Source organism: Bradyrhizobium australafricanum (assembly GCF_020329495.1).
GTDB classification, from domain to species: Bacteria; Pseudomonadota; Alphaproteobacteria; order Rhizobiales; family Xanthobacteraceae; genus Bradyrhizobium; species Bradyrhizobium australafricanum.
Window position 1 is genome coordinate 56,630 of record NZ_JAGKJL010000014.1, and the last position, 57,367, is coordinate 113,996.

Here is a 57,367-nt window from a genome sequence, read left to right on the forward strand (position 1 = left end):
ACTCGGCGAAACCTTCGTGCTGGCCAAGGGCGGCAATGGCGGCTTCGGCAACGCGCATTTCAAATCCTCCACCAACCGCGCGCCGCGCAACGCCAATCCCGGCGCGCCCGGCGAAGAGCGCTGGATCTGGCTGCGGCTGAAGCTGATCGCCGATGCCGGCCTGGTCGGCCTGCCCAACGCCGGCAAATCGACCTTCTTGTCGGTGGTCAGCGCGGCACGGCCGAAGATCGCCGACTATCCCTTCACCACGCTGCATCCGCAGCTTGGCGTGGTGAATTTCGGCGGCCGCGAATTCGTGCTCGCCGACATCCCCGGGCTGATCGAAGGCGCGCATGAAGGCGCCGGGCTCGGCGACCGCTTCCTCGGCCATGTCGAGCGCTGCCGCGTGCTGCTGCATCTGGTCGATGCGACCTGCGAGCATGCCGGCAAGGCCTATAAGACGGTGCGCACCGAGCTCGAAGCCTATGAGGGCCATCTCGCCGACAAGATCGAGATCGTCGCGCTCAACAAGATCGACGCGGTCGCGCCCGACGAACTGAAGAAGCAGAAGGACCGCCTCAAGCGGGCGGCGAAGAAGACGCCGCTGTTGCTGTCAGGCGCGACCGGCGAAGGCGTGCAGGATGCGCTGCGCGCGCTGGTCGACGTGATCGGCGAGGCGCCGGTGTCCAACAAGGCCAAGGGCCAGGCGGAGCCGTGGGCGACGCCGGTGCCGCAGGGTTGAACGGCACAAGCCGCGCAACGCCTGGACTTCCCAAGCCACATTGTGGCGTCTATTGCTTCCACCTTCCTGCCAGACCAAATCCATGAAACGCCCCGCGCTCAAGAACTTTCGCCGCATCGTCGTCAAGGTCGGCTCATCGCTGCTGGTCGACTCGCAGGCCGGCGAGGTGCGCGCGTCCTGGCTCGCCGCGCTGGTCGAGGACATCGCAAAGCTCCACAAGCGAGGCTGCGAGGTCATGGTGGTGTCGTCGGGCTCGATCGCGCTCGGCCGCAGCCGCCTGAAGCTGCCGCGCGGCCCGCTGAAGCTCGAAGAGAGCCAGGCTGCCGCAGCGGTCGGCCAGATCGCGCTGGCGCGGATCTGGTCGGAGGTGCTCGGCCATCACGGCATCGGCGCCGGACAGATCCTGGTGACACTGCAGGACACCGAGGAGCGCCGCCGCTATCTCAACGCGCGCTCGACGATCGCAAAGCTGCTGGAATGGGGCGCGGTGCCCGTGATCAACGAGAACGACACGGTCGCGACCACCGAGATCCGCTATGGCGACAATGATCGCCTCGCCGCCCGCGTCGCCACCATGGCGAGCGCGGATCTTCTGATCCTGCTGTCCGATATCGACGGCCTCTACACCGCGCCGCCCGCGCTCGATCCCGACGCCAAGCTGATCCCGGTGGTCGAAAGCATCACCTCGGAGATCGAGGGGATGGCCGGCTCGGCCGGGTCCGAATTGTCGCGCGGCGGCATGACCACCAAGATCGAAGCCGCGAAGATAGCGACCACGGCCGGCACCCATATGCTGATCGCGTCCGGCAAGATCGAGCATCCGCTTGCTGCGATCGCCGATGGCGGCCGCTGCACCTGGTTCCTGACCCCCGCCAATCCCGTCACCGCGCGCAAGCGCTGGATCGCCGGCTCGCTCGAACCGAAGGGCACCTTGACCATCGATGCCGGCGCGGTCGCGGCGCTGCGCGCCGGCAAGAGCCTGCTGCCGGCCGGCGTGATCCGGGTCGACGGCCAGTTCGCCCGCGGCGATGCCGTGGTGGTGCGCGGCCCCGACACCCATGAGATCGGCCGCGGCCTGGTCGCCTACGACGCCGAGAACGCCGAGAAGATCATGGGCCGCTCCTCGCCCGACGTGATGACCATTCTGGGCATCAGCGGCCGATCCGAGATGATCCATCGCGACGACCTCGTGATCGGCCCGGCCGGGGCGATCCCGCCCAAATAGGCCCAAATAACCTGCTGGGCCGAGCGGACGGCCTGCCGCCCACCTGCCATGCCGGTTCCGCGCCTCGCCACCCTTCAATTGCCATGCTAGAACATGGCCTTAGTCCAAAGCTGGTAGTTTCATGAGCGCCCCCCTGAAGGCGATCGACGGCAACGCCGATCTCACCGCCCTGATGACCGACCTCGCCGCCAAGGCGCGCGCCGCCGCGCGCGTGCTGGCGCTGGCGCCGCCGGAGCGGAAGGACCGGGCGCTCGCCGCAATCGAACGCGCGATCCGCGCCAACGCGCCGGCCATCCTCGCCGCCAATGCCGAGGATGTCGCCGAGGCGCGCGCGAGCGGCATGAGCTCTGCCTTCGTCGACCGCCTGACGCTGACGCAGGCGCGCGTCGCCGGCATGGCCGATGGCGTTGCGACCGTGCGCGAGATCATCGATCCGGTCGGCGCCGTGACCGAAAGCTGGCAGCGGCCGAACGGCATGACCATCGAACGCGTCCGCGTGCCGCTCGGGGTCATCGGCGTGATCTTCGAGAGCCGCCCCAACGTCGCCGCCGACGCCGGCGTGCTGTGCCTGAAGTCCGGCAACGCCGTGATCCTGCGCGGCGGCTCCGACAGTTTCCGCTCCTGCCGCGCGATCCATGATTGCCTGGTGCAGGGCCTGCGTGAAGCCGGCCTGCCCGAGGCCGCGATTACCCTGGTGCCCACCCGTGACCGTGCGGCCGTCGGCCTGATGCTGACGGGATTGAACGGCGGCATCGATGTGATCGTGCCGCGCGGCGGCAAGAGCTTGGTCGCACGCGTCGAGGCGGAGGCACGCGTTCCGGTGTTCGCGCATCTCGAAGGCGTCAACCACATCTACGTCGATGCCAGCGCCAGGCTCGATATGGCCAAGGCGGTCGTATTGAACGCCAAGATGCGCCGTCCCGGTGTCTGCGGCGCCGTCGAGACCCTGCTGGTCGATCGCAAGGCCGCCGGGACGCAGCTGAAACCGCTGGTCGAGCTCTTGATCGATGCCGGTTGCGAGGTGCGCGGCGACGACGTCGTGCAGGGCGTCGATGCCCGGGTGAAGCCCGCATCCGACGAGGACTGGGACACCGAATATGAGGACGCGATCATCTCGGCGAGGATCGTCGACGGTCTCGATGAAGCGATTGCGCATATTCAAAATCACGGCTCGCATCACACCGATGCGATCGTGACGGAGGATGCCGCTGCCGCGCAAAGATTTCTCAACGAGGTCGATTCGGCGATCGTGCTGCACAACGCCTCGACCCAGTTCGCCGACGGCGGCGAGTTCGGCTTCGGCGCTGAGATCGGAATTGCTACCGGCAAATTCCACGCCCGCGGGCCTGTCGGTGCCGAGCAGCTGACGAGCTTCAAGTACCGCGTCCACGGCACCGGGCAGACGCGGCCGTGATCATTGTCGCACGCGCACGGTAAGCCATTGCAGCAAGCATCGAGCGTGTCGTTATCCGCAGCCCAGGCGCTTCCGTTCTATACCAACGGCATGCGCATCGGGCTGCTTGGCGGCTCGTTCAATCCACCGCACGCCGCGCATCGCGCCATCAGCCTGTTCGCGCTCAAGCGCCTGCAGCTGGACCGCGTGTGGTGGTTGCTGACGCCGGGCAATCCGCTGAAGAACCATGATGGCCTGCACGCGCTTGCCGAGCGCGCCGAGGCCGCGCGCCGCGCTGCTGATGATCCGCGCATCGACATCTCCTGTCTCGAAGCTGTCATTGGCGTCAGCTACACTGTGGACACGATCATCCACTTGCGCCGCCGTGTCTCCGGCGTGCACTTCGTCTGGATCATGGGCGCTGACAATCTCGCGCAATTTCATCGCTGGAAAGATTGGCGGCGCATCGCGTCCGATGTGCCGATTGCCGTGATCGACCGTCCGCCCCAAAGCTTCCGCGCCCTTGCCGCACCGGCGGCGCAGGCGCTCGCGCGCTATCGCATGCCCGAAAATCAGGCGACACGGCTGGCCGACCAGCAGGCGCCGGCCTGGGTGTTCCTGACAGGAATGAAATCCAATCTGTCTTCGACCGGACTTCGGAACCCGGACGGGAGCTGGAGAACGGCATGAAGCGCAAAAGGGTTACTGGAATATTGAAACCATTAACCCCACATGCGTAGTATGGCGCGTGGGGCCGAGGATTCGGCACCCGCGATACAGTGAAAGGAATGGTCCCTGGCCACATCTGTATTGTCAAAGTCTGTTTTACCCAAGGTTCCAAAGACTGCGCGTAAAACATCGACCAAAACCGCGGCCTTGCAGGCGCAACCGGACGCCGACAAACCGGATGCCAACAAGACGCTGAGCCTGATCCTCTCCCGCCTCGAGGACATGAAGGCGGAAGAGACGGTCACCATCGACCTTCGGGGCAAATCCGCATATTCCGACTACATGATCGTCACCACCGGCCGGGTTAACCGGCACGTTGGCGCGATCGCGGAAAATGTGACGAAGAGCCTCAAGGAGAACGGGATCAAGAACATCCATGTCGAGGGCTTGCCCAACTGCGACTGGGTGCTGATCGATTCCGGCGAGGTGATCGTGCACGTGTTCAGGCCTGAGGTGCGCGAGTTCTACAACCTCGAGCGGTTGTGGACTCAGAACCCGGCGGTCGCGGCGGTCTAAGGGGGTTCGAAGCCGATGCGAATCGGCTGCAGCGCAGCTAGTCTGCGTTGATGCGCCTTGTCGTGATCTGCATCGGCCGTCTGAAACAGGGCCCTGAACGGGAGCTCGCCGAGCGTTACCGCGAGCGCTTCGAGGATATCGGCCGCAAGCTTGGGTTTCGCGGCCTCGATATCCACGAGATCGCGGAAAGCCGCGCGCGCGACACCGCCGCGCGCATTGCCGAAGAAGCCGCGGCGATCTCGGCGCTGCTGCCTGAGAAGCACGCGCTGGTCGCGCTCGACGAACGCGGCAAGAGCATCGACAGTGCGAGCTTTGCCCGGCAGCTCGGCCGCTGGCGCGACGAGGGAACAGCACATACTGTCTTCGTGATCGGCGGCGCAGACGGACTTTCGCCTGAATTGCAGCGCAAGGCTTTGTTGCGAATTGCATTCGGCTCCGCGACCTGGCCGCATCAAATGGTCCGCGTCATGCTTCTGGAACAGATTTATCGCGCCGCAACCATTTTGGCCGGCCACCCCTATCATCGCGCGTAAGGCGTGGTGACGGACAGTCGAAACCACTGAACTCACGCGAATGCAGCACAAGCGGGACACAGCTTCGTATTCGGCTTCGCATCTCGGCACCGCCGCGCGCCGCCGCCGGCTGCCGGCATCGCTGCCGCTGTCGATCGCCATGTTCGCCGCCTATCCGCTGGCCGCGGCGCACGCGCAAGCGACACCACCAGCGCAGCAATCCGCGCCACCGGCGCAGCAGGCCGCAACCGCGGAGACATCGCCCGATGCGATCAAGCAGCGCGAGCAGGAACTCGAGGCCGCGCGCGAGCAGCAGCGCAAGGCGACCGAGCTGCAGGAGAAGCTGAAGGCCGACATCGCCGCGATCGGCCAGGACCGCAGCAAGCTCAATCAGCAGTTGATCGATATTGCCGGCCAGGTCCGCGGCGTCGAGACGCGGATCGCGGACGCCGAGGCACGCCTGCAGCCGCTCGACGGCCGTGAGCGCGAGATCCGCGCCTCGCTCGATTCACGCCGCTCCGAGGTGATCGAGGTGCTGGCCGCGCTGCAGCGTGCCGGACGACGCACCCCGCCGGCGCTGCTGGTGCGGCCCGAGGATGCGCTGCAATCGCTGCGCACCGCGATGCTGCTCGGCGCCGTGGTGCCGGAGTTGCGCGTCCGCGCCGAGAAGCTTGCGACCGATCTCGGCGAGCTGGTGGCGTTACGCAAGACCATCTCGACCGAGCGCGACGCGCTGGCGGCCGACCGCGACAAGCTCAGGGAAGACCAGACCCGGCTGGCGGCGCTGGTCGACGAACGGCAGCGGCAGCAGAGCGCGGCCGAAAAGGACATGGAGGCCGAAGGCGCCCGCGCCATCGCGCTGTCGAAGCAGGCCGACAATCTGCAGACCCTGATCGCCAAGATGGAGCAGGATCTCAAGAGCGCGGCCAAGGCCGCCGCCACCGCCAGCCTCCAGGGAGCGCCGGCGACGGTTAACGGCAAGCCGAATCTGGGGGCGCTCAAGGACCCGGCCCGCATGAGCCCGGCGGTCGCTTTCGCCTCGGCCAAAGGCCTGTTCTCCTATCCCGTGAATGGCACCAAGATTCGCGAATTTGGCGGTTCCGACGGCGCGGGGGGCGTACAAAAAGGCATTTCTTTGGCAGCCAAGCCGGGCGCGCAGGTCACAACCCCGTGTGACGGCTGGGTTGTTTACGCTGGTCCTTTCCGCAGCTATGGACAACTCTTGATCCTCAATGCCGGGGGCGGGTATCATGTCCTGATCGCCGGGATGGAGCGTATTTCGGTAAACATCGGCCAGTTTGTACTTACGGGGGAGCCGGTTGCGACCATGGGGTCGACGTCCCAAGTTGCATCCATTCTCGCGACAAATGCGAGCCAGCCAGTGCTCTATGTCGAGTTCCGGAAAGACGGCACTCCAATTGATCCAGGTCCATGGTGGGCCGCAAATGAAGGCGAAAAGGTTCGCGGATGATGCGCAAGACTTCGGTAATTCTCCTTAGCGCCGCCACCGGCGCGGCCCTGACGCTTTTCGTCACGCAGCCCCGCGCTGTGCTGATGGGATCGAGCGCGCGCGCCGCGACGTCGGACACCTATCGCCAGCTCAATCTGTTCGGCGACGTGTTCGAGCGGGTGCGCAGCGACTATGTCGAGAAGCCCGATGACAGCAAGCTGGTCGAGTCCGCGATCTCCGGCATGCTGTCCGGCCTCGACCCGCACTCGAGCTACATGGACGCCAAGAGCTTCCGCGACATGCAGGTGCAGACCCGCGGCGAGTTCGGCGGCCTCGGCATCGAGGTCACGATGGAAGACGGCCTGATCAAGGTGGTCTCGCCGATCGACGACACCCCGGCCTCGAAGGCCGGCATCATGGCCAACGACATCATCACGACCCTCGACGACGAGGCGGTGCAGGGCCTGACGCTGAACCAGGCCGTCGAGAAGATGCGCGGTCCGGTCAACACCAAGATCAAGCTCAAGATCATCCGCAAGGGCCAGGACAATCCGATCGACGTCACGCTGGTGCGCGACAACATCCGCGTCCGCTCGGTGCGTGCGCGCGTCGAGGCCGATGACATCGCCTATATCCGCATCACCACCTTCAACGAGCAGACCACCGAAGGCCTGAAGAAGGAGATCACCAATCTGCAGGGCCAGATCGGCGACAAGCTGAAGGGCTACGTCATCGATCTCCGCAACAACCCCGGCGGCCTGCTCGAAGAAGCGGTCACGGTGTCCGACTCCTTCCTGGAGCGTGGCGAGATCGTCTCGACCCGCGGCCGCAACGCCGAGGAAACCCAGCGCCGCGCCGCCCATCCGGGCGACCTGACCAAGGGCAAGCCGGTGATCGTGCTGATCAACGGCGGCTCGGCATCGGCCTCCGAAATCGTCGCCGGCGCGCTGCAGGACCACAAGCGGGCGACGCTGGTCGGCACCCGTTCGTTCGGCAAGGGCTCGGTGCAGACCATCATCCCGCTCGGCTCGGGCAATGGCGCGCTACGCCTGACCACCGCGCGCTACTACACGCCGTCGGGCAAGTCGATCCAGGCCAAGGGCATCGTGCCCGACATCGAGGTGCTGCAGGACGTGCCGGAAGAGCTGAAGGCGCGCACCGACACCAAGGGCGAAGCCTCGCTGCGCGGCCATCTGAAGAACGACGGCGACGAGAAGACCGGCTCGCAGTCCTACGTCCCGCCGGACGCCAAGGACGACAAGGCGCTGAAGATGGCCGACGACCTGCTGCACGGCATCAAGTCGACCTCGAGCGCACCAGCGGCGCCGGAGGCCGCGCGCGACAAGGCCGCGGTCGACAAGCCGGGCAACAAGGCCGCGAACTGATTTAATCCGATCGATTCGGCGAACAGGGCGGCCCGCGGGCCGCCCTTTCTGCTTTCGGTGTCCACCCGTAACCGTGCTTTGCCGGCAGGCCGGCGCGCGGGATTGCACCGCATCGTGCTATCGTTCGCGCTGTTGATTCGGGGAGGGTCATGGCAGAAGCGGCCGACGAACTGAGCACGCCGCTTGGGCAGACGACCGTGGGCAGGACGCGCCGGTTTCGCCTGCCATTCACGGCGATGCAGGCGTTCGCCGTACTGCTCGGGCTCGTGCTGGTCGGCTTTGTCGGCATCGCGCTGTTCAACAACAACCCGCTCGGGGGCGAGCCGATCGCCCGTGTCACGCTCCGCAATCCTCCGCCCGCCGCCGCTGACGACAAGCACGCGCCAGCCGCCCAGGCGGCGGCCGAACCGGCGGCCAAATCCGCCGCCAAGGCCCCGGCCGCAGCCAGCGACGCGAGAACCGTCACCATCATCGACGGCTCCAGCGGCAAGCGCCAGGACGTGGTGATCGGCGCCGGCGATCCGGGCGACAAGGCCGACGGCGATACGCCGCCACTTGCGATGACTGGCATCGATCCGCGCCTGCTGGAAAAGTCACGCTACGGCATGATCCCGGTGATCGCCGACGGCCTGAAGCCGTTCACGGTCTACGCGGCCGAGGCTGACCGCGCCAAGGCCGCCCGGATGCCCGTGGTCGCCATTGTGGTCGCCGGCCTCGGCGTCGGCGCCGCCAAGACCACCGACGCCATCATGAAGCTGCCGCCGGCGGTGACGCTGGCCTTCACGCCCTATGGCTCCGATCCGGGCAAGCTTGCAGAACGTGCCCGGACCCAGCGTCACGAGATCCTGCTGCAGATCCCGATGGAGCCGTTCGACTATCCCGACAACGATCCCGGGCCGCAAACCCTGCTGACCACGCTGAGCAGCGAGCAGAACCTCGACCGCTTCTATTGGCACCTCAGCCGCCTGCAAGGCTATGCGGGGATCGCCAATTTCATGGGAGGCCGGTTCGTCGCGGCCGATCCCGTGATGCAGCCCATCGTCCGCGAAGCGGCCAAGCGCGGCCTGAGCTATTTCGACGACGGTTCCACCCCACGTAGCGTCGCGCAGACCCTCTCAGCGGGCCAGTCATTGCCGTTCGCCAAGGCCGATTTCGCCATCGACGCGTTGCCGACGTCGGCGGAAATCGACCGCGCGCTGGTCAAGCTGGAAACCATCGCTAAGGAACGCGGCACGGCGGTGGGCGTCGCCTCGGCGTTGCCGGTCTCGATCGAGCGGCTCGGCGCCTGGCTCAAGACACTGGACTCCAAGGGCATTATGCTTGTGCCATTGACAACGGCGATGCTGAAATCAAAATCGGGCTAAAGATTCAATCCGTTGGAGCAGCTTGAGACCTTGCCGTGGGGCCGGGTCGGGCGGCTCCAGAAAATGTGCGAGGTAGCGGCAGCATGGCACGTTATGAAGACCTGCCCTATCGAACCTGCGTCGGCATCATGCTGCTGAATACTGCGGGGCTGGTCTTCATCGGACGCCGCGCGGGCGGCATCGAGCATGTCGACGACGCGCATGTCTGGCAGATGCCGCAAGGCGGCGTCGATCCCGGCGAGGATACGTTTCAGGCGGCGCGACGCGAGCTCTATGAGGAGACCAGCATCAAGTCCGTGGAGAAGCTCGGCGAGGTCTCGGACTGGCTGATCTATGATATCCCGCGCACCGTCGCCGGCCGCGCCTGGAAGGGCCGCTATCGCGGACAGCGGCAAAAGTGGTTCGCGCTGCGCTTCACCGGCGATGAGAACGAGATCAACGTCGCCAATCCGGGCGGCGGCCACAAGGCCGAGTTCATCACCTGGCGCTGGGAGCCGATGAAGAATCTGCCGGGGCTGATTGTGCCGTTCAAGCGTCCGGTCTATGAGCGCGTCGTGAAGGAATTTGCCGGTCTGGCGGCCAAGTAGCCGACCGGGTCAACGCGCGACGTACCCACCGAATGTCATCAGATAAGCCCTATCGCCCCAATGTGGGCATCGCGCTGTTCAACGCCGACGGACGCGTGCTGATCGGCCACCGGATCAAGGACGATGGTCCGGAGATCGTGCTGCCCGGCCTCGAATGGCAGATGCCGCAGGGCGGCATCGACGCCGGCGAGGATCCGCGCCAGGCCGTGATGCGCGAATTGTGGGAAGAGACCGGGGCGGTCAACGCCGACTATCTCGGCGAGACCGACTGGATGACCTACGAATTCCCCGCCTATGACGGACCGGCATCGCACTGGCTCGCCAAGTTCCGCGGCCAGCGGCAGAAATGGTTTGCGCTGCGCTTCACCGGACGCGACGAGGAGATCGATCCATTGACGCCGCGCAACGGCCAGCCCGCCGAATTCAATCAATGGCGCTGGGAGCGCCTCGACCGCGTCGCCGAACTCGTGGTGCCGTTCCGCCGCGATGTCTATCGCGCGGTCGCGACCCGGTTCGCGGAATTCGCCGGCTGATCCTGCGGCGGTGTGCGCCGCGCGTCGCCCGGTGTCATGCCGTAGGTCGAACGGAAGACGCGATAGAAGGTCGCGATGCTGTCGAAGCCGCACGAGAACGCGATCTCGTCGATGCTGCGTTCCCGTATGGCATAGAGCGCACGCCTCGCCGCCTTCAACCTTGCCGCCGTCAGCGTCCGCGCAAATGACAGGCCGGTCGGCTCGAACAGCGCATGCAATTGCCGCAGTGAAATGCCGAGCTCGGCGGCAACCGCGGCCGGCGTGAGCGAGGCGCGATGCAGGTCGCGGAACAGAATTTCGCGGGCGGCATGAAGGTAGCCCGCGTGCAGCGCGGCACGGATCTCGTCCTGGCGTGGCCGCACGCGTCCGCGCGCGAGCAGCGCCAGGCGCACCATATGCGCAACGTCGTCGGCGAACTGCCCGGCTCGCGCGAGATCTCGCGTCATCGAGCGGAACATGGCGCCGACAAGCCGGGTCAGGCTCGCATCACGCGCCAGCGCGACCGGCGGCGCATCCTCGATCCGCGCGCCGAGCACGAGCTCGTCGGTGACCGGGATCTTGAGGCTGAAGAAGTCAAAGCCGTCGGTCCGTTCGGGTGTCGAGGCAAACGGAAGATTGGAGTGGCCGAACACCAGGTCGCCGTTGCGCACGAACTGGACACGATCGCGACCGATATTCATGTGGCCGGGGCCGCGCACCTGCCAGGCGAGATGCAGGCTGTTGCTCGGAACGCGCGCGATGTCGGATGCGGTCCGGCTGACGCGATAGGAGGAGGCCGACATTTGCGCAAGTACGGCACCGCCCACCGGCGTCGCCGAGAAGTGTCCGCGGAAATCGGCTCTCTTGTCGCGCTCGAGCTCGATCGTGACCCCGAACAGGCTCTTGCCGCGCACCTCGCACCAGTGCTCGAAACGGTCCTGCGGGCGGAGAGCATCGGTGGTGAAGGTCAGCACGGCAGCTTGTCCGTTATGTCAGGAATGAAATCGCGATGCGGTCGGGCCAAATCGTCATCGTGCTGCAGCTTGTCATTTGTGCACGATCCCTGCTGTAAGCTGCTTCACATATTTGCAGGTCGTTCGTTCGGGCCGACCGCGAAGAAGCGGACTTGTCGAGAAGAGGCGAGCCGCCGCAGCGTTTCTTCCTCATCGTCGGCAACCAATCGGCTCTGACCTGCGATATCGGCCGCGAGGATCGCTGCGACCTTGCGCTTCATGAGTACCAGCCCCCGAACCCAGATATGCCGGGGAGAATGCCGCCAGACGATCCCGCGCGCAATAAGCATTGAACGCTCGCCAGGGCGTGGCGAGCGTTGAATTATTCAAGCCTTCTCAGGCAATGATCGAAAAAGTGTGAGCTGTTCCACTAAGGGGGTCGGCTCACTCGACATGGCGGCGCGATCGCCGGTCGGCAACCGCGCCTTAGTGCATAGCCGTCGTGTTGAGCTCTTGCTGGATGCTCTTGAAGTGGTCGAGCCGCTCGATCGCGTGGTCGAGCTCGGAGCCCTCCTTCTCGGCGAGCTTCTCCTGCATCTCGTTGATCGTCTCGGCGAACTTCGCGCGATCGATGTCCGCAAGCGCGGTCGCGACGTCGGCGAGCACGGTGAGGCCCTTGTCCGACACCTCGGCAAGCCCGCCGAGCACGATCACCTTCTCGCGCTTGCCGGCGGTCGTGATCGTCAGGATCCCCGGACGAACCGTGGCGATGACCGGAGCGTGTCCAGCGAGCACACCGAAATCACCCTCCACACCGGGGACGTCAACCTGATCGACCTCGCCGGAGAAGGCGAGCTTTTCGGGAGAGACGAGATCGAAGTGGAAGGTGGCCATGGTGTTTCCGTTCTTTGCGCTGTCACCCGCGGGCTCGACCCGCGGGTCCATCAGTCAAAATACTTCACGTGCGATGGATCGCCGGATCAGGTCCGGCGATGACGACATCCCAAAGCTTAAGCGGCTTCGGCCGCCAGCTTCTTGCCCTTCTCGACGGCTTCTTCGATGGTGCCGACCATGTAGAACGCCGCTTCCGGCAGATGGTCGTACTTGCCCTGGCACAGATCGCGGAAGCCCTTGATGGTGTCGGCGAGGTCGACGAACTTGCCCGGCGAGCCGGTGAAGACTTCGGCGACGTGGAACGGCTGCGACAGGAAGCGCTCGACCTTGCGGGCGCGGGCGACCGTCAGCTTGTCCTCTTCCGACAGTTCGTCCATGCCGAGAATGGCGATGATGTCCTGCAGCGACTTGTAGCGTTGCAGGATCTGCTGGACCATGCGCGCGGTGTTGTAGTGCTCATCACCGACGACGAGCGCCGACAGCATGCGCGAGGTCGAGTCGAGCGGATCCACCGCCGGATAGATGCCCTTTTCCGAGATCGCGCGCGACAGCACCGTGGTGGCGTCCAAGTGCGCGAACGAGGTGGCGGGCGCCGGGTCGGTCAAGTCGTCGGCCGGCACGTAGATCGCCTGCACCGAGGTGATCGAGCCCTTCTGGGTGGTGGTGATGCGCTCCTGCAGCGCGCCCATGTCGGTGGCGAGCGTCGGCTGATAACCCACCGCCGAAGGAATACGGCCGAGCAGCGCCGACACTTCCGAACCCGCCTGGGTGAAACGGAAGATGTTGTCGACGAAGAACAGCACGTCCTGGCCCTGGTCGCGGAAGTGCTCGGCAACGGTGAGACCGGTCAGACCGACGCGGGCGCGGGCGCCCGGCGGCTCGTTCATCTGGCCGAACACCAGCGCGCACTTCGACTTCACGCTCGGATCCGGGTTGTGCGGATCGGCGTTGACCTTCGATTCGATGAACTCGTGATAGAGGTCGTTGCCTTCGCGGGTGCGCTCGCCGACGCCGGCGAACACCGAGTAGCCGCCGTGCGCCTTCGCGACGTTGTTGATCAGTTCCTGAATCAGCACGGTCTTGCCGACGCCGGCGCCGCCGAACAGGCCGATCTTGCCGCCCTTCGCGTACGGAGCAAGAAGATCGACGACCTTGATGCCGGTGACGAGAATTTCGGCTTCGGTCGACTGGTCGGTATAGGTCGGCGCTTCCTGATGGATGGCGCGTAGGCCGTCGGACTTGATCGGGCCGGCTTCATCGATCGGCTCGCCGATGACGTTGATGATGCGGCCGAGCGTGCCTTCGCCGACCGGCACCCGGATCGGTTCGCCGGTGTCGGTCACTTCCTGGCCGCGCACGAGGCCCTCGGTGATGTCCATCGCGATGGTGCGGACGGTCGATTCGCCGAGATGCTGCGCGACTTCGAGCACCAGGCGGTTGCCGCCGTTCTTGGTCTCGAGCGCGTTCAGAATCGCCGGAAGGTGGCCTTCGAACTGCACGTCGACCACGGCGCCCGTGACCTGGGTAACGCGACCGATCTGGTTGGCTGCTGTAGCCATGGACTGTTCTCCTTCGAAATCTGCCTTAGACCGCCTCAGCGCCGGAGATGATCTCGATCAGCTCCTTCGTGATCTGGGCCTGACGGGTTCTGTTGTAAATCAGGGTTTGCTTGCGAATCATCTCGCCGGCATTGCGGGTCGCGCTGTCCATCGCGCTCATCTGCGCGCCATAGAACGAGGCGTTGTTCTCCAGCAGCGCGCGGAAGATCTGCACCGCGAGGTTGCGCGGCAACAGGCTGCCGAGGATCTGGTCTTCCTCAGGCTCGTATTCGTAGGACGTGGAGGGCGCCGCATTGGCCGCGGGCGCGGCCACCTCGAGCGGGATGATCTGCTGCGCGGTCGGGATCTGCGCGATCACCGACTGGAAGCGCGAGTAGAACAGCGTGCAGACATCGAACTCGCCGGCATCGAACCGAGCCAGCACCTTCTGGGCGATGTCCTCGGCATTGACGAAGCCGATCTGGCGCACCGAACGCAGGTCGAGATGCTCGACGATGCGCTTCTCGAAGGTCCGCCGCAGCTGCTCGTAGCCCTTGCGGCCGACGCAGAAGAATTTGACTTCCTTGCCCTGCGCGAGCAGCGCATTCGCCCGCTCGCGCGCCAGGCGCACGATGGCGGAGTTGAACGCACCTGACAGGCCGCGTTCGCCGGTGCAGACCAGAAGCAGGTGCACCTGATCGTTGCCAGTGCCGGCAAGCAGCGCCGGCGCGCCGGGCGTGCCGTTGGCTGCCGCGGCGATGTTGGAAATCACCGCATCCATCTTGGTAGCATAGGGCCGCGCCGCCTCGGCGGCGTTCTGCGCGCGGCGCAGCTTCGAGGCTGCGACCATCTGCATGGCCTTGGTGATCTTCTGCGTCGCCTTGGTCGAGGCGATGCGGACCCGCATGTCTTTTAGTGACGCCATTCTTCGTTCACCCCGGCGATCCGACCACAATGGTCAGATCGCAAGCCTCCGTTCGTCACGCCCGGCGGCGAGCCGGGCGACGCCCCACTCGTTATGCAAACGTCTTGGCGAAACCTTCGACCACCGTCTTCAGCTTGGCGGCGGTGTCGTCGGACAAATCGCGGCTGGTGCGGATCGCATCGAGGATCTCGGCGTTCTTGCCGCGCAGCAGCGACAGCAGGCCGTCCTCGAACGCCTTGACCTTGTTGAGCGGCAGCGGATCGAGATAGCCGTTGGTGCCGGCCCAGATCACGCAGACCTGCTCTTCCATCTTCAGCGGCGAGAACTGCGGCTGCTTCAGGAGTTCGGTCAGGCGCGAGCCGCGGTTGAGCAGGCGCTGCGTCGAGGCGTCGAGGTCCGAACCGAACTGCGCGAACGCCGCCATTTCGCGGTACTGCGCGAGCTCGCCCTTGATCTTGCCGGCAACCTTCTTGGTCGCCTTGGTCTGCGCCGACGAACCGACGCGCGACACCGACAGACCGACGTTCACCGCGGGACGGATGCCCTGGAAGAACAGGTCGGTTTCCAGGAAGATCTGGCCGTCGGTGATCGAGATGACGTTGGTCGGAATATAGGCCGACACGTCGTTGGCCTGGGTTTCGATGACCGGCAGCGCCGTCAGCGAGCCCAAGCCATGCTCCTTGTTGAGCTTGGCGGCGCGCTCGAGCAGGCGGGAATGCAGGTAGAACACGTCGCCCGGATAGGCTTCGCGGCCCGGCGGACGGCGCAGCAGCAGCGACATCTGGCGATAGGCGACGGCCTGCTTCGACAAGTCGTCATAGATGATCACGGCGTGCATGCCGTTGTCGCGGAAGTATTCGCCCATGGTGCAGGCGGTGAACGGCGCGATGTACTGCATCGGCGCCGGATCGGACGCGGTGGCCGCGACGATGATCGAGTATTCCAGCGCGCCCTGCTCTTCGAGCACCTTGACGAACTGCGCGACGGTGGAGCGCTTCTGGCCGATCGCGACGTAGACGCAATACAGCTTGAGGTTCTCGTCCGGCTGGGCGTTGAGCGGCTTCTGGTTCAGGATGGTGTCGAGCGCGATCGCGGTCTTGCCGGTCTGACGGTCGCCGATGATCAGCTCGCGCTGGCCGCGGCCGATCGGGATCAGCGCATCGATCGCCTTGAGGCCGGTGGCCATCGGTTCGTTCACCGACTTGCGCGGAATGATGCCGGGCGCCTTGACGTCGACGCGCTTGCGTTCGGTGGCCTGGATCGGGCCCTTGCCGTCGATCGGGTTGCCGAGCGCGTCGACGACGCGGCCGAGCAGGCCCTTGCCGACCGGCGCATCCACGATCGCGCGGGTGCGCTTGACGGTCTGGCCTTCCTTGATCTCGCGGTCGGCGCCGAAAATCACGATACCGACGTTGTCGGTTTCGAGGTTGAGCGCCATGCCGCGCGTGCCGTTCTCGAACTCGACCATTTCACCGGCCTGAACGTTGTCGAGACCGTAGACGCGGGCGATACCGTCACCGACCGACAGCACCTGGCCAACTTCGGTGACCTCAGCTTCCTGGCCGAAATTCTTGATCTGGTCCTTGAGGATCGCAGAAATTTCTGCGGCGCGGATGTCCATCAGCCTGCCTCTTTCATCGCGTTCTTGATCGAATTGAGTTTGGTGCGAAGCGAACTATCCACCATGCGGCTGCCGAGCTTGACCACCAGGCCACCAATAATGGAGGGATCGACCTTCACGTTGAGCGCGACGTCCTTGCCCGTCACTGATTTCAGTGCGGCCTTCAGCGCGTCGAGATTCTTGTCACTGAGCTGCTCGGCGACGGTGACTTCCGCAGTCGCCTCGCCCTTGAACTTCGCCACCAGCGCGCGATAGGCGCGGATCACATCGGCAACGGCGAACAGCCGGCGATTGGCGGTGAGCACCTTGAGGAATTTGGCCGACGTGCCGGCGATGCCGGCCTTGTCGAGCACCGCGGTCAGCGCCTTCAGCTGGGCGTCGGCGGCGAACACCGGGCTGCGGACGAGGCGCTTGAGATCGGCGCTCTCGTTGAGCAAGGCCTCGAACTTGTCGAGGTCGGCCCGGACTTGATCGACGGATTGCTCGTCGCGCGCCAACTCGAACAGGGCCGTTGCATAACGACCGGACACTCCCGAAACGGACGGATCTTCAGCAGCCACGAGCTCGCTCTTTTTTGCTGTCAAATTCGCAAGGGAAAAACCGTCGCCACCAAAGCAGCGCCTAGCGATCCAAGCCCTTGGAATTCAAGCGGGACTTCGATTTTCGACCGGCACAGGACGTGCCGGGACCGTTAAAATCGCGGCTTTGCTAACATAGCAATCGCGCAGGTGCAACATGACGGCATCGTGAGTGCCGCCTTGTCGCATGCGCTTTTTGCCGATCGCAGCCGGCGGCCAAACCGGAAAATTTGGCGCGCGGAAATCCGGCGCGCCGAACCCGATTCGCGCCGCCGCGATTTTGTTCCATCGAAATTTGCATAGGCCTATGGCCGAGCGCGCAGGGAACTCCGGGCGGGCAGCGGTTTCATTTGGCGATTACTTACCGAAAACTTAGCGTCGCCTCGATAATCAGTATTGGCAAGCATATTGGTCGTTAAAAATTGGTTAAATAGCAAGATTACGGAACCTCGATCGACTACCCCAAGGCGGTAACAAGATATTTCAGCACGAGATAATCCGGATTTACTGCCCAATTCGTGCCCCATTGAGAAACCAAACGGCCTTGGTCAACGAAGGGACGGGGGTTCCACTTGCCGCGTTAGCGGCAATACTGTCTGAGGGTCTTATCAATGCTGAATATCAAGAAGGCGGCGGGCAACATAACCCGCTCGCGTACGGCGCTTGCTTTTGTAGCCGCAACTATTCTGGTCGGGGGCAGCGTGACCGAGGCGTCCGCGAAGTCCCGGCACCACCATCATCGCCACCACCATCATCACCACGCCCGCGCCGAAGGCTCGTCCTGGCGCGACGCCAATGCATCGATCCAGCCGTCCGGCGGTCACTCGTTCTCGGGGATGGCCTCCTTCTACGGCAATGAGTCGGGCAGCCGCACCGCTTCCGGCCAGCGCTTCAACCAGAACGCCATGACCGCCGCCCACCGCTCGCTGCCGTTCGGCACCAAGCTCCGCGTCACCCATGGCGGCCGCAGCGTCGTCGTCACCATCAACGATCGTGGCCCGTTTATCCGCGGCCGCGTGCTCGACCTCTCCACCGGCGCAGCCCGCGCCATCGGCCTGACCGGTGCCGGCGTCGGCCGCGTCACCGCCGAGGTCGTCTCGTAAGCGCGTTCAGTAGGCGTTGCGTTGCGTAACGGCCGCGAGGCCTGCCTCGCGCCAAAAAAATGGCCTGCCGTCGCAAATGACGGCAGGCTTTTTCTTTTGCGGGACGTGCTGCCAGCCGCCGTCATTGCGAGCGGAGCGAAGCAATCCATTTCACCGCGTTTGCGGACACATGGATTGCTTCGTCGCTTCGCTCCTCGCAATGACGGAGGACAGTGAACGAACTAGAGGAAGCTCTGCGGATCGACGTCGACCTCGAGCTTCAGATTGCCCTTGGTCTTGGGACCTGCATCGAGCCATTCGCGAAGATATTGCGACAGGTCGACATTGCGGAGCGACTTCACCAGCAGGCGGAAGCGATAGCGGCCCTTGATGACGGCGAGCGGCGCCTCGGCGGGGCCGAGCACCTGGATCCGCTCGTCGAGCGGCGCCACCGCGGCGAGCTCGCGGGCGAACCCTTCCGCGGTCGGACGGTCGCCGGCGGAGACGATCAGGCTCGCCAGCCGGCCGAACGGCGGGTAGCCGGTGCGCTCGCGAATCTCGATCTCGCTGGCATAGAACGCCTCGCGGTCATTGGCGATCAGGGCCTTGATCACCGGATGCTCCGGCTGGTGAGTCTGCAGAAAGCCGACGCCGCGGCCCTGCTCGCGGCCGGCGCGGCCGACCACCTGGTTCAGCAGCTGGAACGTCCGCTCGGCGGCGCGCGGATCGCCATTGCTCAGGCCGAGATCGGCGTCGATGACGCCGACCAGATTGAGCCGCGGGAAGTTGTGGCCCTTCGCCACCAGCTGGGTGCCGATGATGATGTCGACGCGGCCCTCGGCGATCTCGTTGAGCTCGCTGCGCATGGTCTCGATCGAGGTGATGAGATCGCTCGACAGCACCATCGTCCGTGCCTCGGGGAAGATGTGGGCGGCCTCCTCCTGCAGGCGCTCGACGCCGGGCCCGACCGCGATCAGCGATTCCTCGGCCGCGCAATGCGGGCAGATATTCGGCCGCGGCATCGAGAAGCCGCAATGATGACAGACCAGCCGCTGCCGGAACCGGTGATCGACCAGCCATGCATCGCAGATGGTGCAGGCGAAGCGGTGGCCGCAGGCCCGGCACAGCGTCAGCGGTGCGTAACCGCGGCGGTTGAGGAACAGCAGCGCCTGCTCGCGGCGCTCGATGGCATGGCGGATCTGCTCGGCCAGTACAGGCGAAATGAAGCGGCCGCGCGGCGGCGGCGCGCGGCGCATGTCGATCGCCTCGATATGCGGCATGTGCTGGCCGCCGAACCGCGACGGCAGCGCCACGCGCTGGTAGCGCCCCTTGCGCGCATTGACCTCGCTCTCGACCGACGGCGTGGCAGAGGCCAGCACGATCGGGATCTTTGCGATATGGGCGCGGACCACCGCCATGTCGCGCGCGTGATAATGCGCGCCGTCGTCCTGCTTGTAGGCCTGGTCGTGCTCCTCATCGACGATGATGAGGCCGAGATCGGCATAGGGCAGGAACAGCGCCGAGCGGGCGCCGACCACGACCGGCGCCTTGCCCTCGGAGATCGCGGCCCAGTTGCGCGCGCGCGTGCGCGGCGTCAGCTCCGAATGCCATTCCAGCGGCCGCACGCCGAAGCGCTGCGCGAAACGGTCGAGGAACTGGCCGGTCAGCGCGATCTCCGGCATCAGGATCAGCGTCTGCTTGCCACGGCGGATATTCTCGGCGATCGCCTCGAAATAGACTTCGGTCTTGCCGGAACCCGTGACGCCGTCGAGCAGCGCGACGTGAAAGCTGCCGCTCGCGGCCAGCGTCCGCATCACGTCGACGGCACTGCGCTGCTCGCGCGAAAAATCCGGCTGCGCGTAGGAGGGATCCGGAACGGGCGGCGGTGCCGGCGGCGGCATCGCCTCGACCGTGAGGGTGCCTTCGTCGACCAGGCCGTCGATCACGCCGGAACTGACGCCGGCCTCCCGCGCCGCGTCCGACTTGCCGTGCAGCAAGCGGTCCGACAGCACCTCGATCACCCGCCGGCGCGCCGGCGTCAGGCGCCGCGGCGGCTCGCCGACCAGCCGCACGCCGAGCCGCATCCGCTCCGGCCCGAGATTTTCGCCCATCCGCAGCGTCATCCGCAGCACTGTGCCGCGTGCCGACAAAGTGTAATTGGAGACCCAGTCGACCAGCTGGCGCAGCTCCGGCTTCAGCGGCGGAACATCGAGCTTCTCGCTGACGTCCTTGAGCCGGTTGTGCAGCCGCGGATCCGGATTGGCATTTTCCGCCCACACCACCGCGACGACCTCACGCGGCCCGAGCGGAACGCCGATCACGTCGCCCGGCGCAAGCTCCATGCCGCGCGGAACGCGGTAGGAATAGGTCTGGTTCAGCGCGACAGGCACCAGCACGTCGACGACACGTGTCGTCGATGCGGAGGCTGGGTTGTGGCGCGTGGTGTGGTCCATTGAATCCGAACTTTGCGCCGGGCTAGCACCGCTACGCGGTCTTAGCGATCGGTAAACGAAGGCAGTGCGATATAATCAGGAGATTCGTAGTGCCAATAGCCCCTAACAGATGGCCCGGACCGATCAGCCCATCCAACCGCTCGAACTCGACTGCGCCGACGCATCGGTTACGCAGGAGATGACGCGCTGGCTGTCGCATCTGCGCGCGGAGCGGCGGCTGTCGCCGAAGACGCTCGAGGCCTATGCCCGGGACGTGCGCCAATTCCTCGCCTTCCTGGCCGGGCACTGGGGCGCGCGGGTGACGCTCAAGGCATTTTCCGCGCTCGAGGCGAGCGACGTGCGCGCCTTCATGGCGATGCGCCGGACCGAGGAGATCGGCGGGCGATCGCTGATGCGGGCGCTGGCGGGCCTGCGCTCGTTCGGCCGTTTCCTGGAACGCGAGGGCAAGGGCAAGGTCGGCGCGCTCTCGGCGATCCGCGCGCCCAAGGTAGCGAAGAGCCTGCCGAAGCCGATTCACATGGAAGCAGCGAAGCGCTTTGCCGATGCCGACGAGCGCGCGGACGAGACCCGCGAGACCTGGATACTGGTACGTGACGCCGCCGTCATGGCGCTGCTCTACGGGTCGGGCCTGCGCATCTCCGAGGCACTCGGGTTGAAGCGCCGCGACGTGCCGAAGCCCGGCGAAGGCGACGTGCTCGTGGTGACCGGCAAGGGCAACAAGACCCGCATGGTGCCGGTGCTGCAGAACGTGCTGCAATTGATCGCGGACTATGCGGCGATCTGCCCGCATCAACTCAGCCCCGCGGGGCCGATGTTCGTCGGCGCGCGCGGCGGCCCCTTGAGCCCGCGCATCATCCAGCTCACCATGGAGCGGCTGCGCGGCGCGCTCGGCCTGCCCGACAGCGCAACGCCGCATGCGCTGCGGCACTCCTTCGCCACGCATCTGCTGAGCCGCGGCGGCGATCTGCGCGCGATCCAGGAATTGCTCGGCCACGCTTCGCTGTCGACCACGCAGATCTACACCGGCATCGACAGCGAGCGCCTGCTCGAAGTCTATCGCTCCGCGCATCCCCGAGGTTGAACGTTCGGTTCTGAAAAAATAAAGCGCGGGCTTTTGCCCGCCGTCATGCGCCGTTCATCTTCAGACGGTTACCCAAAACCGTTCGGCCCTTGCCTTGTGCACCGCATTCGGCAATCGTGGCGCGGTCTCATCCGGAGGGGAATCATGAGCGCACATGAAAGTATGGAGCACGCGGAGCATGCCGAGCATGCCTCGGGCGAGAACAAGAAGATCGCGCTCCTGATCGCCGTGATCGCCCTGTGCCTGGCGCTGTCGGAAACGCTCGGCAAGGGCGCCCAGACCGAATCGATCAGCAAGAATGTCGAGGCCTCCAACCTGTGGGCCTTCTTCCAGGCCAAGAGCATCCGCCGGACCGCGGTGCAGACCGCGGCCGAACAGGGCAAGCTGAACCTCGCGACCACCACCGACGAGGCGGCCAGGGCCGCGCTGCAGAAGCAGATCGACGACTGGCAGAAGACCGCGGCGCGCTATCGCTCGGAGCCGGAAACCGGCGAGGGTTCAGAGCAGCTCTCCGAACGCGCCAAGCACGCCGAGCATGAGCGCGACGAGGCCACCGCGAAATATCATCATTTCGAGCTTGCCTCCGCCGCCTTCCAGATCGCCATCGTGCTGGCATCGGCGACCATCATCACGGGCATCATCGCGTTGGCCTGGGTCTCCGGCCTGGTGACGCTCGCCGGCATCGTGATGACGGCGCTCGGCCTGTTCCAGCCGCACTTGCTGCATCTGCATTGAGGCGCAGCGCACCGCTTTCGAACCGTCATCCTGAGGAGCGCGCCCTTGCGCGCGTCTCGAAGGATCGACGGCCACCGGCCGGGCCGTGCATCCTTCGAGACGCGCGTTCCGCGCTCCTCAGGATGACGTAATAGAAAGTTTTGATCAAAGAGGCTTGCTGGTCTGATGCACGCTTTTGCGGAAGCGCGCGATCACGCGCAGCGTGCGCGCCGCCCAGCCCTCGCCGTCGCCACTAATCATCTCGCGAATGCGCCGCTTGATTGGCTCGACCAGCGCGGTGGCCTTGGCCCGCAGCGCCATCACGAAATTATAGAGTGCCTCGAACCAGGGCATCTCCAGCAGTTTCGGCCGCGTCACGTCGAACAGGAAGGCCGTCACGCCGACGCCGACGAACTTGGCGAACAGGATCAGCGAGACCGCACTGAACCAGTATTGGTTCGCGAGCAGCCAGAGCCCGACCAGCTTGAGCGGAAACAGCGGGATGACCGGCACGACGAAGACGATCAGCGTCATCGCCGGCGACAGCGAATCGACCCGGTCGGCAAGCCATTGCTTGAGCGCGCGGAGCGGAATCCACGCCACCGCCCGCGCCACGATCGGCTCGAGATGGTCCCATAGCCAAGCCTCGACCAGGAAGATGATCGCAAGCAGGACCCAGAACGGCTGAAGCAGGCGGCGCAGCATCGCTATGATCTCAACCCGGCTGACGCCGGACTTTCGATCATCACATATGGATGGCGCGCTTGCCCACCGCAAGCGCGGCTTCCTTGATCGCCTCCGAACGGGTCGGGTGCGCGTGGCAGGTGCGAGCCAGATCCTCGGCCGATCCGCCGAATTCCATCAGAACGCAGGCTTCATGGATCATTTCGCCGGCTTCGCGGCCGACAATGTGGACGCCAAGCACCCGATCCGTCTTCGCATCTGCGAGAATTTTCACGAAGCCGTCGGTGGTCTGATTGACCTTGGACCGGCCGTTTGCCGTGAACGGGAATTTGCCGACGGTGTAGGCGACGCCGGCCTGCTTGAGTTCTTCCTCGGTCTTGCCGACCGACGACACTTCCGGCGTGGTATACACAACACCTGGAATGACGTCGTAGTTCACGTGGCCGGCCTGGCCCGCGATGATCTCCGCACAGGCAACGCCTTCGTCTTCCGCCTTGTGCGCGAGCATCGGCCCGGCCACGACGTCGCCGATCGCATAAATACCCTTCACGTTGGTCGAGAAGTGCGCGTCGATCTCGACGCGGCCGCGATTGTCGAGCGCGACGCCGGCTTCCTTCAGCCCGAGGCCCTCGGTGTAGGGCACCCGGCCGATGCAGACGAGCACGACGTCGGCTTCGATGGTTTCCGCAGCGCCGCCGGCGGCGGGCTCGACCTTGGCCTGCAGCGTCTTGCCGGAGCTATCGACCGCGGTGACCTTGGCGCCGAGCTTGAAGACGAAGCCCTGCTTCTCGAGCATGCGCTGAAATTGCTTTGCCACCTCGCCGTCCATGCCGGGCAGGATGCGGTCGAGGAATTCCACGACCATGACGTCCGCACCGAGACGCCGCCAGACCGAGCCAAGCTCGAGCCCGATCACCCCCGCGCCGATGATCAGCAATTTCTCCGGCACCTTCTCTAGCGACAGCGCGCCAGTCGAGGACACGATGCGCTTCTCGTCGATGTCGATACCCTTCAGGCGGGCGATATCGGAGCCGGTGGCGATCACGATGTTCCTGGTCTCGACGGTCTCGGACTTGCCGTCGCCGGAGACCTCGACCTTGCCGGCACCGAGGATCTTGCCGGTCCCCTTGAGCACGTCGATCTTGTTCTTCTTCATCAAGAACTCGACGCCCTTGACGTTGCCGTCGATGCCCTGCTGCTTGAAGTTCATCATCGCGGGCAGATCTAGCTTCGGCGCCGGGACGCTGACGCCCATCTTGGCAAAGGAGTGCCCGGCTTCCTCGAACATCTCGGAGGCGTGCAGCAGCGCTTTCGACGGCATGCAGCCGACGTTGAGGCAAGTGCCGCCCAGCGTCGCGTCCTTCTCGACGACGGCGACCTTCATGCCGAGTTGCGCCGCGCGGATCGCGCAGACATATCCGCCCGGGCCGGTGCCGATGACGACGAGATCGTAAGAAGCCATGATGGAAGGTCCTGTAGCTAAGCTCTGTGACAATTACGCGGGCGCGGTCGTGACGGCAGACCGTCGCCCGCTCTTGATCGTGTGCTAGCGACCGCCCGACACGTCGAGGATCGCGCTGGTGACATAGGAAGCCTCGTCCGAGATCAGCCAGACGATGGCGTTGGCGATTTCATCGGCGGTGCCGACACGCTTCATCGGCACCATATGGGCAAGCCGGTGCGCACGATCGGGCTCGCCGCCCGCGGCGTGGATGTCGGTGTCGATCAGGCCGGGCCGGATGCCGGCGACGCGGATGCCCTCATTCGCGACTTCGTAGCCGAGGCCGATCGTGAAGGAATCGATCGCGCCCTTGGAGGCGGCATAGTCGACATAGGTGTTGGGCGCGCCGAGCTTCGCCGCGACCGAGGACAGGTTGACGATGACGCCGCCCTTGCCGCCGTGCTTGGTCGACATGCGCTTCACCGCCTCGCGCGCGCACAGGATGCTGCCGGTGACATTCACTGCCATCATCTGCTGGATACGCTCGGCCGACATCTCGTCGACACGCACGCCGCTCTTGCCGACGATGCCGGCATTGTTGACGAGCGCGCCGAGCGTGCCGAAGCCGTCGGCCGCCTTGAACAGCGCCAGGATGTCCTGCTCGCTGCCGACATCGCATTTCACCGCGATCGCCTTGCCGTTCCTGGCTTCGATCGCGGCGACGACCTCGTCCGCCGCGGTCTTGTTGGATGCATAGCCGACCACGATGCGATAGCCGCGCGCGGCGGCAGCGAGCGCGGTGGCGCGGCCGATGCCGCGGCTGCCGCCGGTGATGACAACGACCTTATCCGTCACTTTGATCCCCAAATGTGAGCAACCAACAGATCGCGGCGCCCGAGCCGATCGGACGCCGCGCGCGATACGACCTTAGAGGTCCAGCACCAAGCGGGCCGGATCCTCCAGGCTCTCCTTGACGCGCACCAGGAAGGTAACCGCTTCCTTGCCGTCGATGACGCGGTGGTCGTAGGAGAGTGCCAGATACATCATCGGGCGCACCTCGATCTTGCCGCCGACCACCATCGGCCGCTCCTGGATCTTGTGCATGCCGAGGATGCCGGACTGCGGCGCATTCAGGATCGGCGTCGACATCAGCGAACCGTAGATGCCGCCATTGGTGATGGTGAAGGTGCCGCCCTGCATCTCGTCGATCTTGAGCTGGCCGTCGCGGGCGCGGCGGCCGTAGTCGGCGATCGACTTCTCGATCTCGGCGATCGACTTGTGGTCGCAGTCGCGCACCACAGGCACCACGAGGCCGCGGTCGGTGCCGACCGCAACGCCGATGTGATAGTAGTTCTTGTAGATCAGGTCAGAGCCGTCGATTTCGGCGTTGACCGCCGGAATGTCCCTTAGCCCCTGCACGACCGCCTTGGTGAAGAAGCCCATGAAGCCGAGCTTCGAGCCGTGCTTCTTCTCGAACGTGTCCTTGTAGAGGGCCCGCAGCTTCATCACCTCGGTCATGTCGACCTCGTTGAAGGTCGTCAGCATCGCGGCGGTGTTCTGCACGTCCTTGAGGCGGCGCGCGATGGTCTGGCGCAGCCGCGTCATCTTCACGCGTTCCTCGCGCGCGGCATCGTCGGCCGGCGACGGCGCACGAACCTGCACGGCGGCGGCCGGCTGGTTGACCGGGGTCGGCGCCGAGGCGGCCTTCTCGATCGCGGCCAGCATGTCGCCCTTGGTCACGCGGCCGTCCTTGCCCGAGCCGGGAACGGTGGACGCATCGATGCCGCTTTCAGCGGACAGCTTGCGGACCGAGGGTGCCAGCGGCGCATCCGCCGGCGGCGCCTTCGGCGCAGCGGCAGCAGCCGGCGCAGCAGCGGCAGCCGGTGCGGCGGCCTTGGCGGGAGCCGCAGCAGCCGGCTTGGCGGCCGGAGCGGCGCCGTCATTGATCTGGCCGAGCAGCGCGCCGACGGCAACCGTCTCGCCGTCCTTGGCGATGATCTCGCCGAGCGTGCCGGCGACCGGCGCGGGCACCTCGATGGTGACCTTGTCGGTCTCCAGCTCCACCAACGGCTCGTCCACCGCGACGGCTTCACCGGCCTTCTTGAACCAGCGGCCGATCGTGGCCTCGGTCACGGATTCGCCGAGCGTTGGAACGCGAATTTCAGTCATGGTCTTTTCCTCGATAACCCTGCGGTCGCAAAATTTGCGGTCGTGAAACTTGTCCGCCACCGCCCGCAAAGCGAGCGATCCGGTACTCCGTGACGACAGCACTTCTGCTGGATGACGCGGGATACCGGATGCCCCGCATTCGCGGGGCATGGCTTCAATGAAAGTCGTTAGTTCAGTGCGTCGTCGAGCAGCGCCTTGAGCTGCGCCAGATGTTTCGACATCAAGCCGGTCGCGGTTGCCGCCGATGCCGGACGGCCCGCATAGCGCGGACGCCTGTTGGGTGCGTGGATCTGGTTGAGCACCCATTCCAGATAGGGCTCGATGAAGTGCCACGAGCCCATATTGCGCGGCTCTTCCTGGCACCAGACCACTTCGGCGTTCTTGAAGCGGCCGAGCTCCTGCACCAGCGCCTTCAGCGGCACCGGGTAGAGCTGCTCGACGCGCATCAGATAGATGTCGTCGATGTCGCGCTTCTCACGCTCCTCATAGAGATCGTAATAGACCTTGCCGGAGCACAGCACGACGCGGCGAATCTTGTCGTCCGGCACCAGCTTGATCTTCTCGTCCGGCAGCATCTGCGCGTCATCGTACAGGATGCGGTGGAACGTGGCGTTCTTGCCGAGCTCCTCGAGCTGCGACACCGCGCGCTTGTGGCGCAGCAGCGACTTCGGCGTCATCAGGATCAGCGGCTTGCGGATCTCGCGATGCAGCTGGCGCCGCAGCACGTGGAAGTAGTTCGCCGGCGTGGTCGGATTGACCACCTGCATGTTGTCCTCAGCGCACATCTGGAGGTAACGCTCGAGGCGCGCGGAGGAGTGCTCCGGTCCCTGCCCTTCGTAGCCATGCGGCAGCAGGCAGACGAGGCCCGACATGCGCAACCACTTGCGTTCGCCCGAGGAGATGAACTGGTCGAACACCACCTGCGCGCCGTTGGCGAAGTCGCCGAACTGCGCTTCCCAGAGCGCCAGCGCATTCGGCTCGGCCAGCGAGTAGCCGTATTCGAAGCCGAGCACCGCCTCTTCCGACAGCAGCGAGTTGATGACCTCGTAGTGGCCGGTGTCTTCGCCGCCGAGATGGTTGAACGGCGTGTAGCGGCTCTCGTCCTCCTGGTCGATCAGCACTGAATGGCGCTGCGAGAAGGTCCCGCGCTCGGAATCCTGGCCGGACAGCCGCACATGATGACCTTCCTGCAGCAGCGTGCAGAATGCCAGGGCCTCGCCGGTGGCCCAGTCGATCCCGACACCGCTATCGATCGCCTTGGCGCGATTGTCGAGGAAACGCTGGATGGTGCGGTGGACGCGGAAGCCGTCCGGCACCTTGGTGATCTTGCGGCCGATATCCTTGAGAACGGCGACATCGACGCCGGTGACGCCGCGGCGGGCGTCTTCTTCCTGGTCAGCAATCTTGAAGCCTGCCCACTTGCCGTCGAGCCAGTCGGCCTTGTTCGGCTTGTAGCCGGCGCCGGCTTCGAGCTCGGCGTCGAGCCGCGCGCGCCAGTCGGCCTTGGCCTTCTCGACCTCGCCCTCGGTCAACACGCCGTCAGCGACCAGCCGCTTGGCGTAGATCTCCAGCGTTGACGGGTGAGAAGCGATCTTCTTGTACATCACCGGCTGGGTGAAGGCCGGCTCGTCGCCCTCGTTGTGGCCGTGGCGCCGGTAGCAGAACATGTCGATGACGACCGGCTTGTGGAATTTCTGCCGGAACTCGATCGCGACCTTGGCCGCGAACACCACGGCCTCCGGATCGTCGCCATTCACGTGGAAGATCGGCGCATCGATCATCTTCGCTACGTCGGACGGATAGGGCGACGAGCGCGAGTAGCGCGGGTAGGTGGTGAAGCCGATCTGGTTGTTGACGATGAAGTGCAGCGAGCCGCCGGTGCGATAGCCCTTCAGGTCGGACAGGCTGAAGCATTCAGCCACCACGCCCTGGCCCGCGAATGCCGCATCGCCATGCATCAGCAGCGGCAGCACGGAGATGCGCATATCCGGCGGATCGCCGTGCTGGTCCTGCTTGGCGCGCACCTTGCCCATCACGACCGGATCAACGATCTCGAGATGCGACGGGTTTGCGGTCAGCGACAGATGGATGTTGTTGCCGTCGAACTCGCGGTCCGAGGAGGCGCCGAGGTGATACTTGACGTCGCCCGAGCCTTCGACCGAGTCGGGGTTGGCCGAACCGCCCTTGAACTCATGGAACAGCGCACGGTGCGGCTTACCCATCACCTGGGTCAGCACGTTGAGGCGGCCGCGATGCGGCATGCCGACCACGATTTCCTTCACGCCGAGATTGCCGCCGCGCTTGATGATCTGCTCGAGCGCCGGGATCAGCGATTCACCGCCGTCGAGGCCGAAGCGCTTGGTGCCGGTGAACTTGGTGTCGCAGAACTTCTCGAAGCCGTCCGCCTCGATCAGCTTGTTGAGGATCGCGCGGCGTCCCTCGGGCGTGAACGAGATCTCCTTGTCCGGCCCCTCGATGCGCTCCTGGATCCACGCCTTCTGCGCGGCGTTGGAGATATGCATGAACTCGACGCCAAGCGTCTGGCAGTAGGTGCGTTCGCAGATCTGCACGATCTCGCGCAGCGTGCCGTATTCGAGCCCGAGCACGTGGTCGAGGAAGATCTTGCGATCGAAGTCCGCCTCGGTGAAGCCATAGGAGCGCGGATCGAGCTCCTCGCGGTCGCGCGGCGCCTCGATGCCGAGCGGATCGAGCTTGGCGTGGAAATGGCCCCGCATGCGGTAGGCGCGGATCAGCATCAGCGCGCGAACCGAATCGCGGGTGGCCTGATGGACATCGGCATCGGACAGCTCGACGCCCTTGGCCTGCGCCTTGGCCGCGAGCTTGGTGCCGACCGCCTTCTCGACCTGGGCCCAGTTGCCGTCGAGCGCCGAGGTCAGCTCGTCGCGCGGCGTCACCGGCCAGTTGTCACGGCCCCACGAGGCGCCCTCGGCGTTCTTCTGGACGTCGGCCGGAGCGTCCTTCAGGCTTTTGAAGAAATCCTGCCATTCGGCGTCGACCGACGACGGGTCCTGCTCGTAGCGGGCGTAGAGGTCGTCGATGTAGGCGGCGTTGGTGCCCTGCAGGAATGATGAGAGTGCAAAAGCGGCGTTCGCGTCTTGGCGAGACATGGGCAGTCCTGGTGATTTTTTTCGGTTCGCGCGTAGAAGACGGCGCTGGTGCCGGCCTGGAAGTGCGCCGGCTGGATTGATACCCTTTACCCTATCTAGGACAGATATTCCTGCCTAAAAGAACTAAGAAATGAATATATTTTCATTTTTTATTGATCGGCATTTCGGCACCAAAACGCAATAAAAAAGCGGGTTCCCTAAGGAGAACCCGCCCCAAATCACGTCAAACCTCGAAGGGAACTCGCCGGACGGCGGTTACTTCAGCATCTCCGCGAGCGTATGCCCGAGGCGCGCCGGCGACGGCGACACCCTGATGCCGGCGGCTTCCATCGCCGCGGTCTTGGAACCGGCGTCGCCCTTGCCGCCCGAGATGATGGCGCCAGCATGGCCCATGCGGCGGCCGGGAGGTGCGGTGACACCGGCAATGAAGCCGACCATCGGCTTCTTGCGGCCGCGCTTGGCCTCGTCCTTGAGGAACTGGGCGGCGTCTTCCTCGGCGGAGCCGCCGATTTCGCCGATCATCACGATCGACTTGGTCTTCTCGTCGGCCAGGAACATCTCCAGCATGTCGATGAACTCGGTGCCCTTGACCGGGTCGCCACCGATGCCGACCGCGGTGGTCTGGCCGAGGCCCTCCTGGGTGGTCTGGAACACCGCCTCATAGGTCAGGGTGCCGGAGCGGGAGACGATGCCGACCGAGCCGGGCTTGAAGATGTTGGCCGGCATGATGCCGATCTTGCATTCGCCGGCGGTCATCACGCCGGGGCAGTTCGGCCCGATCAGCCGCGACTTCGAGCCCGACAGCGAGCGCTTCACGCGCACCATGTCGAGCACCGGGATGCCCTCGGTGATGCAGACGATCAGCGGGATTTCCGCATCGATCGCCTCGCAGATCGCGTCGGCTGCGCCCGGCGGCGGGACATAGACCACGCTGGCGTCGGCGCCGGTCTTCTCGCGCGCTTCGGCGACGGTGTCGAACACCGGCAGGTTGAGATGGGTCGAGCCGCCTTTGCCTGGCGCCACGCCGCCGACCATCTTGGTGCCGTAAGCGATCGCCGCTTCCGAATGGAACGTGCCGTTCTTGCCGGTGAAGCCCTGGCAGATGACCTTGGTGTTCTTGTCGATCAGAATGGACATGGTTCGAGATGCTTTCGCGAGACGATCGGTGATGGGACTCTATGGTTTGAGCATGATCTTGTCGGAAAACCGGAGACCACTTTTCCGGATCATGCTCAGTGAATACGCCGGTACACGCCGGTGAGCACGTCGGCCCACCCTTCCGCGTCAGGCGAGAACTGGATTTTCATGTTGTAGGTGTTGTCGTCGACGACCTCGTAGACGTGACGGGCATTGCCGCGCAGCGAGCCGCGCACCAGGATCAGCGACTTGCCCGCCCAGCCACCGGACGCCGGTGACGGCGGGTAGTAGCCGAGCGAGTCGTGCCAGAACAATTTGTAGGCCCGGTCGTCGCGGTCGTAGGTGAACACGCCGTGGGTGGCGAAGCTCTCCTTGCCGTCGCGGGTCTGCACGCTGTCCTGGATCAGGTAGAAGCCGTTGAGCGCGATGCGCGCAACGACCTGCGAGGTGGCCGGACCGCCCGCGGTCCAGCGCGACGGATAGACCATCTCTTCGCCGCTCCACTCGCCCGCAAACGCCGCGAGCTTGCGGTGTTCGTCCAGCGGTGTCGGAGCGTCGAGATGATCGGCCATCGTTAGCCTCCCTTGACGGCTTTCACGATCTTCTGTGCAGCGTCATCGAGGTTGTCGGCGGGCAGGACGTTGAGGCCGCTCTCGCGGATGATCTTCTTGCCCTGCTCGACATTGGTGCCTTCGAGGCGCACCACCAGCGGAACCTTGAGGCCGACCTGCTTCACCGCGGCGACCACGCCCTCGGCGATCACGTCGCACTTCATGATGCCGCCGAAGATGTTGACCAGGATGCCCTTCACGTTCGGATCGGCAGTGATGATCTTGAACGCGGCCGCGACCTTCTCCACGCTGGCGCCGCCGCCGACGTCGAGGAAGTTCGCCGGCTCCATGCCGTACAGCTTGATGATGTCCATGGTCGCCATGGCGAGCCCGGCGCCGTTGACCATGCAGCCGATCGTGCCGTCGAGCGCGACGTAGTTGAGGTCGTATTTCGACGCCTCGATCTCCTTGGCGTCTTCCTCGGTCTCGTCGCGCAGCGCGACCACGTCCGGATGACGATAGAGTGCGTTGCTGTCGAACGACACCTTGGCGTCGAGCACGCGAAGCTGGCCCTGCTTGGTGACGACGAGCGGATTGATCTCGAGCATCGCCATGTCCTTGGCGGCGAAGGCGGCATAGAGCTGGCCGGTCAGCTTCTCGGCCTGCTTGGCGAGATCGCCGGTCAGCTGCAGCGCCTTGGCAACGGTGCGGCCGTGATGCGGCATGATGCCGGTCGCGGGATCGACCGAGAGCGAGACGATCTTTTCCGGGGTCGAATGCGCGACCTCTTCGATATTCACGCCGCCTTCGGTCGACACCACAAAGGAAATTTCGGAGGTCTCGCGATTGACCAGGATCGAGAGGTAGAACTCCTTGTCGATGTCGGAGCCTTCCTCGATGTAGAGGCGATTGACCTGCTTGCCGTGCTGACCGGTCTGCACCGTGACCAGCGTCGCACCGAGCATCTGCTTGGCGAATTCGCTGACCTCGGCGGCCGACTTGGCGATGCGGACGCCGCCCTTGTCGCCGGCTGATGCTTCCTTGAACTTGCCCTTGCCGCGGCCGCCGGCATGGATCTGGCTCTTCACCACCCAGATCGGGCCGGGCAGCTGCTTGGCCGCCGCGTCGGCCTCTTCCGGCTTCAGCACCGGCACGCCGCGCGAGATCGGCACGCCGAATTCATGCAGCAAAGCCTTGGCCTGGTATTCATGGATATTCATGGAAAGACGCTCCCAAACCCTCGTGCGGCGACCTTTTACGTCAGCCTTGAGACTGGCATACCATATACCAAAGCTCGCGCAACTAAAAAATCCGCCGAAATTTCATCGCCTTGCACCCGACAGGCGATTGAAACCGCCTATCGGGCCATTGCCAATCGAGATTACTTGCCGAGCAGATCGGGCGCGATCTTCTTGCAGGCGTCGACCAGGCCCTGCACCGCACCGACCGACTTGTCGAAAGCCTCGCGGTCCTTGCCCGCCAGTTCGATCTCGACAATGCGCTCGACACCCTTGGCGCCGACCACGACCGGCACGCCGACATACATGTCCTTCACGCCGTACTCGCCGTTGAGATAGGCGGCGCAGGGCAGCACGCGCTTCTTGTCCTTCAGGTAGCTCTCGGCCATCGCGATCGCGGACGCAGCCGGCGCGTAGAAGGCGGAGCCAGTCTTGAGCAGGTTGACGATCTCGGCGCCGCCGTTGCGTGTGCGATCGACGATCTCATCGATGCGCGCCTGCGAGGTCCAGCCCATCTTGACGAGGTCGGGCAGCGGAATGCCGGCGACAGTCGAGTAGCGGGTCAGCGGCACCATGGTGTCGCCGTGGCCGCCGAGCACGAAGGCGGTGACGTCCTCGACCGAGACGTGGAATTCGTCGGCCAGGAAATAGCGGAAACGCGCGGAGTCGAGCACGCCGGCCATGCCGACCACCTTCTTGTGCGGCAGGCCCGAGGCCTTCTGCAGCGCCCACACCATGGCGTCGAGCGGGTTGGTGATGCAGATGACGAAGGCGTCGGGCGCGTACTTCTTGATGCCGGCGCCGACCTGCTCCATGACCTTGAGGTTGATGGAGAGGAGATCGTCGCGGCTCATGCCGGGCTTGCGCGGCACGCCGGCGGTGACGATGCAGACCTTGGCGCCATCGAGCGCTTCATAGGAATTGGCGCCGACCAGATTGGAATCGAAACCGTCGACCGGCGACGACTGCGCGATGTCGAGCGCTTTGCCCTGCGGCACGCCCTCGGCAATATCGAACAGCACGACGTCTCCGAGTTCCTTGAGGCCGACGAGGTGCGCCAGCGTTCCGCCGATCTGTCCGGAGCCAATCAGAGCAATCTTGTCGCGTGCCATGGGAAATCAGTCCTTTGAACTGTGTACGGGAGGGAGGGAAGTCGGTTGCAAGGGTGGTTATCCCTTTCGAATGATCCATTCAAGTCGCGGCCTGCCCGATTGCGGGCCCTGCCTGGAATTCGATCAGGCATGCCAGCAACATCCGCCGCGGAGACACGAAAAGTTGCTCCGAACCGGACCGCGCGCAAGACGGAATTTCGAGACGGAATTTCGCGGCTGAATTTCAGGTCTCGACCAGGCCGGTCGACGCGCCGCTCGCGGAGGAGTCCTTCCGGCCGTGCGGCAGCGCCAGGTAGGATTCCGAGCTCATTTCGATCAGGCGCGAGGATGTGCGCTTGAACTCCATCGCCTCGACGCCTTCGGTCGCAAGGTACAGCGACACCGGATCGGCCTCGGCCGAGGCCATCAGCTTCACGGCATTGTCATAGAGCGTGTCGATCAGCGAAATGAAACGCTTGGCGGCATTGCGCTCGGCGTAGTCCATCACCGGAATGTGGTCGATCAGGATAGTATGGTAGTCGTGCGCGAGCCTGAGATAGTCGGACGCGGCCAGCGGCTTCTCGCAGATGTCCATGAAGCTGAAGCGCGCGACGCCGTGCGCCGAGCAGGGCACGTTCAGGATGCGTCCCTTGATCGGAATGAGGCGCGCCTTGCACGGGGCATTGCCGGTCATCTTGCGCCAGGCCGCGTTGAGCGCGGCATCGGCGGCGTCATCCGCCGGCACCAACCACATCTTGACGCCGACAAGTTTCTCCAGCCGGAAGTCGGTGCGCGCATCGAGCCGCAACACGTCCATGTGGTCGGAGATCTGCGCAATGAACGGCAGGAACAGCGCGCGATTGAGCCCGCCCTTGTAGAGATCCTCAGGCGCAACGTTCGAGGTCGCGACCACGACGGTGCCGAGTTCGAACAGCTTTGCGAACAGCCGGCCGAGGATCATCGCATCGGCGATGTCGGTGACGTGAAATTCGTCGAAGCAGAGCAGCCAGGCTTCGTCGAAGATCGCCTGCGCGGTGAGCGCGATCACGTCGCCGTCCGCGATCTCACCGCGCGCGATCTGCTGACGGTAGCCGTAGATGCGCTCATGCGCCTCGGCCATGAATTCGTGGAAGTGCGCGCGGCGCTTGTGTTCGACCGGGCTCTGCTGGAAGAACAGATCCATCAGCATGGTCTTGCCGCGACCGACCTCGCCATGGACGTAGAGCCCGCGCAGCGGCTTGTCGTCCGTGTCGCCGCCGAACAGCCGCCCGAACAGGCCTTGCTTGCGCTGCGGCTTGTAGCTCGCGAGGCGCTCATCCAGCGCGCCGAATGCCTCGGCGGCGCGGGCCTGCGCGGGATCCGCCTCGATCGCGCCGGAGGCGACCAGGGACTTGTAGTGCTCGAGCAAGGAACTAGGCGAGGTGGACAGCATGAGCCCACCTTACGGCCCTAGTGCGCGGCAAATTGCAAGCCGTGAATTGTGCCAGTGGGGTATGCACTTTCCTCTCCCTCGCCCCGCTCTTGCGGGGAGAGGGCTGGGGTGAGGGGCTCTCACCACCCGACGCGCTCTATCGACGGACCCGCACCCCCTCACCCGGATCGCATCTTCGATGCGATCCGACCTCTCCCCGCAAGCGGGGCGAGGTGAAGAGGCTCACGCGCAGAGCGCGTAGGAATCCTCGACCACATAGGGGCCGCCGCCTGTCGACGCGCGCGACGAGAACAGCACGAAGCGGTCCGCCAGGAAGCTGCGGCTCGGGAAGTAGCCGCGCACGGACAGATAATCCGCGACGTCCTGGCTCGAAGCGTCATGCAGACGAGCGAGCGTGACATGTGGCGTGAATTTCCTGCCCTCGGGATCGAGCCCCATCCGCTGCATCATCCGCTCGAGCTCGGCCTGCAGTTCGATCAACGGCCGGCTCGGCTCGACGGCGGCAACCACCGCGCGCGGCTTGCGTCCGCCGAAGCTCGACAGGCCCTGCAATTTGACCTCGAACGGCTTGCGGTTTACCCGAAACAACATCGTCGCGATCTCGTTGGCCCACATGCCATCGATATCGCCGATGAAGCGTAGAGTGACGTGATAATTTTCGGGATCGATCCAGCGTGCGCCGGGAAGGCCGCCACGCAAGCTGGAGAGGGTTTGGCCGATATCGGCCGGAATTTCCAGTCCAGTGAACAGACGCGGCATCGCAATAATCCTCGATGCTTGGCGCGGGTTTTGGGAGCCCGCACCCTGTAACGGCCCGGCGACGAATCACCGATGCCTATTTGTACCCGAGATATGTGACTCTGCGAAGCATGACCCGTTAACAGCTCGTAAACCTACGGACACGGCACGGCTCACTGCCTGCGCTTCAACTGCGTTGCCCTGATATTGCGCCGAGAAATGCCTCCACTGTGGGCAGGATATTTTTCACAACGATGTCCACACCTGCTGCCGTCGGATGCATGCCGTCGGCCTGGTTGAGCTTCGCGTCGGCGGCAACCCCATCGAGGAAGAACGGATAGAGCGGCACGCCAAGGGTCTTCGAGAGATCCGGATAGATCGCGTTGAACTTCGCTGCGTACTCACTGCCATAGTTCGGTGGCGCGAGCATGCCGCACAAGAGCACGGCGATCTTGCGCGCCTGCAACTTTGTGATGATGTCGGAGAGCGCGGCACGCGTGACGGCGGGATCGATGCCGCGCAAGGCATCGTTGGCGCCGAGCTCGACAATCACCGCATCGGTTCCATCAGGCACCGACCAGTCGAGCCGCTCGCGGCCGCCCGAGGCGGTGTCGCCGGACACCCCGGCATTGCTCATCTCGACCTTTATCCCCTTGGCTTCCAACGCCTTTTGCAGCCGGATCGGGAATGCCGCCGGGCCCGGAAGGCCATACCCGGCGCTCAGGGAATCGCCCAGCACCACCATCTTGATCGGCTTCGCCGGGCCCTTCTCCGGGCCATTCTCCAGCCTTGGCGTCTGCGCGCTGGCCGCCGTCATCAAGCCCATAAGCAACACGAGTATGTGCACGAAGATTCTCAACCGGCCCTCGACCGCAGCCGCGGAAGTGCCATATGACCGAACCATGGACAGTCTCATCGAATCCTCTTCACTGACCGACGTCGAGCCGGACACCATTGCCGTCAGGAACGTCAATCTCTCGCTCGGCACCGGCGCGGCACGGGTCCATATCCTCAAAGATATCAGCCTTCGTGTGGCGGCGGGTGAGGCCATCGGCCTGATCGGCCCGTCGGGCTCGGGCAAGTCGACCTTGCTGATGGTAATGGCGGGGCTCGAACGTCCTGACAGTGGAGAAGTGGTCGTCAACGGCACCTCGTTCAATGCCCTCGACGAAGATGCGCTGGCGCGCTTCCGCGGCCGCCAGGTCGGCATCGTCTTCCAGTCATTCCATCTGATCCCGACCATGACGGCGCTGGAGAACGTGGCGGTGCCGCTTGAGCTCGCCGGCAATCCCGATGCCGCTGCGCGCGCCGCGCAGGAGCTGCAATCGGTCGGGCTCGGCGAGCGCCTGCATCATTATCCGACGCAACTCTCCGGCGGCGAGCAGCAGCGCGTCGCGATCGCGCGCGCGCTCGCGCCCGATCCCGCGATCCTCGTTGCCGACGAGCCGACCGGGAATCTCGACGAGACGACGGGCAAGCAGATCGTCGACCTGCTGTTCACCAAGCACGCCGAGCGCGGCATGACGCTGGTGCTGGTGACGCACGATCTCGCGCTCGCGCAGCGCTGCGACCGCGTCGTGCGGCTGCGCTCCGGCCGCATCGACGGACAATCCACGACATGAGCATCGCGTCCGAAGTCGCGGTGCAGGGCCGCGCGTCGTCGCTTGCCTTCCGTTATGCGCTGCGCGAATTGCGCGGCGGCCTGCGCGGCTTCTACGTGTTCATCGCCTGCATCGCGCTCGGCGTGATGGCGATTGCCGGCGTCGGCTCGGTCGCCGCGAGCCTTGGCGACGGCCTGTCCCGCGAGGGACGTACGCTGCTCGGCGGCGACGTCGCATTCTCGCTGATCTCGCGCGAGGCCAAACCCAACGAGGTCGCCTATCTGCGCACGCGCGGCGAGGTTTCGATCGCGGCCACGCTGCGCGCGATGGCCCGCAGCAATGACGGCAAGCTGGCGCTGGTCGAGCTGAAGGCCGTCGACGGCAAATATCCGATGCTCGGCGAGCTGACGCTCGAGCCGAACATGCCGGTCGCCGATCTGCTCGCCGAACGCGACGGCGTCTACGGCGCGGCCGCCGATTCGACGTTGCTGGCGCGGCTCGACCTGAAGCTCGGTGACCGCGTCACCATCGGCAGTGCGACCTATCAGATCCGCAGCGTGGTGGTGGCCGAGCCCGACAAGCTCGCCGGCGGCGTCGGCCTCGGCCCGCGCTTTCTGGTCAGCGAAGCCAGCCTGCACGCCACTGACCTGCTGCAACCGGGCAGCCTGGTGCGCTGGATCTACCGCGTGAAGCTGCCTGACGGCGCCAACGACGATCGCGCCACCACCGCGCTGATCGACGGTGCACGCAGCGCGGCGCCGGAGGCCGGCTGGGAGGTCCGCAGCCGCAGCAATGCCTCGCCGCAGCTTGAGCGCACCATCAACCGCTTCACCCAGTTCCTGACCCTGGTCGGCCTCGCGGCGCTGCTGGTCGGCGGTGTCGGCGTCGCCAACGCGGTGAAGAGCCATATCGACCGGCGCCGCGACGTCATCGCTTCGTTCAAGGCGCTCGGCGCCACCGGCCGCGACGTCTTCACGATCTACTGCACGCAGGTGGTGGTGCTGGCCGGGATCGGCTCGGTGATCGGGCTCGTGCTCGGCGCCGCGCTGCCCTTCGTCATCGTCGGCCTGTTCGGCAAGCTGCTGCCGCTGCCGGTAGTGCCCGCGCTGCATCCCGACGAACTCGCGCTGTCCTTCCTCTACGGCCAGCTCACCGCGCTGGCGTTCGGGCTGTGGCCGCTCGGCCGCGTCCATGACGTGCCGGTCGCCGCGCTGTTCCGCGAGACCGTCGCCAGCGAGTGGCATCGCCCGCGCTGGAGCTATCTGGCGCTGATGGCCGTGGTGATCGCGCTCCTGATCGGAGTCGCGATCGGGCTTGCCTATGACAAGCGGGTCGCCGCCGTGTTCGTCGCCTCGTCGATCGCGGTGTTCTTGCTGTTGCGCGGAATCGCCGAGCTCCTGATGGCGGTGGCGCGGCGGCTGCCGCGCAGCCGCATGACCATGCTGCGGCTCGCGATCGCCAACATCCACCGGCCGGGCGCGCTGACGCCGTCGGTGGTGCTGTCGCTGGGGCTCGGGCTCGCGGTGCTCGTCACCATCACCCAGATCGACGGCAATCTGCGCCGGCAATTCCTGGCCGCCCTGCCGGAGCGGGCGCCGTCATTCTTCTTCATCGACATCCCCTCCACCGAAGCCGACCGCTTCAATGCCTTCCTGGCCAAGGTCGCCGCCGGCTCGACCGTCGAGGACGTGCCGATGCTGCGCGGGCGCATCGTGGCCGCGCGCGGCGTCAAGGCCGACCAGCTCAAGCCGTCGGTCGATTCGGAATGGGTGCTGCAGAGCGACCGCGGCCTGACCTATACCGGCGAAATTCCCAAGGGCTCGAAGATCGTCGAAGGCGAATGGTGGGGGCCGGACTACAGCGGGCCACCGCTGGTCTCGATGGAGAAGAAGATCGCCGACGGCCTGTCGTTGAAGATCGGCGACGAGATCGTCGTCAACGTGCTCGGACGCGACGTGCCGGCGAAAATCGCCAACCTGCGCAACATCGACTGGCAGGGCCTCGGCATCAATTTCGTGCTGGTGTTCTCGCCGAATGCCTTCAGGGGTGCGCCGCACAGCCATGTCGCGACCCTGACGGAACCACACGCCGATTCCGCCGACGACGCGCGCATCATCAAGCAGGTCGCCGACGCGTTCCCGATGGTGACCAGCGTGCGGGTCCGCGAGGCGCTGGAGACGGTCGGCAGCGTGGTCAGCAATCTGGTGCTGGCGATCCGCGGCGCCAGCGCCGTGACGCTGATCTCCGCAATCCTGGTGCTCGGCGGCGCGCTCGCCGCCGGACACCGCCACCGCGTCTATGACGCCGTGATTCTCAAGACGCTCGGCGCCACGCGGGTGCGACTGCTCGGCGCCTACGCGCTGGAGTACCTGATGATCGGTTTTGCAACCGCGGTGTTCGGGGTGATCGCCGGCTCGATCGCGGCCTGGCTGATCGTGACTAGGCTGATGACGCTGAGTTTTATCTGGCAGGCCGGCAGCGCCGCGCTGGTCGTGGTCGCCGCGCTGGTCGTCACGGTCGGACTGGGGCTCGCCGGGACGCTGCTCGCGCTAAACCAGAAGCCGGCCTCAGTGTTGCGGAATTTGTGACAAAATGTAGCGGCGCGAGCGCCGTTTTTGCCTATGATGCTAGGGCAGAGCGACATTCGGCCGCGCGTGGAAGCTTGCGTCGGATGTGTTAATTTCCCACATACCAATCGGGTCGGATAGTCGGTTTGAATGACACGGAATTAATGTTCCGCAAACCGAGCCATCTGAGATAGATTTACGACCGGCGCCGCAAATCCCTTGCGCTCCACCGGGACCAACCACGGGAATTCGACCATGTCGGACCTAGACCGCAACTACGCTTCTCCTTTCGGCCGGGCCGCCGGGCGCATTGACGCTGCGGCCGTCGACGCCGGTCTGCGCGCCTACATGCTGCGCATCTACAACTACATGAGCATCGGCCTGGCCATCACCGGCCTCGCCGCGCTCGGCGTCTACATGGGTGCGGTGACGACCGACCAGTCGGCCGCCGTCGCCAAGTTCGGCAACGCCTATCTGACGCAGTTCGGCTACGCGATGTTCGTGAGCCCGCTGAAGTGGCTGTTCATCCTCGCCCCTCTGGCGATGGTGTTCGTCATCTCGGCCGGCATCAACCGCCTGCAGCCCGCGACCGCCCAACTCCTGTTCTGGGTGTTCTCGGCGCTGATGGGTCTGTCGCTGTCGTCGATCTTCCTGGTGTACACGCACACCTCGATCGTGCGCGTGTTCTTCATCACCGCGGCAACGTTCGGTGCACTGAGCCTCTACGGCTACACCACCAAGCGTGACATGAGCGGCATGGGCTCGTTCCTGTTCATGGGTCTGATCGGCATCATCATCGCGAGCCTGGTCAACCTGTTCCTGGCGAGCTCGGCGCTGCAGTTCATCGTGTCGGTGGTCGGCGTGCTGGTGTTCGCGGGCCTCACCGCCTGGGACACCCAGCGGCTGAAGAACGACTACATCTACGGCTACGCCTCGCAGGGTGGCGTGATGGCAGAGCGTGCGGCAATCACTGGTGCGCTGTCGCTCTACCTGAACTTCATCAACCTGTTCACGCTGCTCCTGCAGCTGCTCGGCCAGCGCGACTAAGCGCCTCGAGCGAGCCGATCAAATCCAAGCCCCGGCCATTCCGCCGGGGCTTTTCTTTTGGGCGAGGCGAGATGTGATGTCGCCCGGATGAAGCGCAAGCGAAATCCGGGACAGGCTCATCCGCGGCTTCAACGGCCCCGGATTGAGCGGAGCCTGCCATCGAGCGCGTTCGCGCGACCCGTTGGCTCCATCCGGGCTACAAGCAGACTGACCTGACGCGCTTAGACCAGCGACAGCTTGCGGTCGATCACGAACAGCACGCGTTCCAATTCATGGCCGCGGCGCAGGATCAGGCCGGTCGCGGAAATCACGCTGTACATGCCCTGCTTGCGCGCAAGCCGGGGGTCCTTCTCGATCCGGTAGATCGGCACTTCCGACGCGCGCCGGAACACCGAGAACACGGCACGGTCCTTCAGGAAGTCGATCGCATAATCGCGCCACTCGCCGTCGGCGACCATGCGGCCGTAGAGATTGAGAATGCGGTTGAGTTCAAGTCGATTGAAAGTCACGCGATTGGGCTGAGGGGTCGCGGCGGCGGTGCGCGCCGCGGCACGACTCCCGCTCGGATCGGTGTCCTCCGAGATCAAACTCATCGAGCGCCTCCTGTCACCTCGGCAACGATCGGGTTCCGAAGGCCCCTCTTCGGGATCGTCACGAGAGTGACATGATCGCGCTAAGCGAGCGTGCCCGCAAGGGGCCAATCGCAATGCAACCGGGCCTTAACCACGGCCGCGCGCGGCGGATTGTCCGGAAAACCGCAGAGTCACGGGAACGTTAGCGGAATCATATTGCTGCCCCACTTCCGCCCATCGCCCGCCCCGCTGCCCTGCGAAAAGGAAATCCTGCGTTGGCCCGGTCCTTTCGGTTCCGGATTCCTCAGCCCCCAGCCCCCCGGGGCCGTCGGGATCGGGCCTGTTCGCAGGGGAGTTAAATCCCAACACTGGGCCAACGAAAGTTGGTCCTTTTTGTTTTTGGGACCTGCGCAAGCGAGACGCGCGCAAAACCCCGGCGCTTTCCTTTCGGCAAATCACTGAATGCAGGTTCGTCGCCATGCGCGGCTGCACGACAACATGCGTGCGGTCCAACGGCGCGCCACGGGCGGAAGCCGGCCGGCGCATCGCGCCGTACCGCAGCAAGGCTCTAGTGAAGCGAGGTGAAGGCAGCGCCGAGCATCGGGCCCGGCTTGTCGCGGTTGCCGTCCTGAACGTACACCGCCGCAGCATCGACGCCGTCACGCGTGATGTTCTCCAGCGGCACGGTCCAACTCCCGGACGAACCGTTCCAGTCACCGACCTTGAGGAGATTGCGCACCACGTTGTGGTAGGTGATCTCGCGGCCGCGGTTCTCGCCGCGCGCGATCGAAATCGGCACCGACTTGGAGATCGAGCAGATCCAGACCTCGCCGCGCGACACTGCGGGCGATTTCGATGCGGCGACCGACACGTTGATCTGCTTGCCGGTCAACGTCATCGTCACCGGCACCGACATCACGCTGCCGCCCTTCTCGGTGTCCTTGATCGCGCTCTCGATGCTGGCGCGGTCGCTGCCGATCACATGCGCGGAGCCATTGATCACGGCCTGCGGCGTGTAGACGTCGCGGTCGCCACGCACATGCGAATAGGCCTTCTGGCGCGCGCTGAAACGGGAATCGGCCAGCGTGTCCTTCCAGCCGAGATAGTCCCAATAGTCGATCGGCATGCTCAGCGCGATGACGTTGGGGTCCTTCGCGAGATCACCGATGATCTTGTCCGCGGGCGGACAGGACGAGCATCCCTGCGAGGTGAAGAGTTCGACGACGGCACGCGGATCGGCGTGGGCGGGGCGGATGATCGCGACGATTGCACAGATACCAAGGGCGCTCGACCATCGCGAGATACAGTTATAGGCCATCATCGCTGTCATACTGCGAACCAGTCGTGATGATTTCCATCCGTAATTGTACGGAGCATGAAGTCTGTCCCTGAACTTGCGTGCCCCAAAACGCGAGAAAGCGGCCTTTTCATAGGCCGCCTTCTTTTTAGCCGCTACTCACTAAGCAGTGAGGCACCGATCACAAATCCGCGTTGGAGCATGGCCCGGAAAAGTGTGAAGCGGTTTTCCGGACAGACCACGCTCAAACAAAGGGGCCTTAGGCCGCCAGTTTGCGCAGCACATAATGCAGGATGCCGCCGTTGCGATAGTAGTCGAGCTCGTCCAGCGTATCGATGCGGCAGAGCAGCGGGACATCCTTTTTGCCGCCGTCAGCGGAGACGATCTCGGCCGTCAGCGTCTGGCGCGGCTTCAGATCGCCCTGCAGCCCGCGGATCGTGACCTTCTCGTCGCCCTTCAGGCCGAGCGAGGACCACGACGTGCCGTCCTGGAAGGTGAGCGGAAGCACACCCATGCCGACCAGGTTGGAGCGATGGATGCGCTCGAAGCTCTGGCAGATCACGGCGCGCACGCCGAGCAGGCGGGTGCCCTTCGCGGCCCAGTCGCGCGACGAGCCGTTGCCGTATTCGGCGCCGGCGAACACCACCAGCGGCACGCTCTCCTGCTGGTACTTCATCGCGGCGTCGTAGATCGACATCTGCTCGCCGTCGGGCCAGTGCCTGGTCAAACCGCCTTCCGGAATATTGCCGTCCGCACCCTTCAGCATGAAGTTCTTGATGCGGATGTTGGCGAAGGTGCCGCGCATCATCACTTCATGGTTGCCGCGCCGCGTGCCGTACTGGTTGAAGTCGGCGGGACGCACCTGGTGGTCGCTGAGGAACTTGCCGGCGGGCGAGGTCAGCTTGATCGAACCGGCCGGCGAGATGTGGTCGGTGGTGATCTTGTCGCCGAACATCGCGAGGATGCGGGCGTCGACCACGTCGGTGACCGGATCGGGCTGCTTCTTCATGCCTTCGAAATAGGGCGGGTTCTGCACATAGGTCGAGCTCATGTTCCAGCGATAGGTCTCGCTTTCCGTGGTCTTGATCTTGCGCCAGTTGGTATCGCCCTTGAACACGTCGGCGTACTTCTTCTTGAAGATCGTCGCGGTGACGTACTTCTTCATGAAGGCATTGATCTCCTTGGCGGTCGGCCAGATGTCCTTGAGGAACACCGGCTTGCCGTCCTTGCCGATGCCAAGCGGCTCAACCGCGAGATCCTTGGTCACGGTGCCGGCGAGCGCATGCGCGACGACGAGCGGCGGCGAGGCGAGGTAGTTCGCCTGCACGTCGGGCGAGACGCGGCCTTCGAAGTTGCGGTTACCCGACAGCACGGCGGCGGCGACGATGCCGTTTTCGTTGATTGACTTCGAGATGTCTTCCGGCAGCGGGCCGGAATTGCCGATGCAGGTCGTGCAGCCGAAGCCGACGAGGTTGAAGCCGACCTTGTCGAGATCGGCCTGCAGGCCGGAATTGGCGAGATACTCCGCCACCACCTGGCTGCCCGGCGCGAGCGAGGTCTTCACCCACGGCTTGGCCTTGAGGCCCTTGGCGGCCGCCTTGCGCGCCAGCAGGCCGGCGCCGATCAGCACGCTCGGATTCGAGGTGTTGGTGCAGGAGGTGATCGCCGCGATCACGACGTCGCCATGGCCGAGATCGAAGTCACGGCCCTCGACCGCATAACGCTTCTGCTCGCCCTCGGGCTTCTTGTATTCGCCGACCAGCGCGGTCGCGAAACCGGTCGACACCGCCGGCAGCGCGATGCGGCCTTCGGGGCGTTTCGGCCCGGCCATCGACGGCACGACGTCGCCGAGGTCGAGCGTCAGCGTGGTGGTGAACACCGGGTCAGTCGACTTGGCGGTACGGAACAGGCCCTGCGCCTTGGCGTAGGACTGCACCAGCTTGACGCGATCGGCCTTGCGGCCCGAGGTCTTCAGGTAATCGATGGTCGCGGCGTCGACCGGGAAGAAGCCGCAGGTCGCGCCATACTCGGGCGCCATGTTGCCGATGGTCGCCTTGTCCGCGACCGAGAGATAGTCGAGGCCCGGGCCGAAGAACTCGACGAACTTGCCGACCACGCCGAGCTTGCGCAGCATCTGGGTGACGGTCAGCACGAGGTCGGTCGCGGTGACGCCTTCCTTGAGCTGGCCCTTGAGCTTGAAGCCGACCACTTCGGGCAGCAGCATCGACAGCGGCTGGCCGAGCATGCAGGCCTCCGCCTCGATGCCGCCGACGCCCCAGCCGAGCACGGCGAGGCCGTTGACCATCGTGGTGTGCGAGTCGGTGCCGACCAGCGAGTCGGGATAGGCGACCTCGAAGGTGCCGGTCTTCCGGCCGACCGTCATCTTCTCCTTCTTGGTCCACACCGTCTGCGCGAGATATTCGAGGTTGACCTGGTGGCAGATGCCGGTGCCGGGCGGCACCACCGAGAAGTTCGAGAACGCCTTCTGGCCCCACTTCAGGAACTCGTAGCGCTCCTGGTTCTGCTTGTATTCCTCGGTGACGTTCTTCGCGAACGCCTTGTTGTCACCGAAGAAGTTGACGATCACCGAGTGGTCGATGACGAGATCGACCGGCACCAGCGGGTTGATCTTCTCGGCATCGCCGCCGAGGTTCTGCATCGCGTTGCGCATCGCCGCGAGGTCGACCACGGCCGGGACGCCGGTGAAATCCTGCATCAGGACGCGCGCCGGGCGGAACGCGATTTCGTGCTCGAGCTGGCGCTTCTTCAGCCACTTCGACACCGCAACGATGTCTTCCTTCTTGACGGTGCGGCCGTCCTCGTTGCGCAGCAGGTTCTCCAGCAGAACCTTCATCGAATACGGCAGCTTCGAAATCCCCTTCAGTCCGTTCTTCTCTGCCTGGGGCAGGCTGTAATAGACGTAGGACTTGCCGCCGACCTTCAGGGTCTTGCGGCATTTGAAGCTGTCGAGCGAGGTCATGCGAGGAATCCCAATTCTCAGTTATACCCGGCAAGGGTAACTAAACACCGGCGATCGACACTGGCCAAGGGATGGCCTGGGGTGGGTTGCGGCCGCCGATTGTGTGTGCTGCATCAAGTTCCGGGCTTATAGAACCTTTCTAGAAGCGCCGCCACACCGACAAGCGTGCGACAGCGTTGCGCGACCCAAAAATTCTCACGCGGTAGCGAAAGATTTCAGAGGGCTGTGACAAGACGAACCATGCGGCTCTCGGGACGAAATCTGAAATGCGTGCGCGGCGGACGCGAGGTGTTTTCCGGCCTTGATCTGTCGGCCACCACCGGCGAGGCGCTCGCCATCACCGGCCCCAACGGCGCCGGCAAGACCTCGCTGCTGCGCGTCCTCGCCGGGCTATTGGTTCCCGCCGAGGGTGTGGTCGCGCTCGAAGGCGGCGACGCCGAGCTCAGCCTGCCTGAGCAGGCCCACTATCTCGGCCACCGCGACGCCCTGAAGCCGGCGCTGAGCGTTGCGGAAAATCTGTCCTTCTGGCGGGAATTTCTCGGCGGCGAGACCAAGGATGCCGGGCAGTGCCTTGCCGCCGTGGCGCTCGACCACGCCGCGCATCTGCCGGCGGCCTATCTTTCCGCCGGCCAGCGCCGCCGCCTGTCGATCGCGCGCCTGCTCTCGGTGCGGCGGCCGGTGTGGCTGCTGGACGAGCCGACATCGGCGCTCGATGCGGCGGGACAGGCGCTGTTCGTCGACCTGATGCGCGACCATCTCGCCGGCGGCGGGCTTATTGTCGCGGCGACGCACCTTCCGCTCGGCATCGATGCGCGTGATCTGCGGATGGGAGGCGCGGCATGAGCGCGCTTGGCGCCTTGATCCGGCGCGACATCCGCATCGCGCTGCGCGTCGGCGGCGGCGCGCTGATCGGCGTGCTGTTCTTCCTTACCGTCACGGTGCTGATGCCGTTCGCGGTGGGCCCGGATCTCGCGCTGCTGTCGCGGCTCGGTCCCGCCATCCTCTGGCTCGGCGCGTTGCTGGCGAGCCTGCTCACGCTCGACCGCCTGTTCACGGCCGACCACGAGGACGGCTCGCTCGACCTCATCGTGATGAGCCGGACGCCGCTGGAACTCGCCTGCGCCGCCAAGGCGCTGGCGCATTGGCTCGCCGCTGGCCTGCCGCTGATCATCGCAACCCCGGTGCTCGGCCTGCTGCTCAATCTCGACGGCACGGCGACGCTCGCGGTCGCGGCGACGCTGCTGGCGGGAACACCGGCGCTGACCTTCACCGGCATGATCGGCGCGGCCCTGGCGGTGACGCTGCATCGCGGCGGGCTATTGCTGGCGGTGCTGGTGCTGCCGCTGTCGATCCCGGTGCTGATCTTCGGGGTTGCGGCCTCGCAGGCGGCGATATCGGGCCCCCTGCCCTTTGGAACACCATTCTCGATCCTCTGCGCGCTGTCACTTGCCAGCCTCGTGATCGGCCCCTTTGCCGCCGCCGCGAGCCTGCGGCACGGGCTGGACTGAAATGAGCCCGATCAAATCTCGCCGGGAGGAGATCGGCCGATTGCCTGCGACACATCGGACGATTATCAGGGTGCCATGACGCTGACCGACCTCGCCAATCCGACCAAGTTTCTGGCGCTGACCGCGCGCATGCTGCCGTGGCTCGCGGGCGTGACCGCGATCCTGCTCGCGATCGGGCTCTACCAGTCGGCGATGGCGCCCGACGACTACCAGCAGGGCGCGACGGTGAAGATCATGTTCATCCACGTGCCGAATGCGTGGCTGTCGATGTTCGTCTGGGGCGTCATGAGCGTGGCCGCGCTCGGCACCCTGGTGTGGCGGCATCCGCTCGCCGACGTCGCCGCGAAAGCCGCAACTCCGATCGGTGCCGCCTTCACCTTCCTTGCGCTCGTCACCGGCTCGCTGTGGGGCCGGCCGATGTGGGGCACCTATTGGGAGTGGGATGCGCGCCTGACCTCGGTCTTGATCCTGTTCCTGATGTATCTCGGCCTGATGGCGCTGTGGCGCGCGGTGGAGGACCCGTCGCGTGCGGCGCGGGCGGCGGCGGTGCTCACGCTGGTGGGCGCGATCAACATCCCGATCATCAAGTTCTCGGTCGACTGGTGGAACACGCTGCATCAGCCGGCCTCGGTGTTTCGCGCGGGCGGTCCGACGCTCGACAAGGCGTTCCTGTGGCCGCTGCTGGTGATGGCGATCGCGTTCTCGCTGCTGTTCATCACCTTGCACCTGGCGGCGATGCGCAACGAGATCCTGCGCCGGCGCGTGCGCAGCCTGCAGATGATGCAGGCCAGCCGCGTCTCGTTCAGAAGCGAGACGGGCGGCGGTTCGCAAGCAACCGCGTCAAACGAAATTGGAGCGGCGTGACACGATGGCGCTTGGTCCCTACGCCTCCTTCATCGTGACGTCTTACGCGCTGGTCGCGGCGGTCGTGCTGCTGTTGATCGTCTGGATCATCGCCGACTATCGCCGGCAACAGGCGCGCCTCAGGGAGATCGAGGCCAGCGGCGTGACGCGCCGCTCCGGCCGCAGCGCGGCGGATATAGGATGAGCGATCAGGCGACCAACAGCCCGCCGCAAGCACGCCGCCTGCTGGTGGTGCTGCCGCTGCTGATCTTCCTCGGCCTCGCCGGGCTGTTCCTGCTGCGGCTCTATGGCGGCGATCCCTCGAAAATCCCGTCGGCGCTGATCGGCCGGCCGGCGCCGCAGACCGCCCTGCCCGCGCTCGACGGCCTGGTGCGGGACGGCGCGCCTGTCCCCGGTCTCGATCCCGCCGCCTTCAAGGGCAAGGTCTCGGTCGTCAATGTCTGGGCGTCGTGGTGCGTGCCTTGTCACGACGAGGCGCCGCTGCTGACCGAGCTCGGCAAGGACAAGCGCTTCCAGATCATCGGCATCAACTACAAGGACTCGCCCGAGAATGCGCGGCGCTTCCTCGGCCGCTACGGCAATCCGTTCGGCATCGTCGGCGTCGACGGCAACGGCCGCGCCTCGATCGAATGGGGCGTTTATGGCGTGCCCGAGACCTTCCTGGTCGGGCGCGAGGGCACCATCGTCTACAAGCTGGTCGGCCCGGTGACGCCGGACAACGTCAACCGCGTGCTCAAGGCCGAGATCGAGAAGGCGCTCGCGGCGGGCAGTTGATAGCCGTTACTTGCGCTCACCTCTCCCCGTCCTTTACGGCGAGAGGTCGAAATTCGCGCGAAGCGGGAATTTCGGGTGAGGGGCTTTGGACGGTGTTTGTCACAAACTCCGAGCCTATCCGTGGAGAGACCCCTCACCCCAACCCTCTCTCCGCATCCGCCTTCGCCCGAAGGCGGGCTTCGGCGGACAAGAGAGCGGGGCGAGGGAGCAGAGCGCTGATCACCCCTTCCGCACGTCGCCCGCGTCGGCTTCGCTCGCCTCCAGCGAAACCGGCTCGAGGTGATAGCGCTTGGTCAGCGGCATCTGGGCGATGGCGAAGATCATGGTCAGCGGCGTCACGCCGAACACCTTGAAGTTCACCCAGAAATCGGTGGTCTGCGTGCGCCAGACAAGCTCGTTGAGCACCGCCATGCCGGCGAAGAACAGCGCCCAGCGCATGGTGAGGATACGCCAGCCCTGCGGCGTCAGGTTGAACACCTGGTCGAACATGATGGCGATGAAGGACCGGCCGAACAGGAGCCCGCCGCCGAGCACGGCCGCGAACAGCCCGTAGATGATGGTCGGCTTGACCTTGATGAAGGTCTCGTCGTGCAGCACCAGCGTCAGCGTGCCGAACACCAGCACGATCGCGCCGGTCACCAGCGCCATAATCGGCACGTGCCTGGTCACCACATAGGATGCGATCATTGCGGCCACGATCGCCACCATGAACGCGCCGGTCGCGACGAACAGATGGTACTTGGCGTTGGCGATAAAGAACACGAGCAGTGGCCCGAGTTCGGTCGCCAGCTTGAACAGCGGATGCGGCTGGGTCTTGTCCATCAATCGATTCCGGCAATTGCCTTGGCAAAATCCTTCGCCGCGAAGGGCGCGAGGTCCTCGACGCCTTCGCCGACGCCGATGAAATGCACCGGCAGCTTGTGCTTCTCCGACAACGCGACAAGGATGCCGCCGCGCGCCGTGCCGTCAAGCTTGGTCATCACGAGCCCCGTGACGCCTGCCGTACGATGAAACGCCTCGACTTGCGACAACGCATTTTGTCCCACCGTGGCGTCGAGCACGAGCAGCACCGCGTGCGGCGCCGACGTATCGACCTTCCTGATGACGCGCACGACCTTCTCGAGCTCGTTCATCAGCTCGGATTTGTTCTGCAGGCGGCCGGCGGTGTCGATCAGCAGCACGTCGCGCGCCTGCTCCTTGGCCGCGGTCAGCGCGCTGAAGGCAAGGCTCGCCGAATCCGAGCCCTGGGCGCCTGATATGACCGGCGACTTGGTGCGCTCGCCCCAGACCTTGAGCTGCTCGATCGCCGCGGCGCGGAAGGTGTCGCCGGCGGCCAGCATGACCTTGCGACCCTCGGCGGAGAATTTCGCGGCCAGCTTGCCGATCGTCGTGGTTTTGCCGGAGCCGTTGACGCCGACCACCAGGATGACGAACGGCTGCTTCGCGGCATCGATCTCGAGCGGCTTCGCCACCGGCGACAGCACCTTCTCGACCTCGGTCGCGACCACCTCCTTGACCTCGTCGGCCGAGATCGCCTTGTCGTAGCGCCCCTTGCCGACAGCCTCCGCAATGCGGACCGCGACATCGGTACCGAGATCGGCGCGCAACAGCACATCCTCGATGTCATCGAGCATGGCCGAATCGAGCTTGCGCTTGGTGACGAGGTCGGCGACCGCGGTCCCGATCGAACTCGAGGTCCGCTTCAGGCCGCCCTTCAGCCGCTGCCACCAGCTCTGTTTTGGAGTTCCCGCAGTGGTATCGTTCATGTCTAGTGTCCGGCTCTAACATTCGCATCCCGTTGCGGCTAGCTCTGTTGCGAATGTTAGAGCCGAGGGACACTAGAGAATTTTGATTCTGGTGCGGCTTTTCGGATTTGACATTCGCTCGCCGGTGCGTGGAAACAAGAAGCGAATGTCAAATCCGCCGCGCCAGGGACGTGTTAGCCGTTTCGGCCCATAAACGAAAGTCTCGACGAATTGATCGATGTTCCCCAATTGACTGCGGAAGAAATCCTGGGCCGGGTGCTCCACCGCGACGGGTTGATGCTGGTGATCGACAAGCCGGCCGGCCTGCCGGTGCATCGCGGTCCCAAGGGCGGCCCCAATCTGGAGGCCTCGTTCGACGCGCTGCGGTTCGGCCTGCCGCGGCCGCCGGTGCTGGCACATCGGCTCGACAAGGACACCTCGGGCTGCCTCGTCCTGGGACGTCACCGCAAGGCAACCGCCTCGCTCGGGCTGTTGTTCAAGCACAGCAAGATCTCGAAGACCTATTGGACCGTGGTCGAGGGCGGCCCTGCCGAGGATGAAGGCACCATCGACATGCCGCTCGGCCGGCTCAACGCCGAGCGCGGCTGGTGGCAGAAGCCGGACCCGGATGGCCAGAAGGCGATCACCAACTGGAAGGTGCTGGGGCGTGGCGACGGCCTCACCTGGCTCGCGATGGAGCCGGTCACCGGCCGCACCCATCAGCTGCGGGTGCATTCGGCGGCGATGGGCTGGCCGATCGTCGGCGACAATATCTATGGCAATGGTCCGCGCTTCGGTGAGCCGACCCTGCATCTGCATTCCCGCGAGATCGGCATCCCGATCTCCAGGAACAAGGACCCGGTGCATGTGGTCGCGCCGGCACCCGAACACATGCGGGAGCGGCTCAGGGCCTGCGGCTGGAACGGGCAGTAGCCTCCGTGATTTTACGGAGAATTATCCTTTACGGAACATTCAGGCCCATCCGCTAGTCCTGAAGGCGGCTTAGAAAAGCGCGCCGCGACGGCTCAGGACGAGCAATGCTGAATGATGGACAAGCAATTGTCGACGAGGTCGAGGCTGCGATACGCGCCGGCTCCGCCGATAAATGCCTGGCCACGGCAAGGCGTGTCACCAGCCTTTTCCTCGCATCCGCCGGCAAGTTCAACAGCGAACAGATCGAGCTGTTCGACAACGTGCTCGAGCGTCTGGTGAAGACCATCGAGTTGCGCGCGCTCGCCGACATCAGCGCCCGGATGGCGCTCACCGACATCAGCGAGCAGCTCGCACCGGTCGCCCAGGCACCGCCCGCGATCATTCGCCGTCTCGCCGGCAATGACGAGATCAGGATCGCGCGGCCGATCCTGCAGGAATCGTCGCGGCTCAGCGCGGACGATTTGGTCGAGATCGCACGGACCAAGAGCGAGCAGCATCTGCTCGCCGTCTCCGGCCGCTGGTGGCTGAAGGAGGTCGTCACTGACGCGCTTCTGGCGCGTCGCTTTGCGAGCGTGAGCCACCGCCTGGTCACCAATCCCGGCGCCAAAGTATCGCCGGGCGGATTTGCCGTCATCCTCGCGCAGGCCGAGCACGATCCGGTGCTTGCGGTCGAGACCGGCATTCGCGCGGACCTGCCGTCGGAGCTCCGCCTTCAGCTCCTGCGCCGCGCGACGGAAGAGGTTCGCGGCCGTCTGCTGGAACGCGCCCCGCCCTATCTATTCGAAGAAATCCGGCATGCGATCGCAGCGGTCGCCGCCGGCGTCGAGCGCGACATGTCGCAAGTCCGCGACTTCACCGCGGCCAAGCACCACGTCGCGAAGCTGAAGGACGATGGCGAGCTCAACGAAGCCTCACTGCTCGGTTTCGCCAGGCAGCGAAAATATGAAGAGACCATCGTTGCGCTGGCGTATCTTGCGCAGTCGAACATCGAGGTGATCCGCTCCCTGATGCAAAGCCTGCGCAGTGAAGGCCTGCTGGTGCCGTGCCGGGCGGCAGGCCTGAGTTGGGAGACCGCCGCCGCGGTGATGGAATGTCGCTATACCACCGGCTCCATGGGACCGGTCGAGCTCGCCCATGCGAAGAGCCAGTTCACGAAATTGACCCGCGAAAACGCCGATCGCCTGCTGCGGTTCTGGCAGGTTCGCGCGTCGCAGCCGGCAAGGCTGGGCGGGCGCACGCACTGAGTGCGTCATGCACGATGCGCATGCAGAGATTCAACCTGTCAAATAGCTCGTCCAGTATCCTCACCTGCGAAATGCAGGTGATCCGCTGGTCCGGAGGCGCCATGCGCGGCTCCCCACTTTCGTCGTCCTGGCGAAAAGCCAGGACCCATAACCACCGCATTCGGTGACCGTGCGAGATCGCGGCCCCAGCTTCGCGCAGCAATTGAGATCTGCGGTAAAGGGCCCCGGCCTGCGCCGGGACGACAATGGGAGCGAACTTTCTCAGCGGCCCGATGCAATGAGCCGCGCACCGTCATGGCCGCGGATAGTCATCGCGCGCACCATGCCCGGCGCATCTCTCTCGATCGCGACCGGCAGGAAATGCTCGGTGCGGCCTTGCCGCTCGCTCTCGATCAGCACCTCGCGTGTCGCGCCGACTTCCGCATCAAGCCGGCGCAGCAGCGCGGCTTCGCCGGCCGCGCGCAGCCGCCTGGCGCGCTCCTTGATAGCCCCGCCGGCAACTTGCGGCATTCGCGCGGCGGGCGTTCCCGGGCGCTGCGAATAGGGAAACACGTGCAGGAAGGTGAGATCGCATTCCGCGACCAGATCGAGCGAGCGCGCAAACATCTCTTCGGATTCGGTCGGGAAGCCCGCGATGATGTCGGCGCCGAGGGCGATGTCCGGCCGCAGCCGGCGGACCTGCGCGCAGAAATCGATCGCGTCCTGGCGTGAATGCCGGCGCTTCATCCGCTTCAGGATCATGTCGTCGCCGGACTGCAACGACAGATGCAGATGCGGCATCAGCCGCGCATCGTCGGCGATGACATCGAGCAGGTCGCGATCCGCCTCGATCGAATCGATCGACGAGATGCGCAGCCGCTTCAGCTCGGGCACATGGCGCAGGATCTGCCGGGTCAACTGGCCGAGTTTCGGCGCGCCCGGCAGGTCGGCGCCATAGCTCGTGAGATCGACGCCAGTCAGCACGATCTCGGCATGGCCGCGTTCGACCAGCGCGCGGACCTGATCGACCACCGCGCCCATCGGCACCGAGCGCGAATTGCCGCGTCCGTAGGGAATGATGCAGAAGGTGCAGCGATGATCGCAGCCGTTCTGCACCTGCACGAACACGCGAGGCAGGCCGCGCTCGAAGCCGTCGAGCAGATGCGGCGCCATCTCGGTCACCGCCATGATGTCGGCGACCGCGACCTTCTCGCTCGCATCGATGCCGAACGGCGCCTCGAACGCAGCGCGCGTGGCCTGCCAGGCGTCGCCACGCATCTTCTCGTCATTGCCGACGACACGGTCGACCTCGGCCATCTCGGCGAACATCCGGCTTTGCGTCTGCGCCGCACAGCCGGTGACGACGATGCGCGCATGCGGGCGTTCGCGTTTCAACTTGCGGATCGACTGCCGCGCCTGCGCCACCGCCTCGTTGGTGACGGCGCAACTGTTGATGACGATGGTGTCGGTGAGCCCCGACTGCTCGGCCTCGCGGCGAATCACCTCGGACTCAAATGCGTTGAGGCGGCAGCCAAAGGTGACGACATCGACGCCCATAACCGATCTCACGCCCGATCAAGCAACGCTGGCGAACAGCGCCGGATCGAAGCGGCCCTCATACTCGAAATCGGCGGTGCCGGTCATCAGCACGTGATCGTCGCGCTCGCGCCACTCGATGCCGAGCTTGCCGCCGGGCAGTGTGATCTCGACGCTGCGGTTGGCACGCTTCAGCCGCGCCGCCGCGACCGCCGTCGCGCAGGCCGCCGAGCCGCACGCTTTGGTGAGACCGGCGCCGCGTTCCCAGGTGCGGATCGTGATGTGGTCGCGATCGACGATATGGGCGAGCGTGATGTTGGCACGCTCCGGGAAGATCGGGTGGTTTTCCAGCAGCGGGCCGAAACGTTCGAGGTCGTAGGCATTGACGTCGTCGACCCAGAAGATCGCATGCGGATTGCCCATCGAGACCACCGAGGGCGAGTGCAGCACCGGATTGTCGATCGGACCGACCTGCAGCTCGATGTAGCGGGTGTCACGAAATTCCTCAGCCAGCGGAATGTCCTGCCAGCCGAACTTCGGCGCGCCCATGTCGACGGTGTAGAGATCGGGCGCCGGCCCCTGCCAGCAATTGAGCAGGCCGGCGCGGGTCTGGAACGTCGCTGATGTCTGGCCGGTCTTCTCGAAAATCCGCCGCACCACGCAGCGCATGCCGTTGCCGCAGGCGCCGGCCTCCGAGCCGTCATTGTTGTAGATCGAGATGAAGGCTTCGGTGCCGTCGAGCCGCGGCGGCTGCAGCACCATCAGCTGGTCATAGGGCACACCGGCCGGCGAAGCCACGGCGCGCGCCTCCGCCGCCGACACCTGCGCCCGACCTTGTGCCTCTGAATCGCGCAGGTCGACGACGACGATCTCGTTGCCGATGCCGTTCATCTTGGCGAATGCGTGATTGGCGAGCGCGCTCATCGATTTTCCCAAATTCTGCCCGGTTATATGGCGAGTGGTGGCCAGTTAGCCAGCCTGAATGGCCCCATGACACATCTGTCATGGGACGAATGCAGAACTTGCGTGTTAGGAATATCGCACCTCGCGGACCGCGCGCCGGGACAGATCGAGCGGCCGTTCGAGGAAGGGGATGGAGAAAAACCAATGAACCGTATCAACACGCTCCGCGCGGCCCTGGTCGCGCTGCTGCCCTTGGCCGCGATCGCACTGGCAAGCCCGGCCCCTGCCCAGTCGCCGTCAGCCTCGCCCGCTCCCGCAGCGAGCCCGAGCCCGACCCCTGCCCCTGCACCGTCGGCGACACCGGTGCCCCCGCCGGCCGAGACCAAGTCGCCGGCCGACAGCCCGGCCGCAGCGCAGACCCCGGCGCCGGCGCCGGCAGCCCCGGTGCAGACCGCCGACCCCTTCGGCGAGCCGTTCACGCTGGAGCCGAAAAAGGTCGTGATGCTGAAGGGCACCGCCAATTGGGACTCCGCCTTCGACGCGCTGATCGAGGCGTTCAAGCAGCTCACCGCGCTGCTCGACAAGGACGGTGTCAAGGCAGCGGGCAATCCGATGATCGTCTACACCTCGACTGACGACACCGGCTTCACCTTCATCGCCGAGATCCCGGTCGATCAGGACGTCAAGAACCTCGGCAAGAACATGAGCATGGGCAATTCGCCTGACGGCAAGGCGCTGAAGTTCGTCCATCGCGGTTCCTACGACAACATGGACAACACCTATGAGGCGATCACCAACCACCTCGACGACAAGAAGCTCGAAGCCAAGGACACCTTTATCGAGGAATACATCACCGATCCGCTGAAGACCGCGGAGGACAAGCTTGTGATCAACGTCTACGTACCCCTGAAGTGAGCCAGATGACCCATCGCCTACCGCTTGGCCTCCCCGTTGGCCTCTCCTTCGCCGCCACCCTGATCGCGACCACGCTGCTGGCTGCGCCCGCACTCGCGAATGACGACTTTCCGCCGGCGATTTCGGTCACCGGCGAGGCGACCGTGTCGGCGCCGCCCGACCAGGCGCAGCTCGACGCCGGCGTCACCACCGACGCCAAGACCGCACGCGAAGCCGCCGAAGCCAACAATGTGACGATGGGCAAGGTGCTGGCCGCGCTGAAGGGCGCCGGGATCGCGGAGAAAGACTTTCAGACCTCGCGGCTGTCGCTGCAGCCGCAATTCGCCAATCGTGGGCCGTCGTCGCCGAACGCCCCGCCCAGCATCGTCGGCTACCACGCGAGCAATCGCGTCACGATCAGGCTGCACGATGTGAGCAAGGTCGCCAGCGTCATCGACGTGCTGGTCGGCGCCGGCGCCAATGATATCGGCGGGCTCAATTTCTCGGTGTCGCAGGCCTCGAAACTGCTCGACGAGGCGCGCGAGAAGGCGATCGCCGATGCCCGCCGCAAGGCCGAGATCTACGCCAAGGCCGCCGGCGTCACGCTCGGCGCACCCGTGAATATTGCGGAGGTCGGCTCGGCGCCGGTACCGGTGTTCCGTCCCAAGATGGCGACGGCCGGCTTCGCCGCGCCGACGCCGGTGGCGCAAGGCGAGGAAACGCTGACGGTCAATGTCAGCGTCTCCTGGGCGATCAAGGAGAAGTAAGAGGCTACAAATCTCTCGTCTCCTTCCCCCTGAAAGGGGGAAGGTCGGGATGGGGGTCAGCCGCAGGCTCCGCTGCAAGTGGAGGGAGCAGATCCCCACCCGCTTTGCTCTGACGAGCAAAGCGACCTCCCCTTTTCAAGGGGAGGTGAAATCGTAGCCCGGATGAAGCGCAGCGCAATCCGGGGCCGACTTCTCCGCGGATGGACTTTCCCGGATTACGCTGCGCTTCATCCGGGCTACTTATCGCTCTAAATCTCGAACACCTGCCCGGGCTTCAACGCGACAAACTTCTCGCGCGGCACGCTCGCTGCGTC

General features: G+C 65.1%; 54 protein-coding genes (2 of these 54 cut by a window edge). 26 read left to right on the top strand and 28 right to left on the bottom strand.

Annotated features, from left to right (window positions below; translation table 11 throughout):
* From obgE to J6525_RS14925, 11 genes are all read left to right on the top strand, one after another.
* Window positions 1–721, top strand: the 3' portion of a protein-coding gene (gene obgE, locus J6525_RS14875; RefSeq protein WP_225645254.1) for a GTPase ObgE. The gene continues 329 nt to the left of window position 1, outside the view; the window shows 721 of its 1,050 coding nt (coding positions 330–1,050); its start codon lies off the left edge, out of view; it ends in the stop codon at window positions 719–721.
* 82 nt (window positions 722–803) lie between these two features.
* Window positions 804–1,946: a glutamate 5-kinase gene (proB, locus tag J6525_RS14880; RefSeq protein WP_076834609.1), complete on the top strand. Its 1,143-nt coding sequence runs from the start codon at window positions 804–806 to the stop codon at window positions 1,944–1,946.
* Window positions 1,947–2,067: 121 nt separating this feature from the next.
* On the top strand, window positions 2,068–3,360 hold the full coding sequence (locus J6525_RS14885; RefSeq protein ID WP_225645255.1) for a glutamate-5-semialdehyde dehydrogenase: 1,293 nt from the start codon (window positions 2,068–2,070) through the stop codon (window positions 3,358–3,360).
* Between the two features lie 45 nt (window positions 3,361–3,405).
* Window positions 3,406–4,029, top strand: a complete 624-nt coding sequence (locus J6525_RS14890) for a nicotinate-nucleotide adenylyltransferase (RefSeq protein WP_225645256.1) — start codon at window positions 3,406–3,408, stop codon at window positions 4,027–4,029.
* Window positions 4,030–4,215: 186 nt separating this feature from the next.
* Complete coding sequence (rsfS, locus tag J6525_RS14895) at window positions 4,216–4,584, top strand: ribosome silencing factor (RefSeq protein ID WP_050386445.1); 369 nt, start codon at window positions 4,216–4,218, stop codon at window positions 4,582–4,584.
* A 50-nt stretch (window positions 4,585–4,634) separates the two neighbouring features.
* On the top strand, window positions 4,635–5,117 hold the full coding sequence (rlmH, locus tag J6525_RS14900) for a 23S rRNA (pseudouridine(1915)-N(3))-methyltransferase RlmH (RefSeq protein WP_092087094.1): 483 nt from the start codon (window positions 4,635–4,637) through the stop codon (window positions 5,115–5,117).
* A 139-nt stretch (window positions 5,118–5,256) separates the two neighbouring features.
* Entirely contained in the window at window positions 5,257–6,567 is a 1,311-nt protein-coding gene (locus J6525_RS14905) for a murein hydrolase activator EnvC family protein (RefSeq protein WP_225645304.1), read from the top strand.
* A complete protein-coding gene (locus tag J6525_RS14910) occupies window positions 6,564–7,931 on the top strand; it encodes a S41 family peptidase (RefSeq protein ID WP_018269401.1) in 1,368 nt (455 codons plus the stop codon). The genes J6525_RS14905 and J6525_RS14910 overlap by 4 nt, the downstream gene beginning before the upstream one ends.
* Before the next feature lie 149 nt (window positions 7,932–8,080).
* Window positions 8,081–9,295 carry a divergent polysaccharide deacetylase family protein gene (locus tag J6525_RS14915; RefSeq protein ID WP_225645257.1) on the top strand — a complete coding sequence of 405 codons (1,215 nt, stop codon included), beginning with the start codon at window positions 8,081–8,083 and terminating at the stop codon, window positions 9,293–9,295.
* Between the two features lie 83 nt (window positions 9,296–9,378).
* Window positions 9,379–9,882, top strand: a complete 504-nt coding sequence (locus J6525_RS14920; RefSeq protein ID WP_028336325.1) for an RNA pyrophosphohydrolase — start codon at window positions 9,379–9,381, stop codon at window positions 9,880–9,882.
* Between the two features lie 32 nt (window positions 9,883–9,914).
* Entirely contained in the window at window positions 9,915–10,415 is a 501-nt protein-coding gene (locus J6525_RS14925) for an RNA pyrophosphohydrolase (RefSeq protein ID WP_225645258.1), read from the top strand.
* Here the strand turns inward: J6525_RS14925 and J6525_RS14930 are convergent.
* The 7 genes from J6525_RS14930 to J6525_RS14960 form a co-directional block, all read right to left on the bottom strand.
* A complete protein-coding gene (locus J6525_RS14930) occupies window positions 10,373–11,368 on the bottom strand; it encodes a helix-turn-helix domain-containing protein (protein WP_225645259.1) in 996 nt (331 codons plus the stop codon). The genes J6525_RS14925 and J6525_RS14930 overlap by 43 nt on opposite strands.
* 104 nt (window positions 11,369–11,472) lie before the next feature.
* Window positions 11,473–11,697 carry a hypothetical protein gene (locus tag J6525_RS14935; RefSeq protein WP_225645306.1) on the bottom strand — a complete coding sequence of 75 codons (225 nt, stop codon included), beginning with the start codon at window positions 11,695–11,697 and terminating at the stop codon, window positions 11,473–11,475.
* A 136-nt stretch (window positions 11,698–11,833) separates the two neighbouring features.
* Complete coding sequence (locus tag J6525_RS14940; protein WP_028336321.1) at window positions 11,834–12,241, bottom strand: F0F1 ATP synthase subunit epsilon; 408 nt, start codon at window positions 12,239–12,241, stop codon at window positions 11,834–11,836.
* A 116-nt stretch (window positions 12,242–12,357) separates the two neighbouring features.
* Window positions 12,358–13,800, bottom strand: a complete 1,443-nt coding sequence (gene atpD / locus J6525_RS14945) for a F0F1 ATP synthase subunit beta (RefSeq protein WP_016843821.1) — start codon at window positions 13,798–13,800, stop codon at window positions 12,358–12,360.
* Between the two features lie 25 nt (window positions 13,801–13,825).
* Window positions 13,826–14,704 carry a F0F1 ATP synthase subunit gamma gene (locus tag J6525_RS14950; RefSeq protein ID WP_225645260.1) on the bottom strand — a complete coding sequence of 293 codons (879 nt, stop codon included), beginning with the start codon at window positions 14,702–14,704 and terminating at the stop codon, window positions 13,826–13,828.
* Window positions 14,705–14,795: 91 nt separating this feature from the next.
* The gene (atpA, locus tag J6525_RS14955; RefSeq protein ID WP_225645261.1) at window positions 14,796–16,325 is read right to left on the bottom strand and encodes a F0F1 ATP synthase subunit alpha; all 1,530 of its coding nucleotides are present in this window, start codon (window positions 16,323–16,325) and stop codon (window positions 14,796–14,798) included.
* Entirely contained in the window at window positions 16,325–16,885 is a 561-nt protein-coding gene (locus tag J6525_RS14960) for a F0F1 ATP synthase subunit delta (protein ID WP_028340805.1), read from the bottom strand. The genes atpA and J6525_RS14960 overlap by 1 nt, the downstream gene beginning before the upstream one ends.
* A 629-nt stretch (window positions 16,886–17,514) precedes the next feature.
* On the opposite strand from J6525_RS14960, the gene J6525_RS14965 reads away from it, so the two are divergent.
* A complete protein-coding gene (locus tag J6525_RS14965; RefSeq protein WP_092087076.1) occupies window positions 17,515–18,006 on the top strand; it encodes a septal ring lytic transglycosylase RlpA family protein in 492 nt (163 codons plus the stop codon).
* Window positions 18,007–18,227: 221 nt separating this feature from the next.
* Here J6525_RS14965 and J6525_RS14970 read toward each other — a convergent pair whose 3' ends face one another.
* Window positions 18,228–20,438 carry a primosomal protein N' gene (locus J6525_RS14970; RefSeq protein WP_225645262.1) on the bottom strand — a complete coding sequence of 737 codons (2,211 nt, stop codon included), beginning with the start codon at window positions 20,436–20,438 and terminating at the stop codon, window positions 18,228–18,230.
* Between the two features lie 109 nt (window positions 20,439–20,547).
* On the opposite strand from J6525_RS14970, the gene J6525_RS14975 reads away from it, so the two are divergent.
* A complete protein-coding gene (locus tag J6525_RS14975) occupies window positions 20,548–21,519 on the top strand; it encodes a tyrosine recombinase XerC (protein WP_225645263.1) in 972 nt (323 codons plus the stop codon).
* A 144-nt stretch (window positions 21,520–21,663) separates the two neighbouring features.
* Window positions 21,664–22,254 carry a DUF4337 domain-containing protein gene (locus tag J6525_RS14980; RefSeq protein WP_028336314.1) on the top strand — a complete coding sequence of 197 codons (591 nt, stop codon included), beginning with the start codon at window positions 21,664–21,666 and terminating at the stop codon, window positions 22,252–22,254.
* 144 nt (window positions 22,255–22,398) lie between these two features.
* Here the strand turns inward: J6525_RS14980 and J6525_RS14985 are convergent, their stop codons facing one another.
* The 12 genes from J6525_RS14985 to J6525_RS15040 form a co-directional block, all read right to left on the bottom strand.
* Entirely contained in the window at window positions 22,399–22,938 is a 540-nt protein-coding gene (locus J6525_RS14985) for a hypothetical protein (RefSeq protein WP_092087069.1), read from the bottom strand.
* A gap of 40 nt (window positions 22,939–22,978) precedes the next feature.
* Window positions 22,979–24,379 (bottom strand): dihydrolipoyl dehydrogenase, encoded by a 1,401-nt coding sequence (gene lpdA, locus J6525_RS14990; RefSeq protein WP_057020923.1) that lies wholly within the window; start codon window positions 24,377–24,379, stop codon window positions 22,979–22,981.
* Between the two features lie 84 nt (window positions 24,380–24,463).
* On the bottom strand, window positions 24,464–25,213 hold the full coding sequence (locus J6525_RS14995; protein ID WP_028336311.1) for an SDR family oxidoreductase: 750 nt from the start codon (window positions 25,211–25,213) through the stop codon (window positions 24,464–24,466).
* Window positions 25,214–25,285: 72 nt separating this feature from the next.
* Complete coding sequence (gene odhB, locus J6525_RS15000) at window positions 25,286–26,527, bottom strand: 2-oxoglutarate dehydrogenase complex dihydrolipoyllysine-residue succinyltransferase (RefSeq protein WP_225645264.1); 1,242 nt, start codon at window positions 26,525–26,527, stop codon at window positions 25,286–25,288.
* A 167-nt stretch (window positions 26,528–26,694) separates the two neighbouring features.
* Window positions 26,695–29,655 carry a 2-oxoglutarate dehydrogenase E1 component gene (locus J6525_RS15005; RefSeq protein WP_225645265.1) on the bottom strand — a complete coding sequence of 987 codons (2,961 nt, stop codon included), beginning with the start codon at window positions 29,653–29,655 and terminating at the stop codon, window positions 26,695–26,697.
* 255 nt (window positions 29,656–29,910) lie between these two features.
* Window positions 29,911–30,792, bottom strand: a complete 882-nt coding sequence (gene sucD / locus J6525_RS15010; protein ID WP_028340814.1) for a succinate--CoA ligase subunit alpha — start codon at window positions 30,790–30,792, stop codon at window positions 29,911–29,913.
* 95 nt (window positions 30,793–30,887) lie between these two features.
* Window positions 30,888–31,364 carry a DUF1579 family protein gene (locus tag J6525_RS15015; protein ID WP_057020925.1) on the bottom strand — a complete coding sequence of 159 codons (477 nt, stop codon included), beginning with the start codon at window positions 31,362–31,364 and terminating at the stop codon, window positions 30,888–30,890.
* A 2-nt stretch (window positions 31,365–31,366) separates the two neighbouring features.
* Entirely contained in the window at window positions 31,367–32,563 is a 1,197-nt protein-coding gene (gene sucC / locus J6525_RS15020) for an ADP-forming succinate--CoA ligase subunit beta (protein WP_225645266.1), read from the bottom strand.
* A 161-nt stretch (window positions 32,564–32,724) separates the two neighbouring features.
* Window positions 32,725–33,693 (bottom strand): malate dehydrogenase, encoded by a 969-nt coding sequence (mdh, locus tag J6525_RS15025; RefSeq protein ID WP_028336306.1) that lies wholly within the window; start codon window positions 33,691–33,693, stop codon window positions 32,725–32,727.
* A 223-nt stretch (window positions 33,694–33,916) separates the two neighbouring features.
* Window positions 33,917–35,104: a cell division protein ZapE gene (gene zapE / locus J6525_RS15030; protein ID WP_225645267.1), complete on the bottom strand. Its 1,188-nt coding sequence runs from the start codon at window positions 35,102–35,104 to the stop codon at window positions 33,917–33,919.
* Window positions 35,105–35,326: 222 nt separating this feature from the next.
* On the bottom strand, window positions 35,327–35,863 hold the full coding sequence (gene thpR / locus J6525_RS15035) for an RNA 2',3'-cyclic phosphodiesterase (RefSeq protein WP_057020928.1): 537 nt from the start codon (window positions 35,861–35,863) through the stop codon (window positions 35,327–35,329).
* A 166-nt stretch (window positions 35,864–36,029) separates the two neighbouring features.
* Window positions 36,030–36,689, bottom strand: coding sequence for an arylesterase (locus tag J6525_RS15040; protein WP_076834707.1), 660 nt, complete (start codon window positions 36,687–36,689; stop codon window positions 36,030–36,032).
* Window positions 36,690–36,744: 55 nt separating this feature from the next.
* On the opposite strand from J6525_RS15040, the gene J6525_RS15045 reads away from it, so the two are divergent.
* From J6525_RS15045 to J6525_RS15055, 3 genes are all read left to right on the top strand, one after another.
* Complete coding sequence (locus tag J6525_RS15045; RefSeq protein WP_028336302.1) at window positions 36,745–37,464, top strand: ABC transporter ATP-binding protein; 720 nt, start codon at window positions 36,745–36,747, stop codon at window positions 37,462–37,464.
* A complete protein-coding gene (locus J6525_RS15050; RefSeq protein ID WP_225645268.1) occupies window positions 37,461–40,031 on the top strand; it encodes an ABC transporter permease in 2,571 nt (856 codons plus the stop codon). Before J6525_RS15045 ends, J6525_RS15050 begins: the two co-directional genes overlap by 4 nt.
* 234 nt (window positions 40,032–40,265) lie before the next feature.
* Window positions 40,266–41,057 (top strand): Bax inhibitor-1/YccA family protein, encoded by a 792-nt coding sequence (locus tag J6525_RS15055; RefSeq protein ID WP_021078796.1) that lies wholly within the window; start codon window positions 40,266–40,268, stop codon window positions 41,055–41,057.
* Window positions 41,058–41,278: 221 nt separating this feature from the next.
* Here the strand turns inward: J6525_RS15055 and J6525_RS15060 are convergent, their stop codons facing one another.
* The 3 genes from J6525_RS15060 to acnA form a co-directional block, all read right to left on the bottom strand.
* A complete protein-coding gene (locus J6525_RS15060; RefSeq protein WP_028340822.1) occupies window positions 41,279–41,650 on the bottom strand; it encodes a DUF2794 domain-containing protein in 372 nt (123 codons plus the stop codon).
* Between the two features lie 547 nt (window positions 41,651–42,197).
* Window positions 42,198–42,959 (bottom strand): DUF1223 domain-containing protein, encoded by a 762-nt coding sequence (locus J6525_RS15065; protein WP_028336299.1) that lies wholly within the window; start codon window positions 42,957–42,959, stop codon window positions 42,198–42,200.
* A 226-nt stretch (window positions 42,960–43,185) separates the two neighbouring features.
* Window positions 43,186–45,906: an aconitate hydratase AcnA gene (gene acnA, locus J6525_RS15070; protein ID WP_225645269.1), complete on the bottom strand. Its 2,721-nt coding sequence runs from the start codon at window positions 45,904–45,906 to the stop codon at window positions 43,186–43,188.
* Window positions 45,907–46,146: 240 nt separating this feature from the next.
* On the opposite strand from acnA, the gene ccmA reads away from it, so the two are divergent.
* The 5 genes from ccmA (at window position 46,147) to J6525_RS15095 (ending at window position 49,052) form a co-directional block, all read left to right on the top strand.
* The gene (gene ccmA / locus J6525_RS15075; RefSeq protein ID WP_225645270.1) at window positions 46,147–46,749 is read left to right on the top strand and encodes a heme ABC exporter ATP-binding protein CcmA; all 603 of its coding nucleotides are present in this window, start codon (window positions 46,147–46,149) and stop codon (window positions 46,747–46,749) included.
* Window positions 46,746–47,414, top strand: a complete 669-nt coding sequence (ccmB, locus tag J6525_RS15080; protein WP_168857728.1) for a heme exporter protein CcmB — start codon at window positions 46,746–46,748, stop codon at window positions 47,412–47,414. Before ccmA ends, ccmB begins: the two co-directional genes overlap by 4 nt.
* Before the next feature lie 75 nt (window positions 47,415–47,489).
* The gene (locus J6525_RS15085; protein WP_225645271.1) at window positions 47,490–48,278 is read left to right on the top strand and encodes a heme ABC transporter permease; all 789 of its coding nucleotides are present in this window, start codon (window positions 47,490–47,492) and stop codon (window positions 48,276–48,278) included.
* A gap of 4 nt (window positions 48,279–48,282) precedes the next feature.
* Complete coding sequence (gene ccmD, locus J6525_RS15090) at window positions 48,283–48,462, top strand: heme exporter protein CcmD (RefSeq protein WP_092087034.1); 180 nt, start codon at window positions 48,283–48,285, stop codon at window positions 48,460–48,462.
* Complete coding sequence (locus J6525_RS15095; protein WP_057020936.1) at window positions 48,459–49,052, top strand: DsbE family thiol:disulfide interchange protein; 594 nt, start codon at window positions 48,459–48,461, stop codon at window positions 49,050–49,052. Before ccmD ends, J6525_RS15095 begins: the two co-directional genes overlap by 4 nt.
* Before the next feature lie 219 nt (window positions 49,053–49,271).
* Here the strand turns inward: J6525_RS15095 and J6525_RS15100 are convergent, their stop codons facing one another.
* Complete coding sequence (locus J6525_RS15100) at window positions 49,272–49,874, bottom strand: septation protein A (protein WP_038384708.1); 603 nt, start codon at window positions 49,872–49,874, stop codon at window positions 49,272–49,274.
* Window positions 49,874–50,818: a signal recognition particle-docking protein FtsY gene (ftsY, locus tag J6525_RS15105; protein WP_225645272.1), complete on the bottom strand. Its 945-nt coding sequence runs from the start codon at window positions 50,816–50,818 to the stop codon at window positions 49,874–49,876. Before ftsY ends, J6525_RS15100 begins: the two co-directional genes overlap by 1 nt.
* Before the next feature lie 210 nt (window positions 50,819–51,028).
* Between ftsY and J6525_RS15110 the strand changes: the two genes are divergently transcribed.
* Window positions 51,029–51,730, top strand: coding sequence for an RluA family pseudouridine synthase (locus tag J6525_RS15110; RefSeq protein ID WP_176937062.1), 702 nt, complete (start codon window positions 51,029–51,031; stop codon window positions 51,728–51,730).
* A 104-nt stretch (window positions 51,731–51,834) separates the two neighbouring features.
* Window positions 51,835–52,974, top strand: coding sequence for a DUF2336 domain-containing protein (locus J6525_RS15115; protein ID WP_092087024.1), 1,140 nt, complete (start codon window positions 51,835–51,837; stop codon window positions 52,972–52,974).
* A 261-nt stretch (window positions 52,975–53,235) separates the two neighbouring features.
* On the opposite strand, the gene mtaB is transcribed toward J6525_RS15115, so the two are convergent.
* Together mtaB and dapF are read right to left on the bottom strand one after the other, a co-directional pair.
* Window positions 53,236–54,510, bottom strand: coding sequence for a tRNA (N(6)-L-threonylcarbamoyladenosine(37)-C(2))-methylthiotransferase MtaB (mtaB, locus tag J6525_RS15120; RefSeq protein ID WP_225645273.1), 1,275 nt, complete (start codon window positions 54,508–54,510; stop codon window positions 53,236–53,238).
* Window positions 54,511–54,528: 18 nt separating this feature from the next.
* Window positions 54,529–55,413 (bottom strand): diaminopimelate epimerase, encoded by an 885-nt coding sequence (gene dapF, locus J6525_RS15125; RefSeq protein WP_225645274.1) that lies wholly within the window; start codon window positions 55,411–55,413, stop codon window positions 54,529–54,531.
* 183 nt (window positions 55,414–55,596) lie between these two features.
* Between dapF and J6525_RS15130 the strand changes: the two genes are divergently transcribed.
* Entirely contained in the window at window positions 55,597–56,307 is a 711-nt protein-coding gene (locus J6525_RS15130) for a GyrI-like domain-containing protein (protein WP_028340834.1), read from the top strand.
* Window positions 56,308–56,312: 5 nt separating this feature from the next.
* Entirely contained in the window at window positions 56,313–57,053 is a 741-nt protein-coding gene (locus tag J6525_RS15135; protein WP_225645275.1) for an SIMPL domain-containing protein, read from the top strand.
* A 248-nt stretch (window positions 57,054–57,301) separates the two neighbouring features.
* Here J6525_RS15135 and J6525_RS15140 read toward each other — a convergent pair whose 3' ends face one another.
* Window positions 57,302–57,367: the 3' end of an MBL fold metallo-hydrolase gene (locus J6525_RS15140; protein WP_225645276.1), read on the bottom strand. 999 nt of this gene lie beyond the right edge of the window; only the last 66 of its 1,065 coding nucleotides appear in the window; the start codon falls outside the window, past its right edge; the stop codon is at window positions 57,302–57,304.

Coding starts and splice junctions, on each gene's coding strand:
- J6525_RS14915 (WP_225645257.1), top strand. CDS start 8,081: ATGGCAGAAGCGGCCGACGAACTGAGCACGCCGCTTGGGCAGACGACC.
- J6525_RS15100 (WP_038384708.1), bottom strand. CDS start 49,874: ATGGACAAGACCCAGCCGCATCCGCTGTTCAAGCTGGCGACCGAACTC.
- sucC (WP_225645266.1), bottom strand. CDS start 32,563: ATGAATATCCATGAATACCAGGCCAAGGCTTTGCTGCATGAATTCGGC.
- ccmB (WP_168857728.1), top strand. CDS start 46,746: ATGAGCGCGCTTGGCGCCTTGATCCGGCGCGACATCCGCATCGCGCTG.
- J6525_RS14975 (WP_225645263.1), top strand. CDS start 20,548: ATGGCCCGGACCGATCAGCCCATCCAACCGCTCGAACTCGACTGCGCC.
- J6525_RS14885 (WP_225645255.1), top strand. CDS start 2,068: ATGAGCGCCCCCCTGAAGGCGATCGACGGCAACGCCGATCTCACCGCC.
- J6525_RS14980 (WP_028336314.1), top strand. CDS start 21,664: ATGAGCGCACATGAAAGTATGGAGCACGCGGAGCATGCCGAGCATGCC.
- J6525_RS15115 (WP_092087024.1), top strand. CDS start 51,835: ATGCTGAATGATGGACAAGCAATTGTCGACGAGGTCGAGGCTGCGATA.
- J6525_RS15095 (WP_057020936.1), top strand. CDS start 48,459: ATGAGCGATCAGGCGACCAACAGCCCGCCGCAAGCACGCCGCCTGCTG.
- J6525_RS14925 (WP_225645258.1), top strand. CDS start 9,915: ATGTCATCAGATAAGCCCTATCGCCCCAATGTGGGCATCGCGCTGTTC.
- J6525_RS14935 (WP_225645306.1), bottom strand. CDS start 11,697: ATGCTTATTGCGCGCGGGATCGTCTGGCGGCATTCTCCCCGGCATATC.
- ccmA (WP_225645270.1), top strand. CDS start 46,147: ATGCGGCTCTCGGGACGAAATCTGAAATGCGTGCGCGGCGGACGCGAG.
- dapF (WP_225645274.1), bottom strand. CDS start 55,413: ATGAGCGCGCTCGCCAATCACGCATTCGCCAAGATGAACGGCATCGGC.
- zapE (WP_225645267.1), bottom strand. CDS start 35,104: ATGCTGTCCACCTCGCCTAGTTCCTTGCTCGAGCACTACAAGTCCCTG.
- thpR (WP_057020928.1), bottom strand. CDS start 35,863: ATGCCGCGTCTGTTCACTGGACTGGAAATTCCGGCCGATATCGGCCAA.
- J6525_RS15130 (WP_028340834.1), top strand. CDS start 55,597: ATGAACCGTATCAACACGCTCCGCGCGGCCCTGGTCGCGCTGCTGCCC.
- odhB (WP_225645264.1), bottom strand. CDS start 26,527: ATGACTGAAATTCGCGTTCCAACGCTCGGCGAATCCGTGACCGAGGCC.
- mdh (WP_028336306.1), bottom strand. CDS start 33,693: ATGGCACGCGACAAGATTGCTCTGATTGGCTCCGGACAGATCGGCGGA.
- J6525_RS14940 (WP_028336321.1), bottom strand. CDS start 12,241: ATGGCCACCTTCCACTTCGATCTCGTCTCTCCCGAAAAGCTCGCCTTC.
- J6525_RS14950 (WP_225645260.1), bottom strand. CDS start 14,704: ATGGCGTCACTAAAAGACATGCGGGTCCGCATCGCCTCGACCAAGGCG.
- J6525_RS15050 (WP_225645268.1), top strand. CDS start 37,461: ATGAGCATCGCGTCCGAAGTCGCGGTGCAGGGCCGCGCGTCGTCGCTT.
- ftsY (WP_225645272.1), bottom strand. CDS start 50,818: ATGAACGATACCACTGCGGGAACTCCAAAACAGAGCTGGTGGCAGCGG.
- rlmH (WP_092087094.1), top strand. CDS start 4,635: ATGCGCCTTGTCGTGATCTGCATCGGCCGTCTGAAACAGGGCCCTGAA.
- proB (WP_076834609.1), top strand. CDS start 804: ATGAAACGCCCCGCGCTCAAGAACTTTCGCCGCATCGTCGTCAAGGTC.
- J6525_RS15015 (WP_057020925.1), bottom strand. CDS start 31,364: ATGGCCGATCATCTCGACGCTCCGACACCGCTGGACGAACACCGCAAG.
- J6525_RS14965 (WP_092087076.1), top strand. CDS start 17,515: ATGCTGAATATCAAGAAGGCGGCGGGCAACATAACCCGCTCGCGTACG.
- J6525_RS15005 (WP_225645265.1), bottom strand. CDS start 29,655: ATGTCTCGCCAAGACGCGAACGCCGCTTTTGCACTCTCATCATTCCTG.
- J6525_RS15085 (WP_225645271.1), top strand. CDS start 47,490: ATGACGCTGACCGACCTCGCCAATCCGACCAAGTTTCTGGCGCTGACC.
- acnA (WP_225645269.1), bottom strand. CDS start 45,906: ATGACCTCGCTCGACAGCTTCAAATGCCGCAAGACCCTGAAGGTCGGC.
- sucD (WP_028340814.1), bottom strand. CDS start 30,792: ATGTCCATTCTGATCGACAAGAACACCAAGGTCATCTGCCAGGGCTTC.
- J6525_RS15065 (WP_028336299.1), bottom strand. CDS start 42,959: ATGACAGCGATGATGGCCTATAACTGTATCTCGCGATGGTCGAGCGCC.
- ccmD (WP_092087034.1), top strand. CDS start 48,283: ATGGCGCTTGGTCCCTACGCCTCCTTCATCGTGACGTCTTACGCGCTG.
- atpD (WP_016843821.1), bottom strand. CDS start 13,800: ATGGCTACAGCAGCCAACCAGATCGGTCGCGTTACCCAGGTCACGGGC.
- mtaB (WP_225645273.1), bottom strand. CDS start 54,510: ATGGGCGTCGATGTCGTCACCTTTGGCTGCCGCCTCAACGCATTTGAG.
- J6525_RS15060 (WP_028340822.1), bottom strand. CDS start 41,650: ATGAGTTTGATCTCGGAGGACACCGATCCGAGCGGGAGTCGTGCCGCG.
- lpdA (WP_057020923.1), bottom strand. CDS start 24,379: ATGGCTTCTTACGATCTCGTCGTCATCGGCACCGGCCCGGGCGGATAT.
- J6525_RS15135 (WP_225645275.1), top strand. CDS start 56,313: ATGACCCATCGCCTACCGCTTGGCCTCCCCGTTGGCCTCTCCTTCGCC.
- J6525_RS15055 (WP_021078796.1), top strand. CDS start 40,266: ATGTCGGACCTAGACCGCAACTACGCTTCTCCTTTCGGCCGGGCCGCC.
- atpA (WP_225645261.1), bottom strand. CDS start 16,325: ATGGACATCCGCGCCGCAGAAATTTCTGCGATCCTCAAGGACCAGATC.
- J6525_RS15045 (WP_028336302.1), top strand. CDS start 36,745: ATGGACAGTCTCATCGAATCCTCTTCACTGACCGACGTCGAGCCGGAC.
- J6525_RS14920 (WP_028336325.1), top strand. CDS start 9,379: ATGGCACGTTATGAAGACCTGCCCTATCGAACCTGCGTCGGCATCATG.
- J6525_RS14905 (WP_225645304.1), top strand. CDS start 5,257: ATGTTCGCCGCCTATCCGCTGGCCGCGGCGCACGCGCAAGCGACACCA.
- J6525_RS14985 (WP_092087069.1), bottom strand. CDS start 22,938: ATGCTGCGCCGCCTGCTTCAGCCGTTCTGGGTCCTGCTTGCGATCATC.
- J6525_RS14910 (WP_018269401.1), top strand. CDS start 6,564: ATGATGCGCAAGACTTCGGTAATTCTCCTTAGCGCCGCCACCGGCGCG.
- J6525_RS14970 (WP_225645262.1), bottom strand. CDS start 20,438: ATGGACCACACCACGCGCCACAACCCAGCCTCCGCATCGACGACACGT.